Raw genomic sequence first — 55,907 nt, forward strand, 5'->3', positions numbered from 1 at the left:
GCACGAGCGTGTCACCGCGGTAGTGCCGGCTGCTGATCGCGTCCGCGTCCCGCGGCGCGATCCGCCAGTGGCCGTTGTCGTCGCTGCCGAGCAGCGCGGCGAAACAGGCAGGCGAGTCGAAACGCGGGAAGCACAGCCAGTCGATCGATCCCTGCTTCGACACCAGTGCGGCGGTCTGCAGGTCACCGATCAGCGCATAGTCCTCAATCCTTCGCCCCGGCACGGGCCTCGGGCCGCTCGACGGCTTCTGGCTGCTCTGGCGCGGGCTTCTTGGCACCGCGGACCTCCTGTCGGGAGAAGTAGACGAGTCCGCCGACGGCCAGCAGCGCGAAGAACCACCACTGCAGGCCGTAGAAGAAGTGTGGGCCGTCGTCGATCTCCGGACCCGGGAAGCTCATGAAGGCCGGATCGTTCGCCGGCTCCTCCTTGGTCACCATCATGTAGCCGTCGTACAGGTTCAGCCCGAGCACCTTCGCGAAGTCCGGGCCGTTGATGAGTCGCGCCGTACCGCCGTCCGGGATGCCGCCGTTCGTGTGGCCGCCGCGTTCGCTGCGCTGCAGGCGCCCGGTGACCGTCACCTCGCCGGTCGGCACCGCGGGGATCTTCAGCGGCATCAGTTCCGAACTCTGCCTCGGCAGGAACCCGCGGTCGATCAGGACCGCCTTCCCGTCGGCGAGGACCAGCGGGGTGACGATCTCGAAGCCCGGCCGGTCGTCGATGTTGCGGTACTTGAGCACGATCTGCTTGGCCGCGTCGTACCGTCCGGTGACGACGGCGGTGCGCCAGGCGTGCTGGTCGCCGACGACGCCCGGCGGGCCCAGAATCTGGTCGATCGGCGCCGGCGCCGCGGCCAGGTTCGTCCGGGTCACCTCGTTCCGCGCCTTGCGTTCCTCGAGGCGATGGAACTGCCAGCGACCGAGCTGCACGCACACGAAGGCGAGCACGAGGACAGCCAGCGCGGCGGCGATCCAGCGGACGTTCATCAAGCGACCCACGTCTCGAACTTAAGCCATGCCCTGAAATCGCCGACGCGCGGCACGTACGCTGGTGTGATGACAGCGATCCAGGAGGCGACTCAGACGGGGCTGGCGGACCGGTTCGGCCGGCTCGCCACGGACCTCCGGGTCTCGCTCACGGACCGCTGCAATCTGCGGTGTACGTACTGCATGCCGGAAGAGGGTCTGGACTGGCTCGCCAAGCCCGAGCTGCTCACCGACGACGAGGTGATCCGGCTGGTTTCGGTCGCCGTGACGCACCTCGGCGTGAACGAGATCCGCTTCACCGGCGGCGAACCGCTGCTCCGCCGCGGCCTGGTCGGGATCGTTGCCCGGACAACGCAACTCACGCCGCGCCCCGAGGTTTCGCTGACCACGAACGGGATCGGCCTTGCCCGGCAGGCCCAGGCGTTGAAGGACGCCGGCCTGGATCGGGTGAATGTGAGCCTCGACACTGTGCGCCCGGACACCTTCAAGCGGCTCACCCGCCGCGACCGCGCGCACGACGTCATCGCCGGTCTCGAGGCGGCCCAGGCGGCCGGCCTCACACCGGTGAAGGTGAACGCGGTCCTCATGCGCGGCGTGAATGACGCCGAAGCGCCGGAATTGCTGGAGTTCTGCCTCGAGCGCGGCTACGAACTGCGGTTCATCGAGCAGATGCCGCTGGACGCGCAGCACGGCTGGGACCGGTCGACGATGATCACCGCCGACGAGATTCTCGAAACCCTGTCCGGCCGGTTCGCGCTGACACCCGACGACGCCTCGAAGCGGGGGAGTGCGCCGGCCGAGTCGTTCCTGGTCGAGGGTGGGCCTCAGACCGTCGGCATCATCGCGTCGGTCACCCGGCCGTTCTGCGGGGACTGCGACCGGGTCCGGCTGACCGCCGACGGTCAGGTCCGCGACTGCCTTTTCGCCCGCACCGAGTCCGACCTTCGGACGGCGTTGCGGAACGGCGCGGACGATGCCGAACTGGCCGACCGCTGGCGGCGCGCGATGCGGAACAAACTTCCGGGCCACGGCATCAACGACCCCAGCTTCCTGCAACCGTCCCGGCCGATGTCCGCGATCGGCGGATGACGGTCATACCGGCCCAATCCGGAAATGTACTTTTTCGCTAGGCGACATTCACTCGGTGAATGGTTCGACCTCGCGCAGGAATGACCGCCGGGCCAGGAAGTCGGACAAGCTCTCCTTGTGTTCGTCGCAGGCGAGCCAGGTCTTGCGCCGGTCAGGTGTGTGGATCTTGGGGTTGTTCCACAGCACCGCCCAGGTTGCAGGCTTGCCGCATCCCCTGGCGGAGCAGACCGCCGGTGCGGCTTCTTCACTCATGCGCTGGCGCCATTCCTCTGCATTCCTGATGTCTCAATAATCAATAGCCTGGACAAAATGAAGCGACGTCGGACAGCCACGGGGGGAGCCGTCCGACGCCGCATCAAGTCCCTGAATTTCACTCATGAACTTCAGAGCACGCGGGAGATTCTGACACGGATCAGTACAAGTTTTCCAGTCCCGGCCGAGATCACTTTTCGGTGTCGGTCCGGGGGTCGTGACGGGGGCCCTGATGCGGGTCCTCGTCCTGCGGTACGACGACCGTCGGACGCTCGCCGATCGCGAGCCTCGACGGTGCGATGTAGGGGTCGGCGGCGGGCTGCGTCGCCGATCGTTGAGCATTCGCCAGCACCACCGCGAAGTACGGCAGGGCGATCGCGCCGACGACGAACAGCCAACGCCACGGCGACGGGGTCAGGACCGCCAGCACGAAGCAGACGATCCGGATCGACATCATCCAGGCGTAGCGCACGATCCGGCTGTCCAGATCCTCGGACCGGCCCGGCTGTGCACTCGTCACCGAAATGACTGTCTCGCCGGTCCGCTCACGGTGTCGCGACATCTATCCTCCTCAGCAAGAACAACGGTACGCCGCGCCGCCCGCCCCCGCGCAGCCAGGATGGAGAGGAATGTCGCATGACCGATCGCACCTACCGCGTCACGGAGATCGTTGGCACCTCCAAGGAGGGGCTGAACCAGGCGATCACCAACGGAATCACCCGCGCAGGGGACACGCTGCGCCACCTCGACTGGTTCGAGGTCACCGACATCCGGGGCCATCTGTCCGACAACCAGATCGACCACTACCAGGTGACCATGAAGGTCGGCTTCCGCCTCGAAGACTCCTGATCTCCCAGGTGATCCTCCGTGGCCCGTCCCCGGTCGAGCGGGGACGGGCCGCGGCGTTGTAGCGTTCGTGCCGCTGACTTGTGTGCTGACGGGTGAGGAGGGCTTGTGGGTAGGTCTGTGTTGGTGACCGGCGGTAGCCGGGGGATCGGGCTGGCGATCGCCGCCGCGTTCAAGGAGGCCGGCGACCAGGTCGCGGTCACGTACAACACCAGCCCGCCGCCGGAGGGCTTCCTCGGTGTGAAGTGCGACATCACCGTCCAGGAGCAGGTCGACGCCGCCTTCGACACGATCGCGGAGCAGCACGGCCCAGTCGAGGTGCTGGTGGCGAACGCCGGCATCACCCGGGACACGCTGCTGCTGCGGATGTCCGACGACGACTGGGACTCGGTCATCGAGACCAACCTCAGCGGGTCGTTCCGGGTCGCGCGCCGGGCCGCGAAGGGCATGCTGCGGCTGCGCAAGGGCCGCATCGTCTTCATCTCTTCGGTGGTCGGCCTGCTCGGCTCGCCGGGCCAGGTGAACTATGCGGCGAGCAAGTCCGGCCTGATCGGCATGGCCCGCTCGATCGCGCGGGAGCTCGGGAGCCGCGGCATCACTGCGAACGTGGTCGCTCCGGGCTTCGTCGAGACCGACATGACCGCGGTCCTGCCGGAGGAGACCCAGAAGCAGTACCTGAGCCAGATCCCGCTCGGCCGCTTCGGCCTGACCGAGGAGATCGCGAACGCGGTCCGCTGGCTCGCCTCCGAAGAGGCCGGCTACATCACCGGTGCGGTGATCCCGGTCGACGGCGGCATCGGGATGGGGAACTGATGGGCATCCTCGACGGCAAGCGCATCCTGGTCGCCGGAGTCACCCTCGACTCGTCGATCGGCTTCGCCACGGCCAAGGTGGCGCAGGAACAGGGCGCCACCGTCCTGATCTCGAACTTCGGCCGCGCGCTCAGCATCACCAAGCGGATCGCGAAACGCCTGCCGACCGAGCCGCCGGTACTGGAGCTCGACGTCACCAACCCCGAGCACCTGGCCGCGCTGCCCGATGCGGTCCGCGAGCATGTCGACGGTCTGGACGGGGTCGTGCACTCGATCGCGTACGGGAACCCGGAGACGATCCTCGGCGGGAAGTTCCTGGACGGTCCGTGGGACGACGTGTCCCAGGCGGTGCACGTCTCGGCGTACAGCCTGAAGGCGCTCGCGGTGACCTGCGCGCCGTTGATGAGTCGTGGTGGCAGTGTCGTCGGGCTGACGTTCGACGCGACCGTCGCCTGGCCCGGGTACGACTGGATGGGTGTGGCGAAGGCCGCCCTCGAGTCGACCAGCCGGTACCTGGCCCGCGATCTCGGTGCCCAGGGCATCCGATGCAATCTGGTCTCGGCCGGTCCGCTGAAGACGCTGGCGGCGAAGGCGATCCCGGGCTTCGAGAAGTTCGAGGAGCCGTGGCTGGACCGCGCCCCGCTCGGCTGGGACCCGTCCGACCTCGAGCCGACCGGCCGCACGATCGTCGGTCTGCTCAGCGACTTCTTCCCCGCGACCACGGGCGAGATCGTCCACGTCGACGGCGGCTACCACGCGATGGGTGCGTGATAGGTGGCCACATCGCTGGTTGAGCTCCGCGTCCTGGACGGCGCCAACCTCTACTTCAGTCGTGCCGCGGTCAAGTTGACGCTCGACGTCTCGTCGATCGTCGACGCCCCTGCACCGGCCGCCAAGGCCTACGGGCAGGCGATCGGTCTCGGCACCACCCGGCCCGGCCGGATCGGGTCGGGCTTCCGGCAGCGGTTCGCGATCCGCGTCGTCGGTCACGTCGTACGACGGATCGCGCGCGAGGCCGGGATCGGGCGGATCGGCGTCCGGGTCCGCCCGGAGAACGACGTACGGCGGTTGGTCGTCGCGTTTCCGTGGGCGCACGAGGCCCGGGCGCGGGCGCTCGGTGCGGCGATCGTCGAAGTGCTGGATGCGTTCGGAGCTGAAGATCTGAGCGAGCTGATCGCGGCCGTGGGCGAGCGGGTGCGGGACGAGCCGCCGGGCAACCCGCCGCCGACGCTGCGGCCCAAGGTCCCGGTGGTCGCGGTGACCGGGACGAACGGCAAGACCACCACCTCGCGGATGATCGCGCACATCGGTCGCGCCGCCGGCCTGCACGTCGGCTGGTCGAGCACCGACGGCGTGTACTTCGACGGCGAACTGATCAAGTACGGCGACTTCTCCGGCCCGAGCGGCGCGGCGCAGGTGCTGTCCCAGCCCGGGATCCAGCTCGCCGTCGTCGAGACCGCACGCGGCGGGATCCTGCGCCGCGGGGTCGGCATCGCCTACAACGACGTCTCCGTCGTCACCAACGTCAGCGCGGATCACCTCGGTCTGGGCGGGATCGACACGATCGACCAGCTCGCCGAGGTGAAGGCGGTCATCACCCAGATCACCCGGCCGCGCGGCTGGTGTGTGGTGAACGGCGACGACCCGCGGACGTTCGCGATGCGGCTCGGCTCGCCGGCGAAGTGCTGGGTGTTCTCGCGTGATCCCGACTCGCCGTCGATCCGGGCGGTCCTCGACGAGGGCGGCCGGGCGACGACGGTGCTCGACGGGTTCGTGACGGTGCTGGACCAGTCGCGTGATCCGGAGCCGCTGCTGAAGGTCGTCGACGTACCGATGACGTTGTCGGGGCTGTCGCACTACAACGTCGAGAACACGCTGGCCGCGGCGTCGGCGGCGCTCGGGCTCGGGCTGCCGCGGGCGGCGGTGATCGAGGGGCTCAGCACGTTCGCGCCGAACGAGAACAACCCCGGCCGGATGAACATGTACTCGCTGCGCGACTTCACCGTCGTCATCGACCTCGCGCACAACGAGGCCGGGCTGGAAGCGCTGATCGAGATCATGAACGGCGTCCGGCCGGACGGCGGGCGGCTGATGCTGGCCCTCGGTTCGCCGGGGGACCGGGCCGACGACATGGTCGCGGCGCTGGGTGCGATGGGTGCGCGGGCGACGGACCGGGTGGCGATCGGTCACAAGAGCGACTACCTGCGCGGACGGCCGCCGGCGGAGCTCGAGGCGGTGTTCCGCGAGGGCGCCGCATCGGTGGGCGTTGACGACGTACCGGCGTACCCGACCGAGCTCGAGGCGGCGCAGGCGCTGGTCGCGGAGGCGCAGGCGGGCGATGTGGTGGCCGTGATGTCTCTGCAGGATCGGGCGAGTCTTGACGCCTGGTTGCGGTCCGAGGGAGCTACTGTCGACACACCGGAGACCTTGAAGAGCAAGGTCGAGAGAGCCCAGCACTGAGCCCCGACCGCCCGAGGTAGGGGTGGGAACGGGGTTTGTATGCGCTACCTGTGGTCGATTCCGGCCGCGGTGGTCGCCTGGTTCGTGGGCGGCTTCTCCGCGACGTACCTGAAGGGACTTCCTGACGGTACGACGTACTTCGTGCCGCCGCGGATCGATCTCGTGCTGCTCGGCGGATTCGCGGGCGGTGTGCTGGCCGGGTTGCTGATCGGTCGCGTGCGCGCCGCCGTACCGGTGGTGCTGGTCGTTGCCGCGGGCATGTGGTGGCTGACCGGGAACTCGTTCTCCGACCGGGACATGCTGATCACGTTGCTGGCGGCAAGCGCTGTCGGTGCGTTCTTCGGTGCCATCGGCACCAGAAGCTCGGTGGTCGCGGCGTTCGCGCTCGCGCTGCCGATCGCCTGGTACGCGCAGCGGCCGGCCGAGCAGTTGGCCGACTGGCGCTGGATCTGGCAGCTGAACGGCCTGTTGGTCGGCGCCGGGCTCGCGCTGCTGCTGTACTTCGCCTGCTGGAAGCGCGGGTGGCGCTCCGTGGGCTCCTGGATTCCGCTGGCCGGGTTCTACCTGGTGTGCAACGGCTTCGTCGAGGCTGTGCAGGTGGTCGCCCGCTCCAACGGCAAGCCGATGGACGCGGTCGGTGATGCGTCGACCGAGGCGTTCTTCCAGTCGTTCCAGCCGTTGCTGCGCGAGTACTGGCCCTGGATGGTGGTCGCCGTACTGCTCGCGATCCCGATGGTGGCGCTCAAGCTCCGCGCCCTCCCGCCACCACCGCCGCCTCCGGACCCGTACGCCGACCGCTCGAACGACGCCGTACTCTCCGACGACCTCGACTGGATCGACGAGCAGGAGGCTCCCCGCCGCCTCCTACCCCGCCGCCAGCCGGTGAACTAGCTCCTACCGCGGGCTCGGGGCGATCTTCCCGGCCGCATCCAGCGGCGTGACTGCGGTGATCTGGGCCTCGGCCGCGTTGACCACCACCGCGAAGAACCTGAAGCGGCTGCTGTTCGGTGTACCGATCGCATCGGTGTCGTACGTCTTGCCGCCAGCGGTGACGCGGACCTTGCGTGCCTCCGCGGACACTGCACCCATGACCATCGTGAGATGCATGGGGGAGCCCGCGTTCGGAATCACCGCCGGGACGGTCTTGTACTGCGAACGCTGGTCGGGCTGCCAGTTCTCGTAGAAGCAGCCTTTGGCGCCGCCGAAGCTCTTCGCCGGACCCTCGTCGGTGATGACGAGACAGCCGGCGCTGTAGTACGACGCGACCGCCCAGTGCTCATTGGGGATGCTGCCGTCGGTGACATAGAAGGCCGGCGCGTACTTGAGCGCGTCCGGCTGTGTGGTGAACGCCGGCTCGTCGGACCACGGCTGAGGAAGTGGCGTGTACCTGAAGTCGAGGTTCTGGCTCCGCTGCGAGGGACTCTGCGAGGGCGTCGCGACGCCGGGCTCTGCCGACTTGATCGAGCCGATGACCGTGCCCGCCACGACGACGGCGATCGCTACGGCCGCCGCGCACACCGCGGCCGCCGTACGGCGACGCAGTTGGCGACTCTTGATCCGTAACCGGATCGGGGCCGCGGGGTCGGCCGGCTCGGGCCGGTCGTCGGTGAGCAGCGCGAGCTTGGCTCCCAGATCGTCAGTCATCAGATCCCCCTTTCGGTGAGGTCGGCCAGTTCGTCCGGGGTGGCGAACGTGATGTCGGTGCGGAGCGCTTCCAGGCCACGGCGGGTGTGCTGCTTCACGGCGCCGACCGAGCAGCCGAGGAGGTCGGCGACGGTGCGCTCGGACAAGTCCTCGGCGTACCGGAGGTAGACGGCGGCGCGCTGCCGCGGGCTGAGGCGTGCCATCGCCTGGTGGATCGCGAGGCGTTCGTCCACCTGGACGGTCGCCGGATCGACGACGGTCTCCGGTGGTGTCTCGGTGGGGCGTTCACCTTGCCAGCGACGGCGACGGGCGGACAGGAAGGTGCTGGCGATGATCTTGCGCAAGTACGCCTCCGGGTTCCCGTCGCGCACCTTCTGCCAGTGGAACCACAGCTTGGTGAAGGCGTCCTGCGCCAGGTCCTCCGCCTTCTGATGGTCCAGGGTGAGCGCATAGGCGAGCCGCGCGGTCGCGGTCCACCGCGCCCGCACGAACTCGTCGAAGTCGTCCTCGGCTGTCATCCGCACACCCCTATAACGCGATCAACAGCGTCGCAGGGTGACAGGTCAGGCGAGTTCCCGTTCGGGTTCCGCGGGCTCCTCGTCCGGGGGTACGAAGTCGGGGTCGCCGCCTTCGTCGCCCGAGCGGGCTCCGGCTTGGGCGAGGTGGGAGACCGATTCGAGCTCGGACAGGACCTGCTGGTGCTGGTCGACGCAGAGGACGACGAGGTCGCCGGGGTTCGAGCGGTTGAGCGCGTGCTTGACCGCGTCCAGCTCTTCGAGCACGGTGTCGACCTGGCGGCAGCGGGCGCCGTTCTCCATCGCGCCGCGTACGCCGGCCTCGACCAGGGCGGCCGACTCGCCGCGCTTGCGTCCGCGCAGCCGGGCGTCCTCGCGTACGACGACCACGTCGAAGTGCTGCGCCGCGACCTCACCCAGCTCGCGGATGTCGTCGTCGCGGCGATCGCCCGCAGTCGCGATCACGCCGATCCGGGACGGCCGCCCGAGCTCTGACGACGCGGTCAGGCTCTCGCCGAGACGATCCACGAAGTCGCCGAGCATCCGCATCGCCGGCGCGTTGTGGCAGTAGTCGACGATCACGGTCCGCCCGTCCACGTCGATCTCGTTCAAGCGTCCGGGCGACAGGTAGTACGACGTACTGAACGTTCGCAAGCCCTGCCGGATGTCGTGCAATGAAGCGCCCGCCGCGAACGCAGCCGCCGCGGCGGCCATCGCGTTCTGCACGTTCATCATCGCCCGCCCGCCGAACGTTGCCGGCAGCAAGTGAGTCCACGCCAACTGCATCGACCGCCGGCCGTGCTTCACCACGATCATGTCGCCCAGGTCGGACCGCTCCAGCACGACCGCGCGACCACCGCGCCGGCAATGTCCCTCGATGTAGTCGCGGACCTCGCTGCCCGGCTCGGCCATGCTGAACCACACGACCTGCCCCGAGCACTTGCGGCGCATCTTCCGGACCAGCGGATCGTCGGCATTGAGTACGGCGTACCCCGTCCGCGGCACCGCCTCGACCAGCACCGCCTTCACGTCCGCGAGCTGCTCGAGCGTGTCGATACCGCGCAGACCGAGGTGATCGGGCTGGATGTTCAGCACCACGGCCACGTCGTTGCGCTCGTACCCGAGGCCCTCGCGCAGGATCCCGCCGCGCGCCACCTCGAACACCGCGAAGTCGACCCGCGGGTTCTGCAGCACCATCCGCGCCGACTTCGGCCCGGACGCGTCCTGGCGGATCACCAGCCGCTCGTCGATCACGATGCCGTCGGTCGACGTCATCCCGACCTTGCGCCCGAGTCCCTTGAAGACGTGGCTGATCATCCGCGAGGTCGTGGTCTTGCCGTTGGTACCGGTCACCGCGACGATCGGGATCCGGCTGGTCGCGCCCGGCGGGAACAGCATGTCGACGACAGGCTTCGCGATGTACTGCGGCTCGCCGATCGTCGGGTTCGTGTGCATCCGGAACCCGGGGGCCGCGTTCACCTCGCAGATCGCGCCGCCGGTCTCACGCACCGGCTGGGTGATGTCCGGGCAGATGAAGTCGATACCGGCGATGTCGAGCCCGATCATCCGGGCCGCCTCCTCGGCGATCTCGACGTTCTCCGGGTGCGCCTCCCAGGTCCGGTCGATCGAGATCCCGCCGGTGGACATGTTGCCGGTGAGCGTCAGCTTCACCATCGCGTCCTCGGGCGGTACGTCGTCCAGCTCGAAGCCCTGGTCGCGGACGAGCTGCCGTGCGGCGGCATTGATGGTGATCCGGGTCAGGATCTTCTCGTGGCCGACACCGCGGCGCGGGTCCGCGTTGGTGATGTCGACCAGCTCGGCCACGGTGTGGATGCCGTCGCCGACCACGTGCGCGGGCACGCGTTCGGCGATCGCCTCCATCCGGCCGTTGATGATCAGGCAGCGGTAGTCCTTGCCGGTGACGAAGTTCTCCACGATCACCGACCCGCGCCGGGACTGCTCGGCGGCGATCGGGAACGCCTCGCGGACCGCGTCGGCGTCCTGCAGGTTCAGGCAGACGCCGCGGCCGTGGTTGCCGTCGAGCGGCTTGCACACGACCGGGTAGCCGATCTTGTTCGCGACCGTGACCGCTTCCTCGACCGTGCGGATCGATTCCGACCGCGGCACCGGCAGACCGGCTGACGCGAGCAGGCGGGTGGTGAGGTCCTTGTCGCTGGCAACGTCCACCGCGATCGAACCGGTCTCGGACGTCATCGTGGCCCGGATCCGCTTCGCGTGCACGCCCTGGCCGAGCTGCACCAGGCTGGCCTTGTTCAGCCGGATCCACGGGATGTCGCGGGACACCGCCTCGTCCACGATCGCCTGCGTCGACGGGCCGAACGCCGTACGCTCGGCCTGCTTGATGAACTTCTCCAGCTCGGTGGTGAAGTCGAACGCCGGGTCCGGCTGGACCAAGTTGTTCACGAACCGTACGGCGAGTTCACCGGCGGCGAGCCCGACCGCTTCGTCGGCGTACGCGTAGACGATGTTGTAGATGCCGGGGGAGCCCTTGACCTGCCGGGTCTTGCCGCGGCGCATGTCGTGGCCGGCCTCTTGCTGGAGTTGCAGCGAGACATGCTCGGCGATGTGGCCGAGCCAGGTGCCTTCGTACAGGCGCTCGATGAACCCGCCCCGGCGGCCGCGCGAGCAGTGGTGCTGGTCGAGCCGGGGGAGGTCGGCCAGCAGTCGCTCGGTGAAGCCGGGGATGGTGTTCGACGGGAAGTTCTCGAGCGAGCCCAGGTCGACGACGAGGTGGATCGCGGGTTCGTAGCTCCAGATGTTCGGGCCGCGGTAGACGCGGGTCTCGATGATCTTCAGGTCGGGCGCCGGGGTGCCGGTGGTCTCGGTCATGCGGGGCATCACACTTCTGGTTGCGTGCGGTCGGGGAGTTCGGAGTCGGCGCCGGCCGTGATCGGCTCGGTCGCCTCCGGTCTGGACTCCCCGGCGGCCGCTGATTTCTTCGACGTGCGGCGGCCCGCCCGTTTCTTGCGGTCCGCGTAGTACTTCGGTGAGACCCCTTCGGCCGCGATCTCCTTCGCGAGCTTGCGAAGGTCCGCCTCGGCCGCCTGCATCTCGGCGAGCTCGGTCGCCGGCGGCTGCTTGCCGAACGACAGCAGCACGCGGTTCTGCAGGTCGAACGTCGCGGTGGCCGGCAGCACATGCAGTACGACGCCGGACGCGAGCAGCGGCTCGGACCGGCCGGCGTAATGCCCGTTGGACGTGATCCGGCTGCCGTCGAAGATCGTCACCGCGCCGCGGCCGACGACCTCCAGATGCGAGCCGCGGAACACGGCAGCGGTGTCCTCGTCGACGCCGATCCCGAGCAGGCCGGGAGACTGGGCGACGAGCGAGAGCAGCCGGCCGTATCGGTTGCGCTGGGCGAAGTGCTGGTCGACGATCGCGCCCTGGACCAGGCCGAGACCGCCGGACAGCTGGCTCATCCGCTGCCGCGGGGTGGCGCCGGAGCGCCCGAACGCGATCATGTGCTCGGCCAGGATGCTCGCCCCGGCCGACGTACCACCGACGGCAGCACCGCGCGCGTGGGCGGCCGTGACGGCGCGACCGAACGCCGTACCGGTGACGACGCCCGCGAGCTTGAGCTGGTTGCCTCCGGTCATGAACACACCGGTCGCGTCGTTCAACGGGGAGATAAAGGCCGGGTCGTCGGCGTCCTCCCGGTTCTCCGGGCGAACGCCGACCACACTCTCGGCCCCGAGCGCCGCGAACAGGGCCCGGTACACGTCGATCACATCCGGGCCGAGCGCGGACGCCGTGGGAACCACGACGATCCGCGCCTTCGACCCTCCGGCGGCCTCGACGAACTCCTGCAACACCGTCCGCTTCTTCAGCTTGTCCTCGGCCCCACCGATAGCGAACAGGGCACCCGGCCCACCCTGCAGTTCAGACATACGCGAAGAATAGGTGCTCACCCCCGGTTACACCGCAATCCACTCACCGAGTCCGCAGTACGGCCCGCCCCTTGATCCTCCGGTCGAGGACTGCCTCGACCACGTCGACTGCGTTCCGCCAGGACTCCTCGACCTCGACGCCGACATCGAGCTTGAAAGCCGCAACCAGGTCGACCAACCGCTTCAGATCGGTATGGATGGTGTCCTGCGCGGTCACCTCGTCCAGGTCGCCGAGGAACTGGATCCGGCCACCCGTGGAGCGGTGCCGGCGACGGATGCGGAAACTCACCTGTTCGTCGCGGTCAGGCGTTGCCACCGCTACCAGCAGGCCCTCAGGCTCCAATGACTCGATGGCCCCGCCGAGAACCTCGCCGCCAACCGTGTCGATAGTCAAGTCGACCGGGTACCCGACATGGTCGTGCACGGTATGCGCACCGGGGATCCCGTCGAGCGGGCGGTGGCTACGCAGCGCTGTCTGCTCAGGTCGCACGACAGCCCTCACGTCAGCACCTCCGAGGTTCGCCAGTTGACACGCGAGCCGCCCGACCGCACCCCGTGCTCCGATGACCATCACCCGTTTGCCGACCAGAAACCCACCGAGCTCCAGCGCGCGCAGCGCCGCGAGCCCTGGCGTCGGGAGTGCTGATGCTTGCACGTCGGCAACGTTGTCTGGCGTCAGAGCGAGCCTCGTGTACGGGACGGCCACCCACTGGGCCCACGCGCCCCGCCGCACCGTGCCGAACACCCGCGCACCCGGCACGGGAGTCGCCTTGGCCGTCGGATTGATGACGGCCGGCCCGTGCTCGAGCTCGCCGGCGAAGTCCCAGCCCAGCACGGTGCCGTCGCGGAGCGCGTCGGGGTCCAAGCGATGTACGGGCTGCGCGAGGTCCAGAAGTTCGCGGCGGTTCAGGCAGATCCTTTTCACGCGGACGAGCGCCTCGTGGGAGAGCGGCACCGGGTTGGGAACCTCCGTCAGGGCGACGGAGGTTCCCTTCTTGGTGAGAGCCAGCACATTCCGACGGTACGTCGGTCAGTGGCCGAAGGTGAACCAGTTGAGGTTGACGTAGTCCGCCGGTTGGCCGCTGGTGAAGGTGATGTAGACGGTGTGGACGCCGGTGACCGACGACATGTTGGCGGGGATGGTGCGCCACGATTGCCAGCCGCCCGTGTTGCCGACCGCGAAGCTGCCGATGGGGGCGTTGGATCGGCTGTCGAGGCGTACTTCGACGAGTCCGCTGACACCGCCACCGGCGCCTGATGCGACGCGGGCCACGAACTGGGTCGCCGCGGTGCTGCCGAAGTCGATGCCGTTGTACTGGGCCCAGTCGCCGTTGCCGATCTGCATCAGGTTCTGGCCGCCGCCGGTGTCCGTGGTGGTCTCCAGGCCCATCCCGGACTGCTGCGTGTACGACTCCGCCTGCAACGTGCCGTACGCCGAAGAGCCGCCCGGCGGGGGAGTCGTCGGTGGCGGAGTGGTGCCGCCGCCCTTCGTCGACACCGCCACATAGTCGACCGTCATCGGACGATCCGGCACGGTGGATGCACGCGGTGTCGGCCCATTCAAAGCGTCAGGGAACGCGCCGCCGATCGCCAGGTTGAGCAGGACGAAGTACCCGGCGTGGGACGTCATGTTCGCCCACGTGTCAGCCGGCAACTGCCCCTGGCTGACCGAGTGGAACTGCTGCCCGTCGACGTACCAGCGCAACTGGTTCGGCGACACCGACGTGTCCCACTCGAACCGGTACGTGTGGAATGCGGACTGGCAACTCGACCCCGGGCATGCGCGGTTCGCGCCGATCCCGGTGGTCTCGTTACACGGGCCGCCCGGGCTCACGCCGCAGTGCAGCACACCCCAGACCGAGTTGATCCCGTTGACGTTCTCCATGATGTCGAACTCGCCGATCCCCGGCCAGTTCCAGTAGTTCCCGCGGTACGGCGCACCGAGCGCCCAGAACGCGGGCCAGTACCCGAGCGCCGCGTCACCGGTCACGTTCGGCATCTGGATCCGGCTCTCGATCGCCAGCACACCGCCCGACGGCGGCTTGAAATCGCTGCGCTGGCTCTCGATCCGCGCCGAGGTCCAGTTGCCGGCTCCGTCCCGGCGGGGCGTGATCCGCAGGTTCCCGGTGCCGTCGAGCGACACGTTGTCCGGACTGTTCGTGTAGTTCTGGATCTCGCCGGTACCCCAGTTCCCGGGGCCGCCCGGGTAACCGTGCCCGGTGTCGATGATCCAGTTGGAGCCGGACGGCAGACTGCCGCTCGACCCGTTGAAGTCGTCACTCCACACCGTCGTCCAGCCGTCGGTAGGCGGCGGCACACTCGCATGCGCGAGCGGTACGACGGCCAGCAGAGGCGCCAGCAGCGCAAGTACTAAGGGGCGGGTACGCATGAACCTATGGGAGCGCTCTCATCGCGCACTGTCAACAGCTCGTCACAGCTGGATTCGATACACCGTCGTACTGCGCCGGACCCGCATGCCGAGCCGTTCGTACATCGCCAGCGCGCCGGTGCCGGAATGCGTCCACAGGATGCAGGTACTGCGACCGCGGGCCAGGAACTCCGCGCACGTGCGATCGAGCATGGCCCGGGCGACGCCCTTCCGCCGCTGGTCGTCCCGGACGGCGAGCTGCTCGACGTACCCCTCGTCGCCGTCGAGGGCGATCACCGCTCCGACCACCTCGTCACCGGCGTACGCGAGCGTCGACACGTCCGGGAGGAACGTCGACCGCCCGACCGTCAGCTCGCTCCACTCGTCGAAGCCCTTCCGCCGTGGCTGGAACGCCGCGAACGCCGCCTCGATCAGCTCGTACACCTCGTGCGCGCGGGATGCGTCATAGCCGGACAGCCGGATGCCTTCCGGGACGGCCAAAGGTTGCGCTTTGATTGGTCGCTCCAACAACCAGTTCGTCGCCAGTACGTTGCAGCCGCGGGACTTCAGCAGCTCCGTCCCGGCGAGGTCGGCGTCGTCGACGATCTGCGCGAACCACTCGCTGCCGCGCGCCCGCGAACCCGCCTCGGCCCAGTCGAGCAGCCGCGTCCCGATCCCGAGCCCGCGGTACGCCGGATGGACGTCGATCATCGCGTGCTTGCCGTCGTGCAACCACGCCCACGCCGCGACGTCGCCGTTCGGAGCCACGACCACCAGCGTGTCGCGTTCCAGAACGATCAACGGCCGGCCCAGATTCGCGGCCACCTGGTCCGGAATCACTTCGGCCTGCCCGTGCCACTCGCGCTCGTTCGCGGCGATCAGTCGGTAGATGGCGTCCGCATCGTCAAGCGTCGCCGGCCGATAGGTGAGGTCCATGGCCCGATCCTGCCGCATCCCGGCCGCCGGGCTGGGGTCAGGCTGGGGTCTCGGCGTCGGCTACTTCTACTTCTTCGCGGGTGATGCCGAGCAGGTAGAGGATCGTGTCGAGGTAGGGGACGCTGAGATGGGTGTCGGCGGCTGCGCGGACCACAGGCTTGGCGTTGAAGGCGACGCCGAGGCCGGCCGCGGCGAGCATGTCGAGGTCGTTCGCGCCGTCGCCGATGGCCACGGTCTGGGTGAGCGGCGTCCCGGAGCGTACGGCGAACTCGCGCAGCGCGGTCGCCTTGCCGGCCCGATCCACGACCTCGCCCACGACCCGGCCGGTGAGCACGCCGTCGACGATCTCGAGCTCGTTCGCCTTCGCGTAGTCGATACCCAGCTCGGCCGCGAGCTGGTCGGTGATCTGGCTGAACCCGCCACTGACGATCGCGAACTGGTAGCCGAGCCGCTTTAACGTGCGGACCAAGGTGCGGGCGCCGGGCGCGAGCTCGATCGCGGCGTACACCTCGTCGAGCGCGGTCGCCGACAGGCCTTCGAGTGCCGCGACGCGATGCCGCAGCGATTCTTCGAAGTCCAGCTCGCCGCGCATCGCCTTCTCGGTAACGGCGGCGACCTCGTCCAGCCGGCCCGCGTGCTCGGCGAGCATCTCGATGACTTCGCCCTGGATCAGCGTCGAATCGACGTCCATCACGATCAGCCGCTTGGCCCGCCGGTACAGCCCGCCGTCCTGGACCGCGACGTCGAGCCCTTGCCGGACGCCCTCGAGCGCGAGGACCGTCCGCAGCGTCTCCGGATCAGCACCCGAGACCGCGATCTCCATCGCGGTGACCGGATACCTCGCCATTCGGCTGATCCGGTCGATGTTCGCGCCGGTATCGGCGATCCGGCCCGCGATCGCGGCCAGCCCGGCGGCGGACAACGGCCGCCCGATCACGGTCACCTGGCTGCGGCCCTTGCGCCGCGGCTCGTTGTCGCCGACACCCTTCTTCACTGAGATGTCGACGTCGAGCATGGCGGCGAGCGCCTTCAGCTCGTCCTTCAGGTCCTTGTGGTCACGCGGTGCGGACAGCAGTACGCCGAGCACCAGGCGTCCCCGCAGTACGACCTGCTCGGCGTCGATGACCTCGAGCCCGCGCGTCGCGAGCGTGGAGAGAACGGACGAGGTCAGGCCCGGCCGGTCGGTCCCCGTCAACGTCACCAGCAGCGTCGGTCGCTCGGCCGCCGCAGTCTCGAGTTCAACCTCAGTGGGATCAGTCATCGCACCCCGAACGCTACCTACTTGAGATGACCGTCCTATGACCGGTCCAGATCTCAAGCATGAACGGGCGGCGCGCAGGCCGCGACCAGTGCCCGGCGGGCCGCGGCGGCGAGCTCGAGAAGCGCCCGCCGCCGAGCGTCGGCCTCGGCGCCCGTGACGGCCGAACCGTCGTCCTCGAGCGCGGCGTCCGCGATCGCCAGGCAGCGGCGCGCGGTCGCGGCGGTCTTCACCGCGCGCGGTTCGTAGCCGGGGGCAAGATCGTCGCCGCGACCGCGGCCGATCTTCCGGATGTCGATCAGCGCGTCCGCGACCTCCGGCTTCCAGCGCGCGACGTCGAGTGCGGCCAGCGATTCGGCCGCGTCGATCAGCGCGAGCCGCAGACCGCGGTCCGCCTCGCCGAAGTCAGCCGGCGTCGGGCTCGCCGCCGCCAGCACGGACCATTGCACGGCCGGTCCGACGTACGACGGAACCAGCCCGAGCTCCGGCCCCGTGAGTACGACGGCCTCGCCGGTCTCCAGCGCAGCCTCGTTGAACGACGGCGGTCCGGCCAGACCGATCGGATCACCCGGGACAGGCAGCGCGAGGTGCGCCTGCGTCGTACCGGCGGCACGCAGCAGGTTCAGCGCGACGGGCAAGGTGGCGGGTTCGGGATGCCCGGCCAATCCGGAGACGTGGTGACCGACGTCGTCACCGAGGATCTTCGATGCGGCGGTATCGGGGTCGCAGGCGCCGGTCAGCATCGCGTTCGTCCACACGGTGAACCGTACCGAGGCGGAGGTCGTCAGCACGCCCGCAAGTCTCTCACCACCCGACCACACGCCGGCGACGGCGACCCCTTAGGTTTTGTGCATGACTGCAGTGGTGGAGCTGGCCGGGGTGACGATCGTCCGTGGTGGCGCACGGCTGCTGGACGGCATCGACTGGACGATCGACGAGGCCGACCGCTGGGTGGTGATCGGGCCGAACGGCGCCGGCAAGACCACCTTGCTGCAGATCCTGGCCGCGCAGATTCACCCGACGACGGGAGTCGCCGGGCTGCTCGGTGAAGTGCTCGGCGCCGTCGACGTGTTCGAGCTGCGGCCGCGGATCGGACTCACCAGTGCCGCATTGGCCGACCGGTTGCCCAAGAGCGAGCGGGTCTCCGACGTGGTCGTCTCCGCGTCGTACGCCGTGCTCGGCCGCTGGATCGAGCAGTACGACGACCTGGATCACCAACGCGCCAACGCACTGCTGGCCGAGCTCGGGATCGCGCACCTGGCGGACCGCACCTTCGGGACGCTGTCCGAGGGGGAGCGGAAGCGGGTGCAGATCGCCCGCGCGCTGATGACCGACCCCGAACTGATGCTGATGGACGAGCCCGCGGCGGGCCTCGACCTTACGGGTCGCGAACAGCTCGTCCGCTCGCTCAGCTCGATCGCGACCGCCGTCGGCGCTCCCGCGATGGTCCTCGTCACCCACCACGTCGAGGAGATCCCGCCCGGCTTCACTCACGCCCTCCTCCTGAAGCAGGGCCGCGTCGTGGCCGCCGGCCCGATGGACGAAGCGCTGACCGCCGAGACCCTCAGCGACACCTTCGACCTCGCCCTCACCCTCAAGCAGGAAGACGGCCGCTACACCGCCCGCGCCCTCTGACCCAGGATCCTGTGGGGCCTCTGGCGCGTCCAAACATCTGCTTGCGGGCCCCAACGTGGATAGGCTTGGGAAATGATGGATTGGCTGCGGGACAACATGTGGGCGGCATGGCTGACGATCGCCGCCGTCCTCGGCCTTGCTGAGCTGGCCTCGCTCGACTTCACGCTGCTGATGCTGGCCGCGGGCGCGCTGACCGCCGCGGGGGTGGCGGCGTTCTTCCCGGGACTGCTCTGGCTGCAGATCGTCGTCGGCCTGATCACGGCGGCCGCGATGCTCGGGGCGATCCGCCCGATGATCGTCCGCAAGATCCATCACGGCACCGAGCTGAAGACCGGCTCGGCGCACATCATCGGCCGGACCGGGACTGTGGTGAAGGAGATCCACCCCGACGGCGGCGGCTCGATCCGGCTCGGCGGCGAGCTCTGGACGGCCCGCCCGTACGACGAGATCTCGACGATCGCGCCGGGGACCCGGGTCGAGGTGATGCACATCGACGGCGCGACCGCGGTCGTGTATCCGGTCGGCGAACCGTTGCACCACCAGCTGGACCTGCCCGAACCGACCCAGGATCCGAAGCCGTCGGACCCGCCCCAGAGCTGATCGGTTGAGTGGGCCCCTCCGCGCAGTAGTGTCGAAGGTGCAGGGCGGTTGAAGTAGCTGCTCGATCAGGCATCCGACGCGCCGGGAACCGGTACGGCGCCTGCCCCGTCGATACGGAAGACTGTCCGTCCTGAGGGTCCGTTCGAGTGGAGGGTCAAAGTGACCGCGTTCCTCATAGTCCTGGCACTGGTCGCCTTAGTGGTGATCGTGACCTTGGTCAAGTCCGTCCGGGTGGTGCAGCAGCAGACCGTCGGGATCGTCGAGCGGTTCGGCAAGTTCAAGACCGGTCTGCAGCCCGGCCTGAACCTGTTGACGCCGTTCGTCGACAAGGTCCGCTACACCATCGATATGCGCGAGCAGGTGGTCGCGTTCCCGCCGCAGGGTGTCATCACCGAGGACAACCTGATGGTGTCGATCGACTCCGTCATCTACTTCCAGGTGAACGACCCGGTCCGGGCGACGTACGAGATCTCGAACTACATCCAGGCCATCGAGCAGCTGACCATGACCACGCTGCGAAACATCATCGGCGGCATGGACCTGGAGCAGACGCTGACGTCGCGTGAAGAGATCAACGAGAAGCTGCGGTACGTCCTCGACGAGGCGACCGGCAAGTGGGGCATCCGGGTCAACCGGGTCGAGCTCCGCTCGATCGACCCGCCGGCCTCGATCCAGGACTCGATGGAGAAGCAGATGCGCGCCGACCGTGACAAGCGCGCCGCGATCCTCACAGCCGAAGGTATGCGGCAGTCGGCGGTGCTGTCCGCCGAGGGGCAGAAGCAGTCCGCGATCCTGACCGCCGAAGGTGACAAGCAGTCCCGGATCCTGCGGGCGCAGGCCGAGCGGGAGGCACGGATCCTGAAGGCGCAGGGTGAGGCGCAGGCCATCACCACGGTCTTCAACGCGATCCACGCCGGCAAGCCCGATCAGGGTCTGCTCGCGTACCAGTACCTGCAGATGCTGCCGTCGATCGCTCAGGGCGACGCGAACAAGCTCTGGATCGTGCCGAGCGAGATCGGCGACGCGCTCAAGGGTCTCGGCAGTGCGGTCGGCCAGGCGGCCGGCATCACGCAGAAGGCCGAGGGCGACTGGCACGCGCCGGAGCTCTCCAACGGCGAGGTTGCGGAGCTCGACACGGGCGCGGCCGCACCCGCGGCGGTTGTCGAGGCCGACAACGCGGTCCGCGAGGCCATCGCGGCCGCCGAGTCCGCGGCGGTCGGCAACCGTGGCCAGGTGCCGACCACGCCGGCGGTCGCTCCGCCCGCTCCGTCGCAGGAGCCTCCGGCCGCCGAGCCGCCGCAGCGCTGACGTCGCACCGACAAAGCCCTTCCCGACTCGCTCGGGAAGGGCTTTGTGTTTGTATCGATCGAAACTTGCCTGTTCAACGGACGGACCGGTGAGCGGGGAGAGCAGTCAGGTGCGTAAAGTCTGTCATCGATGACTTGGTACGAGGCGGTGTTCGTCCTGCTGGCCGGGATGGGCGCGGGAACGATCAACGCGGTGGTGGGGTCGGGCACATTGCTCACCTTCCCCGCGTTGCTTGCCGTTGGCATCCCGCCGGTGCTCGCGAACGTCAGCAATACCGTCGGTCTGGCACCCGGTACCGCGGCCGGCGCGATCGGCTACCGGCGCGAGCTCGAAGGCCAGCGCGGTCGCATGCTGCGGTTGATCCCGGCATCGTTGGCCGGCGGCATCGTCGGGGGAGTGCTGCTGCTGACGCTGCCTGACTCGGCGTTCCACGCCGTCGTACCGGTGCTGATCCTGCTCGGCTGTCTGCTGGTCGCGTTCCAGCCGTGGCTGTCGAAATGGATCAGCGCTCCGTCACACCTGCATCGCGGCGCCTGGTGGGTGATCCCGGCCGTCTTCGCTACTGGTGTGTACGGCGGGTACTTCGGCGCCGCGCAAGGCGTGCTGCTGATGGCGATCCTCGGGCTCGGCCTGGATTCGAACCTGCAGCGGATGAACGGCCTCAAGAACGTCCTGGCCACGGTCGTGAACACTGCTTCCGCGATTCTGTTCATCCTCGTGCACGACATCGACTGGCTCGCCGCCGGCCTGATCGCGGTCGGCTCGACGATCGGCGGTTTCCTCGGCGCCCGCTACGGCCGCAAACTCCCGCCGATCGCACTCCGCGCGCTCATCGTCTGCATCGGGATCCTCGCCATCGTCACGATGGTGTTCTGAGCTGCAGACCGGCCAGCAGTAGATCCAGCCCGTAGTCGAACTGTTCGTCGCCGCCCGTCGTGCGGGCCAGCTCCGGCGCCAGCTCGACGACCGACGGGAAGTCGCGCGCCGACAGCGACTCCATGGTGGCTCGCAGCCGCCGCCATGCCTCGGGATCGCGGCGCTCGGCCGCCATCTGGATCTCCCACGACGTCGATCCGAGCACATACGTGAACAACGTCGTGTGCGTCCGGGCCGCCGTCTCCGCGTCGAACCCGGCCGCCCGCAGTACGCCGAGGAGCCCCTCCGCGACGCGCGCCGTCTCGTGCCCGCTCAACGGCCGCCCGGCAAGTAGTTGCGCAAGGCAAGGATGTTGGAGCATCAGCAGCCGCAACGACCGGCAGACCGCGCGCACCTGGTCCGGCCATGCTGCATCACCGGGGACGGCGGGCAACAGGCCCATCAGGTGATCGCGGACCGCGTCGTACAGCTCGTCCTTGTTACGGAAATAGGTGTAGAGCGCCATCGGACCGACACCGAGCTCGGCGGCCACGCCGCGCAGACTGAAAGCGTCCGAGCCGCGGGACTCCATCAGCTCGAGCGCGGTCCGCACGATCAGTTCGGAGCTGAGCGTGTTCCGCGGTGTCCTGGGCATGTGACGCACCTCCCTTCGATCTCCATAACGTACAGTGTATAGTACAGTGTATAGTACGGTGTATGCGAGCCATTCAGATCACCGAGTTCGGTGGACCCGAGGTCCTGAAGATCAGCGATGTCGCGGAGCCGGTCGCCGGCGACGGACAGGTCGTGATCACGGTCGACCGCGCGGGTATCAACTACGCCGACACGCACCAGGTCGAGAACAGTTATCTCTCCAAGGCGGAGCTCCCGATGATCCCGGGCGGCGAGGTGGTCGGCCGTACTGCGGACGGCCGTCGCGTGGTGGCGCTCACCGGTTCCGGCGGGTACGCCGAGAAGGCGCTGATCCACCCGATGCGGGCCTGGGACGTGCCCGAAGTTATCACCGACGGTCAGGCGCTCGCGCTCATCGTGCAGGGCACCACCGCGGCGTACATGCTGAAGCTCTCGACACACCTGCAGGCCGGTGAATCGGTCCTGGTCCACGCGGGCGCCGGCGGCGTCGGCCACCTGTCCATCCAGCTCGCGAAGCTGTGGGGCGCCGGCCGCGTCATCGCGACCGCGTCGTCGGAGGAGAAGCGGCAGCAGACCCTCGAGCTCGGCGCCGACGTCGCCATCGACGGTACGCCGGAAGGCCTGAAGGACCGCATCATCGAGGCGAACGGCGGCAAGCCGGTCGACATCGTGCTCGAGATGGTCGGCGGGCAGACGTTCGACGAGTCGTTCGCCGCGCTGGCGCCGTTCGGGCGCCTGGTGACCTTCGGAGCAGCGGGCCGCGAGGCCGCCAAGCCGATCGAGGCCACCCGGCTGATGAAGGGTTCGAAGACGATCGCCGGCTTCTGGCTGGTGGACTGCTTCCGCGACCCGCAGCGCTTCAGCGCCGAGTTGACCGAGCTGTTCGAGTTGACCGCCAGCGGCAAGCTCCGCCCGATCGTCGGCGCGGAGTACGCGCTGTCCGACGCCGCCACCGCTCACGAAGACATGCGTGCCCGCAAGACCGTGGGCAAGCTTCTGCTGGATCCCACTCGCTAGGAGAAATCAGATATGACGATCGCTGTTGAGAAGGTTCTGTACACCGCCCGTGCCACCGCGGACGGCGGCCGCGACGGCAAGGTCTCGACCGACGACGGCAAGCTCGCCGTCACGGTCGCGCCGCCGGTCGAGATGGGTGGCAACGGCAACGGCACGAACCCGGAGCAGCTGTTCGCAGCCGGGTATGCCGCCTGCTTCCACAGCGCGCTGAAGCTGGTCGCGCGCAAGGCCCGCCAGGACTCCGACGGCTCGACCGTCACCGCCGAGGTGGGCATCGGCCCGATCAACGGCGGCGCCGGCTACGGCCTGCAGGTCGAGCTCGTGGTCAGCCTGCCGGGTGTCGAGCGCGCGGTCGCCGAGGAGCTCGTCGCCAAGGCGCACGAGGTCTGCCCGTACTCCAACGCCACCCGCGGCAACATCAAGGTCGACCTCCAGGTCGCCTGAGGCTAGAACTGGCTTAGATGCGGGCGAGGGCCTCTTTCAGGAGGCCCTCGGTCGCGGACACCGGGGCCGCCGAGATGGTCAGGCCCTCCATGATCGCGACGTACTCGTCCACCTCGTCGAGCTTGTCCAGGTACAGCGCGCTGGCCGCGTGCTCGATGTAGACGATGTCGGGCAGATCGCCTTCCGGGAACCGCAGCAGGCTGAACGCGCCGCCTGCACCGGCGTACCCGACGCTGCTGAACGGCATCACCTGCAGCGTGATGTTCGGCTGCTGCGACCACATGATCAGGTGCTCGATCTGCGCCCGCAGTACCTTCTGGCCACCGACCGGCCGGTGCAGCACCGACTCGTCGATGACAACCCAGAGGCGGGCCGGGTTCGCGCGGGTGAGGATCTGCTGCCGGGTTACCCGGAGCTCGACCCGCTGGTCGACCTCCTGGTGCGGCAGGAAATTCGACTTGCCGAGCTGGACCATGGCCCGCGCGTACTCCTCGGTCTGCAGCAGGCCGGGGACGAACATCACTTCGTATGTCCGGATCAGTGCCGCCGCGACCTCGAGGCCGACATAGTTGGTGAACCAGCTCGGCATCACATCGCTGTACCGCGACCACCAGCCGGGGTTGTTCGCGGCCCGGGCCAGCTCCATCAGCCGGAACCGCTCGTCCTCGTCGGCCATCCCGTACAGCTCGAGCAGGTCGCTGACATCGCGTTCCTTGAACCCGACCCGGCCGAGCTCCATCCGGCTGACCTTGGACTCCGAGGCCCGGATCTGCCAGCCCGCGTCGGCGCGACTGATCCCGGCGGCTTCACGCATCCGCCGCAGCTGACCACCCAGCATGATGCGCAGAGCGGTCGGGCCGCCTTCGCCACCGCTCACCGACACCTGATCACTCACCCTGACCCACGCCCAGCCACGCACCCATTTCAGCCCGTGATGCTACCGCCTGTCCACGGGTATCGTCCGATCGGCGCTCCGCCGACTGAGATCAGCGGCGTGTTGCGCGAGATGCTTGACGAGGAAGCGAGCGTCGCGGTCCACACCTTGGATGCTGGCGGACGCGATCGCGTACTGGAAATCGAGCCCGAGGAAGTACAGGCCACCGACGTCGGACGCCACGCCGCGCTCGTGCCGCGGCCGGCCGTCGTCGCCGAAGATGGGCAGGTCGATCCAGCTGTGGTCCGGATCGGAACCGGTGCACCAGACCACATTCGTGACGTCGTCGAGTACGTCGCCGTCGACCGTCACCGGCTTACCGCTGCGAACGCCGTCGATCCGGCTCAGCCGTTTGATGCCGGCAGCATCCAGATGATCGAGCTTGTTGCGGGTCAGTGGCAGACCGTTCTTCAGCGCGTTCGCGATCGCCTTGCGTCCCATCGGCGTACGCCGGGTGAGGACATACTTGAAGAGGAACATCACCACGGGCGTGAACACGTGACCAACGGTCGAGTCGATGTCGACCGGCACCTGTCCGGGGTGTCGTCCGGCGAGCAGCGTGCGATGCGTCTTGACCGCGTCCAGTGCGACGTCGGTGCCAGAGTTGGCCGCACCAACGATCAGCACGGTGCCGTCCGCCAGCTGTCCAGGGTTGCGGTATTCCAGAGAATGCAGCTGCCGGATCGACGGATCGAGCTCACCGGCGAAGGACGGCCACCGCGGCGTGCTGTGCATCCCGGCCGCCACGACGACCTGGTCGGCTCGCCAGTCGCCGGCGTTCGTCGCCACCACGAACCCGTCGCCGTCCCGCGACAACCGCGTTACGCGTACGCCGGTCCGCACTGGCAGATCTTGAGAGACGGCGTACTGCTCGAGGTAGTCGGCCATCTCGTCCCGGTTCGGGCAATCCTTCGTGCCGATGCGCATGCCCGGAAGACTGGCGTATCGCGGCAGGCTGAACAGCCGCAACGAGTCGTACCGCTCGCGCCAGCAGTCACCCACGCGCTCGTTCCCGTCGAGGATGACGAAGTCCTCGCCCCGCCGGCGCAGGTAATACGCCATCGCAAGCCCCGCCTGCCCCGCCCCGACCACCACAACCCCGACCCTGTCCATAGTTCAAGGTAGGTCCCGGCTGCCCGGCAGCACATCCACCAGTCACGCCAACTCACGCGTCATGTGACTGGTCATTTCTACCCAGTCAACCCATGTTGGTAGGCGTAGGCGGTTGCTGCGGCTCGGCTGGAGACATCGAGCTTCCCGAAGATGTTGCTGACGTGCCGAGCAACCGTTCGTTCGCTCAGGAACAGCCGATCCGCCATCATCCGATTCGTCGCGCCTGTCGCGAGCAACCGCAGGACTTCCAGTTCCCGCGGACTCAGCCCGTTGCCATCTGACTGATCGGCCATCGTCAGGTCGCCGTCGGCGCCGAGGCGCTCGAAGACGGCTCGGGCGCCGTCCAGCTCCATCTGCTCCGCGTCGGTGTCTCCGAGCTGCCGGCAGGCGTCCGCGACCAGCCGCCGCGTGCGGGCGCCTTCGTACGGCATCTCCAGCCGCTGCCACAGCGTCCATGCCCGCCGCAACGGCGGGATCGCGCCCTGCGGATCTCCGCACGCGATCCGCACCGCGCCCTCGGAGTACGCAGCCAACGCCTGCAGGTACGGCGATTCCGCCGGGGCGAACTCGTTCAACTCGGCCGCCGCCTTGCGTGCGGTCTCGCGATCGGCGCATTCGATCGCCAGCTCGACCCGGGCCGCGAGCAGCATCGGGCGATTCGGCGAGAACGGGTTCTCGGCCAGCGCACGCTCGAGCCCCGCGATCGCCACGTCGAACCGGCCCTGCGCGGCTCGCAGCCGGGCCAGACCTGGCTGCACGTCCATCCCGTCGCCGGCAGCCAGCTGGTACGCGTGCTCGGCAGCGTCGAAGTTGCCGCGTTGGCGCTCCACCTCCGCCAGGCGGTACCACGCCGATCCGACCGTTCCCGCCGACAGCCGGCGGCAGGCGTCCTCGGCCGCATCGGCCGCCTCGGCCCAGGCACCGCGGAACTGGAGGATCTGGGCCCGGTGCACCAGGCAGGCGCCACGGTAGGGGACCAGGCCGGGCTGCGAGTCACACCAGCCGGTGAGAGCGCGCGTCCACTCCTGGGCGCGGCGGATGTCGTACATGTTGAGGCACAGGGCGATCACCGCGCAGTACGCCATCCCGGTGACCTCGGGGCCGATCCGGCCGCCGGTGACGTGCACCATCGCCTCGTCGAGGGCGAGGAGTGCCTCGGCTCCGCGACCCAGCATGGAGAGGCAGTTCCCGCGACCGAGCGCGGCCAGCACCATCGCGTCCGGCTCGGTCGCCCACCGCTGGCTCTGCTCGAACAAAGGCAACGCAGCGGCCGCATCACCGGAGTTCATCTTCAGCGCGGCCTCGCCCATCGCGAGCCGCCCGGCCAGCTCGACGTTTCCCTCCGGCACCAGGCGGGTGATCCGGGCCTGCCAGCCGGCCGCGCGGGAGAGATCACCGCGCTGCTGCAGGTGGAACCCGAGCCAGAACCCGCTCCGGATCGCCGCATCGGTATCGCCGTGGGCGAGATGTGCCTCGACCGCCCGCTCGCGGTACGCCGCCACCTCGTCGTCGTGACCGAGGACGAACGCGGCGACCGCGAGCCGCTCGAGCTCCGCCGGCGGCAGGGGGGCGCGCTGGTCCGCCGCCGTCAGTTCGGCGTACTCCGCGGGCCAGTCGGGCTGCTCCATCGTTCTAGTGCTGCGCCAGGTCCAGCACAGTTGCTGTCGGCAACTTCGCCAGCTCGGCGCCGTCGAGCAGCAGCTTCGACCCGCGGATCCCGCTGCCGATCACCACCAGCCCGGCGTTCACGACCGCCTCGTCGACCAGCACCGGCCAGTCCGCGGGCAATCCCACCGGCGTGATCCCGCCGTACTCCATGCTGGTCGTGCTGACCGCGTCGTGCTGCGCGGCGAACGAGATCTTCCGCACGCCGAGGTGCTTGCGGATCACACCGTTCACGTCGGCGCGGTCGGTCGCCAGCACGAGCACCGCGGCGTACGACTCCTCGCCGGCCCGCTTGCCGAGCACGATCACGCAGTTCGCCGACGCCTCCATCGGTACGTCGTACTCCGCGCAGAACGCCGCGGTGTCGGCCAGCTCCGCGTCGATCGCCGCCGCGTACGCCGTGACGTCCCGCAGCGCCTCGCGAACCGGCGCAGCGAGCAGCTCAGGCACCTCGGCCGCGGGCTGCCAGTCGAGCTTGCCCATCACCGGGGCGGTCACTGGTGAGCCTCCGGCAGCTTGGTGAGGTCGGCATACTCCGGGTGCTCCTGAAGGAACTCCTGGTAGAACGGGCAGGCCGGCTTGACCCTGAGCCCGAGGGCCCGCGCGTCGTCGAGGGACTTCGTCGCGATCCGCCCGGCCACGCCGAGGCCGCGGAACTCGGGCAGCGTCTCGGCGTGCAGGAAGGCGATCACGCCCGGGTGCAGCTTGTAGTCGACGAAGCCCATCAGGGTGCCGTCCGCGTCGTGTGCCTCGTACCGACTGTGGTCCTTGGCGTCCACGATGTTGATCTCTTTCTCCATGCCCGCAACTCTAGCCACCGTGACCGACCGTTTGGGTCCGGTCACTCCTGGGGTACCGGCGCAGGTGGTGTTCGAACCACGGGCCCGGGAGGAGCAGGGATGAGCGAGCACGCATTGGAGCAGGGAAAAGCGATACCGAGTCTCGTACCGGCCAGGATGGATCGGCTGCCCTGGACCCGGTTCCACTGGATGATCGTCGTCGGTCTGGGCGTCTCCTGGATCCTCGACGGCCTCGAGATCCAGCTGGTGTCGCTGGTCGGGAACGTGCTGAAGGAGCCGGAGACCCTGCACCTGACCACGTCGCAGGTGGGCCTGATGGCCTCGGTCTATCTGGGCGGTGAGGTGGTCGGAGCCCTGGTCTTCGGCCGGTTGACCGACCGGCTCGGCCGGCGCAGCCTGTTCATCGTCACGCTGCTCGTCTACCTGCTCGCGTCCGGTCTCGCCGGGCTGTCCTGGGACCTCACCTCGCTGCTGATCTTCCGGTTCATCGCCGGTATGGGGATCGGCGGTGAGTACGCCGCGATCAACTCCGCGATCGACGAGCTGATCCCGTCGCGGTTCCGCGGCCGCGTCGACATCGGCGTCAACGGCACCTACTGGGCCGGTGCGCTGATCGGCTCCGCGGTCGGGCTGGTGTTCCTGAACACGGACATCGTGCCGATCGAGTGGGGCTGGCGGCTGTGCTTCCTGATCGGCCCGGTGATGGGGCTGATCATCATCTACCTGCGCCGGCACATCCCGGAGAGCCCGCGCTGGCTGATGACGCACGGACGGGTCGAGGAGGCCGAGCGCACCGTCGACGACATCGAGGAGACGGTACGGCGGCAGGGCGGCGAGCTGCGCGAGGTCAGCGACGACGAGGCGATCGAGCTGGTCGACTATCCGCCGGTGACGTACCGCGAGATCGCCCGCGTGATGCTGCGCGACTACCGCAGCCGCTCGTTCCTCGGGTTCTCGATGATGGTCACCCAGGCGTTCCTCTACAACGCGATCTTCTTCACCTACGCGCTGGTGCTGAAGTCGTACTTCGGTCTGAGCGACTCGAGCGTCGCGCTGTACTTCTTCCCGTTCGCGATCGGCAACCTGGCCGGTCCGCTACTGCTCGGCCGGCTGTTCGACACGATCGGCCGGCGGAAGATGATCCTCGGTACCTACACGCTGTCCGCGATCGTGCTGTTCTTCACCGCGCTGCTGTTCAACGCGGGCGCCTTGAACGCGGCATCGCTGACCGGGCTGTGGTGCGTGGTGTTCTTCTTCGCGTCGGCCGGCGCGTCGTCGGCGTACCTGACCGTGAGCGAGATCTTCCCGATCGAGCTGCGCGGGCAGGCGATCTCGTTCTTCTTCGCGATCTCGCAGCTGACCGGTGGTGTGATCGCGCCGTACCTGTTCGCGTCCCTGATCGGCTCGGGCGACAACCCGGCTCGCGGGCCGCTGACGGTCGGTTACATCGTCGGCGCGGCCGTGATGCTGGCCGGCGGGATCATCGCCTGGGTGTTCGGCGTGGACGCGGAAGGCAAGTCGCTGGAGAACATCGCCAAACCGCTGTCGGCGACCGGCGGCGCGACCCGGTTCCAGGGGGCGAGGCCGCGGGTGCCACGGACGGAACGCCCCGAACCCTAAGATGACGGCGTGGGTTCGCTGCTGATCGCCGGTACGACGTCGGATGCCGGGAAGACGACCGTGGTCACCGGCATCTGCCGTTGGCTGGCCCGGCAGGGCGTGCGGGTCGCGCCGTACAAGGCGCAGAACATGTCGAACAACTCGATGGTCTGCGCCGACGGCACCGAGATCGGCCGGGCGCAGTGGATCCAGGCCGTTGCCGCAGGCGCCGAGCCCGAGGCGGCGATGAACCCGGTGCTGCTCAAGCCGGGCAGCGATCGGCGCAGCCACGTCGTGCTGATGGGGCAGCCCTGGGGCGAGTTGAGCGCGCGGGGCTTCCTGACCGAGCGGGCCGAGCTCGCCAAGGCGGCGTTCGCGGCGTACGACGATCTCGCGTCGAGGTACGACGTGGTGATCAGCGAGGGTGCGGGCAGTCCGACCGAGATCAACCTGCGGCAGTCCGACTACGTGAACATGGGGCTCGCGCAGCACACGAAGGCGCCGGTCGTCGTGGTCGGTGACATCGACCGCGGGGGAGTGTTCGCGTCGATGTTCGGCACGGTGGCGTTGCTCGACGCGGCCGATCAGGCCCTGATCAGCGGGTTCCTGGTGAACAAGTTCCGCGGCGACGTCTCGCTCCTGCAGCCCGGCATCGACATGCTCGCCTCGGTCACCGGCCGCCCGACGTACGGCGTGCTGCCGTGGCTGCCCGAGCTGTGGCTGGACTCCGAGGACGCCCTCGACATCCCGGTACGACGCACCTCGCCGGGCGACCTGCTGACAATCGCGGTCGTGCGCTTCCCGCGCATCAGCAACTTCACCGACCTGGACGCACTCGCGGTCGAGCCGACCAACAGCGTCTTCTTCACCACCAGCCCCGCGGAGATCCGCGACGCCGATCTGGTCGTCCTGCCCGGTTCCCGCGCCACGGTCGCCGACCTGGCCTGGCTCCGCTCGCTCGGCCTCGCGGACGCGATCGTTGCCCGGGCCGCGGCCGGCCGACCGATGCTCGGCATCTGCGGTGGGTACCAAATGCTCGGCACAACTATCGCAGACCCCGACGGCGTCGAGTCGGGCGTTGCCGGGTCGGACGGCGCGGGAACAGACGGCCTCGGTCTGTTGCCGGTAGCAACCACCTTCGGTCGCACGAAGACGCTCGCGCGACCGACGCGGACGGCATACGAGATCCATCACGGGGTCGCGACGGTGACCGGCGACGCCGGGGAGTTCCCGGGTGGGTGCCGGGCGGGTAACACCTGGGGAACCATCTGGCACGGTCTGCTCGACGACGACGCCGCGCGGCACGCCTTCCTCACCGAGGTGGCGAGCCTGACCGGCAAGCCCGCGCCCGACGGCTCGGTCTCGTTCGCCGGCCTGCGCGCCGAGCGGCTCGACCGCCTCGCCGACATGATCGAGGAGTACGCCGACACCGCCGCGCTCATGCGGCTGATCGAGAACGGCGCCCCGCCCGCCCCCTTCGTCCCACCAGGAGCCCCTTGAAGACCGAACTGCAGGACTACCTCCAGGGCACCCGCGCGTTGATGCTGGCCAAGCTCGAAGGGCTGAGCGAGTACGACCGGCGTCGTCCGATGGTCCCGTCCGGCACCAACCTGCTCGGACTGGTGAAGCACCTGGCCGGCATCGAGTACGTCTACCTCGGGACGAGCGTGGGCCGCCCGCCGGCGGAGCAGCTGCCCTGGGAAGCGGACGGTTCGGTCTGGGACGGCGCCGACATGTGGGCCAGGCCGACCGAGTCGACGGAGTACCTGACCGGTCTCTACCGCGAGGCCTGCGCGCACAGCGACCGCTCGATCGCCGACCTCGATCTGGACCACCCGGCCGAGGTGCCGCACTGGCCCGAGGGCAACCGCAGTACGACGTTCGGCGCGCTGCTCGTGCGCGTGGTCGACGAGACCGCGCACCACGCCGGCCATGCGGACATCATTCGCGAACTGATCGACGGCCAGGGCGGCAAGGATGCCGACCTGCTCGACGCGGACTACTACACGACCATCCAGCGAGCCGCGGAGACCTTCCGGGATGGATGATTTCGAGCGTCTGCGCGGGCGGCTGTTCGGGATCGCGTACCGGATGACCGGGACGGCGACCGACGCCGAGGAGATCCTGCAGGACGCTTGGCTGCGCTGGGAGGCCACCGACCGTACGTCGGTCCGCGACCCGGACGCGTATCTCGCGAAGACCGTCACCAACCTGTCGATCAAGCAGCTCACGTCCGCGCGAGCCCGACGCGAGCTGTACGTCGGGGAGTGGTTGCCTGAGCCGGTCCTGACAGGGCGGGCCGAGTTCGACACGCTCGCGGTGGTTGCCGAGCGGGACTCGGTGTCGTTCGCGCTGCTTCTGTTGCTGGAACGGCTGAGTCCGGCCGAGCGTGCGGCGTACGTCCTGCACGAGGCGTTCGGGTACAGCCATCGCGAGGTGGCGGAGCTGATCGGGACTACCGACGCCAACGCGAGGCAACTGTTGTCTCGCGCCCGCAAGCGGGTCGTCGCCGACGCGCCACGCCGGCAGCCGGTCGACCGCGGCGGTTGGCGCGAGTTCGTCGACCGCTTCCTGGCGGCGGCGCAGTCGGGCGAGATCGAGCAGCTCGAGCGCCTGCTGGCCGAGGATGTCGTGTCCACCGCGGACGGCGGCGGCAAGGTGATCGCGGCGCGGAACCCGGTCGTCGGCCGGACGCAGGTGGCGCGGTACCTGATCGGGACGCTGCAGAAGTTCGGCGCCGGATTCGTCCTGCGCTTCGCGGAGGCGAACGGCGAGCCGGCACTGGTCGCCGAAGGCCCCGACGGGCTGATGGCGGTCTGCTTCGTCGAGGTCGGGCCGCACGGCGTCGGCGAGCTCCGCTTCGTGCTGAATCCGGACAAGCTCGCCTTCGCCGCGTCACAAATCGGAAGGCTGCCGGATCTGAGCTGGTGACACGAAGGGACACCACATGAGTTCGATCCTCGTCACCGGCGGCACCGGCACGCTCGGCCGGCCCACCGTGACCCGGCTCCGCGCCGCCGATCACCAGGTCCGCGTGCTCAGCCGCAAGCCCGGACCTGATCGCGTCGTCGCCGATCTCACCTCGGGTGAGGGCCTCAGTGCGGCGGTCAGGGGAGCGGACGTCATCGTGCATCTGGCCACCAGCCAGGGCCGACGCGACATCCAGCAGGCCCGCAACCTGCTCGCAGCCGCGCCCGGCGCGAAGCATCTCGTGGTGATGTCGATCGCCGGGATCGACCGCATCCCCATGCCTTACTACCGCCACAAGCTGGAGGCCGAGCGGCTGGTTGCAGTGTCCGGCCTGCCGTACACGATCCTGCGCGCGACCCAGTTCCACAACTTGATCGACCGAGTCCTGAGCGCCCAGCGATTCCTCCCCGCGGTGCTCGCACCGACAATCTCGTTGCAGCCGATCGCCGTCGAGGATGTCGCCGTACGCCTCACCGAATTGGTTGCCGAATCACCGGTCAACGGACGTGCCCCTGATATCGGCGGCCCGGAACGGCTGCCTGTGGCCGAGTTGGCGCGGGTGTGGAAGGAGGCTCGCGGAGTACATCGTCCGGTGGTGCCGCTGCGGCTGGCGGGCAAAGCGTTCCGTGCGTTCGCGGACGGCGATGCGATGGTCGACGGGCTGGCGTACGGTCACCTCACCTTTGCGGAGTACCTCCGATGAAGACCTACGTGCGTACTGTCCTGTGGATCCTCGCCGTCATGGAGCTTGTGCTGGGGCTCTGGCTGACGATCGGTCCGAAGACGTTCTACGACCATGTGCCGACGGTGAACTGGACGCCGCCGTACAGCGATCATCTGTTCCACGACTTCGGCGGCGCGAGTCTGGGACTCGGCATCGTGCTGGCCGCGGCCGCGATCCGGCTCGATCGTTTCTGGACCGTCATCGCGCTGGTCGCGTACCTCGCGTACGCCGGGCCGCACCTGGTCTTCCACCTCGGCCACCTGGAGGGCGACGAGCGGACACTGTCGATCGGGCTGGCGGTGATTCTTGCGCTGATGGTCGCGCTCCCACTCACCGCGCTGGCCGGGACTCGCAAGTTGACTTGACGACTGTGACAGTAGGACTGTCACAATAGCGCCCATGGGTCCACTCGAGGGCGTGAAGGTGGTCGAGCTGGCCGGGATCGGGCCGGCGCCGTTCGCGTGCATGATGCTGGCCGAGCTCGGCGCCGACGTACTGCGCATCGATCGCCCCGGCGGCAGCGTGTCGCTCGGCCCGCCCGAGCTCGACCTGCTGAACCGCGGCCGCCGGAGTGCCGCCCTCGACCTGAAGCAGCCCGCCGCGGTCGACGTCGTACGGCGGCTGGTCGCGCAAGCCGACGTACTGATCGAAGGGTTCCGGCCCGGTGTTGCCGAGCGGCTCGGGCTCGGGCCGGAGGAGTGTCACGCGATCAACCCGCGGCTGGTGTACGGGCGGATGACCGGCTGGGGGCAGGACGGTCCGCTCGCCCAGACGGCCGGGCACGACATCGACTACCTCGGGTTGTCTGGCGCCCTGCACCTGATCGGGCGAGCCGGCGGGCCGCCGCAGGTGCCCGCTAACCTGCTCGGCGACTTCGCGGGCGGATCGCTCTACTTGGTGATCGGCGTACTCGCGGCGCTGCACAGTGGTAAGGGCCAGGTCGTCGATGCGGCGATCGTCGACGGGTCGGCGCATTTGACCACGATGCTGCTCGGTGCGCTCGCGGCCGGGTCGTGGCGGCAGGATCGGGGGACGAACCTGCTCGACACAGGTGCGCCGTTCTACGACGTCTACGAGACAGCCGACGGGAAGCACATGTCGGTCGGTGCTCTCGAGCCGCAGTTCTACGCGGAGCTGATCGACAAGCTCGGCCTCGACGCGCCCGATCGCAACGACCCGTCGCAGTGGCCTGAGCTGCGCAAGGTTTTTGCCGAGTCCTTCCGGCAACGGACCCAGGCGGAATGGATGGCAGTGTTCGACGGCTCCGATGCCTGCGTCGCGCCCGTCCTGCCGCTCGCCGCCGACCATCCGCATCTCGTTGCCCGAGGCACCTTTGTGGACCACCACGGCGTACGGCAGCCGGCGCCCGCACCACGCTTCGACCGTACGCCGACCAGCCTGGGCCGACCGCCCGCGCGGCCGGGGGAGCACACCCGCGAGGCCCTGACCGACTGGGGCATCACCGACATCGACGACCTGCTGGAATCCGGCGCCGCCGTACAGAACTGAGCCGCCGTACAGAACCGCCGTGCAGAACTGAGAGGAAACCGCCCGTGGAACGTCAGCTCTTCGACGCCGATCACGATGCCTTCCGGGAGAGCGTTCGCGCCTTCTGCGAGAAGGAGATCGTCCCGCACCACGACAGTTGGGAGGACGCCGGGATCGTGCCGCGCGAGCTGTGGACCGCAGCCGGGGAGGCGGGCCTGCTCGGCTTCATGATGCCGGAGGAGTACGGCGGCGGTGGCGCGCGGGACTTCCGGTTCAACACCGTGCTGATCGAGGAGCTGACGCGGGTCCGCGCGAGCGGGGTCGGCTTCACGATCCACACCGACATCAACTCGGCGTACCTGCTCGACTATGCGACGCCTTCCCAGAAGGAGCGCTGGCTGCCTTCGTTCTGCGCGGGGGAGACGATCAGCGCGATCGCGATGACCGAGCCTGGCGCGGGCAGTGATCTGCAGGGGATCCAGACGACTGCGCGGCGCGACGGCGATCACTATGTGCTGAATGGGCAGAAGACGTTCATCTCGAACGGGATTCTCGCCGACCTGGTGATCGTGGTTGCGAAGACCGATCCGGCGGCCGGTGCGCAGGGGATCTCGCTGATCGTGGTTGAGCGCGGGATGCCTGGGTTCGAGCGCGGGCGGAACCTGGACAAGATCGGCCTCAAGGCGCAGGACACCGCAGAGCTGTTCTTCGACGACGTACGGGTGCCGGTGGAGAACCTGCTCGGCGAGGAGGGCAAGGGCTTCATCTACCTGATGGAGAAGCTGCCGCAGGAGCGTCTGACTATTGCCGTGGTCGCGGCCGCGGCGTGCGAGAACATGCTCGACGACACGCTGCGCTACGTGAAGGACCGCAAGGCCTTCGGTCGCCCGATCGGCTCGTTCCAGAACAGCCGCTTCGTCCTCGCGGAGCTCGCCACCGAAACCCAGATAGCCCGCGTCTTCGTCGACCGCTGCATCCAGGAGCTCAACGCCGGCACGCTCACAGTCGCCGAGGCGGCCATGGCGAAATGGTGGACCACCGAACTCCAGAAAAAGGTCGTAGACCGCTGCCTCCAACTCCACGGCGGCTACGGCTTCATGACCGAATACCCCATCGCCAAGGCCTACCTAGACACCCGCATCCAAACCATCTACGGCGGCACCACCGAAATAATGAAAGAAATAATAGGCCGAACAATGGGCGTCTAACAAACAAGGAGAAGCAAAGGAAGGAAAGCGGGTTATTCAGAAGTCTTGGGTGAGCCTGCAAGGAAGAGATCAAAGAGAAAGAGCAGAGGAAAGAAGAGATACTGAGTGGCGGCCGACCTCGGTGATCGACCGCGAGTTTGACAGCGCCCGCTTGGCGTGTCAAAGCAGACATCGACCCACCGCGACCGAGGACGGTCGGCTGGTTCGCCGAGTCGTGGAGAAGGGCCCGGGCCGGTACGCCGAGTCGTGGACAGCGGCTGCAAAATATCGCCAGAACCCACGATTCGACGAACCCGACACCGGATCCGGTTGGTGTCTGGGCAGGCTCGGCGCCGGCGTGGGCCGGCGCTTTGTGGACAGAAGTTTGCTCACAGCGGCAACTATGTTCCGGTGAGCGGGGCCTGCTTCAACCACGAGCACGACTTGGCGGCGCAACGCGGACTGACCCAGGACTTCTGAATAGTGGGTTGGGTGCGTGGCTGGCCCGGGCATGCCGGTGGCGGTCGGCTGGTCGGATCAACTGGGCAGTGCCTGGCAGGCCGTGTTGCTAAGGGTTCGGCATGGGCATGCGCCGGACCTCCTCGAGTGCTTGGCGTTCCCAGGACGGGCAACGGCGGTGCATCCGTGTACTGTCAGGGCGCGCGCTGGTGGTTGTGCTGTTCGAGCTGAAGGACTGAGCTGTGCCCGATCGACCTGAGATTGTTTGTATCTGTGGTTCTGCTCGGTTTATGGAAGAGATGCTTGCGGCGAATCGCGAGCTGACGTTCGCGGGTGTCATCGTCGTTGCACCAGGCGTCTTCGGCCGGCCCGGGGATCGCGAGGCGGGCGAGAAGATCACCGACGAGCAGAAGACCGCGCTGGGGGCACTCCACCTGCGGAAGATCGACCTGGCTGACCGAGTTCTGGTTGTCAATCCCGGCGGGTATATCGGCGAGTCCACGAGCCGGGAGATCGCGTACGCTCACGCCACCGGCAAGCCAGTCTCATTTACCGATCCCGTCTGACCGCTCAACGCTGAAGCGGGACACAGGGCGTGCTGTCGATCCTGGCGTGGACCGGTGCTGCAGCGAGACCATCCGATCCCGCATCCTGCCCAACTGTGGCGTGGGGGTGGCTGGCGGGCGGCTCGGCTGACTGAACGGCATTGGGCCTGGCCCGTATCGGGTGTAGTTGTGCCAGGCCCTTAGGCTTTGCGGTTGTGGCGGACAGTTTTGATCCTGTGGCTTATAACCGGGCTGCTTGGGATCGTGAGGTGGAGAGTAGTAACGAGTGGACTCGGCCGGCTGGGGCGGAGGTGATTGCTCGGGCGCGGGCGGGGGACTGGTCCGTCGTGCTGATTGGGTACGAGGCGGTGCCGCGGGGCTGGTTTCCGGCTGAGTTGGTTGGCGCCGAGGTGTTGTGCCTGGCTTCGGGGGGTGGGCAACAGGGGCCGGTGCTCTCGGCGGCGGGTGCGGCCGTGACGGTGCTGGACAACTCGCCGCGGCAGCTGGACCGCGACCGGGAGGTCGCGACCCGCGAGGGACTGGACATCCGTACGGTGCTCGGCGACATGCGCGACCTGAGTGTGTTCCCCGATGGCAGCTTCGATGTCGTCTTCAACCCGGTGTCCAACGTGTTCTGCCCCGATCTTGCACCGGTCTGGCGGGAGTCGTTCCGGGTGCTGCGCCCGGGCGGGATCTTGATGGCCGGGTTCCTCAACCCTGACGTTTTCATTTTCGACGCCGCGGCGATGGACGAGCGGGATGAGCTCGTGGTGCGCCACAAGCTCCCGTTCAGCAGCCTTGATCTGTCCGACGACGAGCGGCAGCGCTCGTACGGGACCGGGCCCATCGAATACAGCCACACACTCACCGGGCAGATCGGCGGCCAGCTCGCGGCAGGCTTCACCCTGACCCACTTCGACGAAGCCCCGCACCACGCCGATGCCACCGCCCGGTACATGCCTGGGTACTTCGCCACCCGGGCCGTCAAGCCGTAGGGATCTGAGGTCCCGCCGCACTGCGCTGCAGGAAGCGCAGTGCGGCGGGAGCTGCGCTTGTCGATCAGCGGCCCGGGGGGTGCGCCCGATGCTGACGGGCCGTGCCAGGCCAACCCCTCCCTGTGGCGCGACTCGGTCCAGCGCCGGGGTCTCGGGCATGCCTGACAAGCTTGCTCAGCGTAACGGCCAGCTCAGCAATGCACCACAGCTCAGTCCGGTGACTTGTTCAGGGTCAGCCGGCCTTCGACGACATCGGCGGCGACATCGGTGAGGCGCCGGTTGTTGGCTCGCGCGTACGAGCGCAGCACGTCGAACGCCTCGTCGACGGCGATGTCCTGGCTGTGGCTGAGGAACCCCTTTGCCTGCTCGATCAGGATCCGGCTGTTCAGAGCGTTCTGGAGCTGCTCGGTCACGATCTCCTGTCGAGCCACAGCACGCTGGTGCACGATGCCGATGGTGGCCGCGTCCGCCAACGCTTGCCCAAGGGTGATCGTGTCGGCATCCAGCTGCCCGGTGTGCTTGCTGAACAGGTTCACCGCGCCGAGGACGGTGTCACGCAGCCGCATCGGGAGTGCCTGCACCGACAGGTAGCCACCCTCGATGGCGGTCGCGGTGAAACGTGGCCAGCGGGTACGGGCGTCGCGCAGGTCGGGATGCTGCACCGGACGCCCCGTGGTGAACGCATCCATGCACGGACCTTCGAGGCTCTGCAGTTGCGCGAGTTCGACCATACGTGCCTGCTCGGTGGACGCCGCGACCAGGTTGAGCGCGCCGTGGTGGTCGGCGAGCAGGATGCCGCACGCCGAGACTCCCAGCAGCTCGCTGCAGCGCGCGGCGAGCCGGTCCAGGAACTCGATGATGTCGAAGTCGTCGACGAGAGTGTCCGACAGCTCGATGAACACCTCCCGCACTCTCCGGTCAGATGCAGTCATCAGTCCTCCTCCTGTTCCTTCTCGACGTTGTCGGGGCCTTTTGCCTTCGGTTCGAATGGTTCAGGGTCCGGCGGGTCGACGTCGCTGTCCAACTCGAGGCGGCCTGCCATCACGTCGATCGCGACGCTCTGCAACGACAGTCCGTTGCCATAAGCATGGGCCCGCAGGCGGGCCAGCGCGTCGGTCACGCTGATGCGCTCCTGGGACGCCAGTCGGCCGGCGGCCTGATGCACCTCGGCCCGCCGTGCGGTGAAGGCTGCATCGATGACCTCGTCGAGGTCCGCGCTGATGCCGTGGCGCTGGTCCAGCGCGAGCACGAAGGCGGCATCGGCGAACACCAGTGCGTCGGCCACCTGGTCGCCGTACAGCGGACCCGGCTGCGTCCGATAGACGGTCAGTACGCCCACCTTGGCAGCTCCGGCAGCCACTGGAAAGGCAAAGACGCCGCGGAACCCGAGATCGGCACCGGCCACCGCGAACACCGGCCACCGACGGCCGGCCGCGACGCCGGCCAGGTCCGGCTCGAACACCGGCGTACTGGTGGCGATCGCCTCGCCGCTCGGTCCTTCGCCCAGCTCGAACTGCAGCTCGTCAAGCTCGCCGACCTTCGGATCCGTGGCGAGCAGTGGCTCCAGCAGTCCACCGGCGCGCGTCATCGCGAGCCCTGCCCCGGCCGCCGAGAGCGCCTGTGCACAGGCCGACACGGCATGCTGGAGCGACGGGGCAGCGTGTTCACCGTCGGCAACGGCTCTGATCGCCCCCCACACCCTCGCGCTGCGGTCGTAATCCACCTGTCCGTCCAGACTCGAACCGCCGCCGGGCGGATGGTTCACCCTAGCGGCCGGTTCGTCGAAGCATTGCTTCATCGCGCCGCGCGTCATCAAGAGTCTCTCCGCGGTCACCTCAGGCTGGATCCGTCGGTCTGGCAACACCCCCGGCATCACCAGTGCCCGATCTCGCGATCCTCACTCCTCGACAGGGTCTTCGTCCGGCGGCGCCTGTACCTCGGACTCGGGCGCCGTCGCTTTCTCGGGCCGGGTCGTCGGGGTCGTCCTTTCGGCGATCACCGACGGAACTCCGTGCCATTCGCTCATCTGGGCTCCCGCCGGACACAGTGCAGGTGCGCGAGCCATGGTCCGGGGCAGCGCCGTCAATCCGAAAAGTCTAGTCCGATGTCGAGCTGATAGCGCTCCCCTAGGCGCGGGTCGGCGTGATTGACTGCCTCCAGGAGTCGAGGGAGGTCGTCATGGGCATCGTGTCTCCTGGATTCACCGGTCGGCGGCGGGGCGGGACAGAGCTTCCCCCCGGGCAGTACCTGACCCGTGATTTCCCGGTTTTGTCGGCGGGGCCGACCCCGCAGGTGCTGCCTGAGCACTGGGAGTTCACCGTCACCAGCGAGACGGGTGAGAAGTACAAGTGGGACTGGGCCGCGCTGATGGCGTTGCCGGCCGAGGAGATCACCAAGGACATCCACTGCGTGACCCGGTGGTCGAAGCTGGAGACGACCTGGAAGGGCGTCTCGCTCGACACGCTGCTCGCGGATGTCGAGACCGGCGCCGACTACGCGATGGCGCACAGCTACGGCGGTTACACGACGAACGTGCCGATGGACGACCTGCTCGACGGGCAGTCCTGGATCGCCTATGAGTACGACGGCGAGCCGCTGGAACCCGAGCACGGCGGACCGGCCCGGCTGCTCGTCCCGCACCTGTACTTCTGGAAGAGCGCCAAGTGGGTCCGCGGCCTGGTGCTGTCCGATACCGAGGACCTCGGCTTCTGGGAAACGGCCGGCTACCACGAGTACGGAGACCCATGGAAAGAACAGCGATACGCCGGCGACTGACCTGGCAGGTCGGCACCGTCACCGACGTACGGCGTGAGACCGAGACGGCGCGGACGATCGTGCTCGAGGTACCGGACTGGCCGGGGCATGTTGCCGGGCAGCACCTCGACGTGCGGCTGACCGCGCCCGACGGATACCGTGCATCGCGGTCGTACTCGATCGCCTCGGCGTGGGGCGGGTCGAACGGTTCGACGATCGAGCTGACGGTTGAGCAGGTGCCCGACGGCGAGGTCTCGCCGTACCTGGTCGACGTGATCAACGTCGGCGATCCGCTCGAGATCCGCGGACCTGTCGGCGGCTGGTTCGTGTGGAAGCCGGAGCAGGACGGGCCGGTGCAGCTGATCGGCGGGGGATCGGGTGTCGTCCCGCTGCGGGCGATGCTGCGGTCGCATGCTCTGGCAGGCAGTACGACGCCGGTCCGGCTGCTGTACTCCGTTCGCCGTCCGGAGTCCGTGATCTACGTGAGCGATCTCAAGGAGCTCGCCTCGTCGGACGACGTCGACGTACGGCTGGTGTACACGCGGGATGCGCCGGCGGGGGAGCCGCGGGTCGGGCGGATCGACGCCGACGTGATCTCGCAGTACGCGTTCAAGCCGGAGGACGGCGCGACGACGTACGTGTGCGGGCCGACGCCGTTCGTGGAGACGGTGGCCGATCTGCTGGTCGCGGCGGGACACGATCCGGCGCGCGTGCGGACAGAACGATTCGGACCGACAGGAGACTCGCAGTGAAAGAGCGAAGCGAATTCACCATCCAACACAGCGTGCTTGGTGCCTCATCCGCGCCCGGAGCGAAGCGAGGACGCGGATGAGTGAGACCAATTATCTGGACGGCAACGCGGCCGCCGGGTCGCTGAGCGAATTATTCGCCGTCGACCTGACCGCGGCCATTGCCCAGTGCAACGGCTGCGGCCACACGACGGTCTTCGCGGAGGCCCATGTCTTCGTCGACGCCCCGGGCATGGTGGCCCGCTGCCCGGGTTGCGACTCCGTGCTCCTGCGCATCGTCACCACGCCCAACGACACCTACCTCGACCTCCGCGGCCTGACCTACCTGCGGGTCCCGAACTCCTAACGAGGTTTGTTCTGGGTCCGGCGGATCGTGTCGCGCTGGGTCTCGCCGACGGCTCGTTCGTAGGCGAGGACCAGCCCCTGGATCGTGACGGGCTTGAAGCGTTCGACCAGGTGCTGGATGTGCTCGGGCGGGCCGCCGGAGTCGCGGTAGTGCGGCCAGACCTTGGTGCGGAAGACCTCGGTGAGTTCCTCGGCGAGCGCGCGGCCGTGCTCGGTGAAGATGCGACCGGCATCCAGCACCGCCTCGACCGGCAGGTCCAGATCGAGCAGCTCGACGCCGAGGCTGAGGTGTGCGGTCGCGACCTGGAACACGTCCTCGTCCGGCGTCGGCTCGACCACTCCGAGCGCGACCAGCATCTCGATGTCGTCGTCGGTGAGCTCCCGGCCGGTACGCCGTACCAGCGCCGTCCGATCAAGCGTTTCGGGGAGGTCGCGCATCCACGGGGTCAGAAGCGTGCGATGCAGCGCGATGTCCTGCGGGGTCGCGTCGACCGGGATCCGGTCGAGGTACCCCTCGATCGCCTGCAGCGTGAAACCATGCGCCTGGAGTTCGCGGACGAGGTCGAGGCGGGCGATGTGTTCAGGTCCGTAGTACCCGACACGTCCGCGTCTGATCGGCGGCGGGATCAAGCCCCGGCCCGCATAGAAGCGCAAAGTGCGCACAGTCATTCCGACGCGCGCCGACAGTTCATCAACTGTCAGGGTGGCGTCGTCCCCCGAGACATCCGACATGGCGGAGATCATAACGACCCGCACTTGACCATCATGACAGTTCAACTGTCACAATCGGCTCTATGACCAGTGAAGCGTTTCTGTACGACGCGATCCGGACCCCGCGCGGCAAGGGCAAACCGACCGGCGCGTTGCACGAGGTCAAGCCGATCCAGCTGATCACCGGCTTGCTGCAGGAGCTGCGCACGCGGCATCCCGATCTCGACGCGACCGCGATCGACGACGTCGTCCTCGGGGTCGTGACGCCGATCGGCGACCAGGGCATGGACATCGCGCGGACCGCCGTACTGATGGCCGGCTATCCGGAGACGACCGGCGGCGTACAGCTGAACCGCTTCTGCGCATCCGGGCTGGAGGCGGTCAACCAGGCGGCGCAACGAGTGCGTTCCGGCTGGGAGGACTTCATCCTCGCCGGCGGCGTCGAGTCGATGTCGCGCGTCAAGATGGGCTCCGACGGCGGCGCGTGGGCGATGGATCCGGAGACGGCGCTCGACACCGGCTTCATCCCACAGGGCATCAGCGCGGACCTGATCGCGACCATCGACGGCTTCTCACGGACCGACGTCGACACGTACGCCGCCGAGTCGCACGCCCGCGCCGCGAAGGCCTGGGCGAACGGGTACTTCGCCCGCTCCGTCGTACCTGTGACGGATCGCAACGGCCTGCAGATCCTGGACCACGACCAACTGGTTCGCCCGGGTACGTCGGTCGAGACGCTCGCCGGCCTGCCGCTGTCGTTCGCGGCGATCGGTGAGCACGGCGGGTTCGACTCGGTCGCGCTGGAGAAGTACCTGACCGTCGAGCGGATCGAGCACGTCCACCACGCGGGCAACTCGTCCGGCATCGTCGACGGCGCCGCGCTGGTTGCTGTGGGCAACGAGAAGGCCGGTGAGGCGCTCGGTCAGGCGCCCCGCGGCCGGGTGGTCGCTGTCGGTGTCAGCGGCGCGGATCCGACCATCATGCTGACCGGCCCGGCGCCGGCCGCCCGGAAGGCGCTGGGTCGGGCTGGTCTGGATGCTTCGGACATCGATCTTTTCGAGATGAACGAGGCGTTCGCGGCCGCGGTCATGCATTTCATGAAGGATCTCGGCGTACCGCACGAGAAGGTGAACGTGAACGGCGGCGCGATCGCCCTCGGCCACCCGCTCGGCGCCACCGGGGCGATGCTAATCGGAACCCTGCTGGACGAGCTGGAGCGGCGCGAGCTCCGGTACGGACTGGCCACCCTGTGCGTCGGCGGCGGCATGGGCGTCGCGACGATCATCGAGAGGCTTGCGGCATGATCGACTGGACCAACTCCGACGGCATCGTCACGCTGACCCTGAACGACCCGTCCGCCTCGGCGAACACGGTGAACGACGCGTATCTGGCGGCGATGGGCTCGGCCGTCGAGCGGCTGCAGGCCGAGAAGGAGTCGCTGCGCGGCGTCGTCATCACCAGCGCCAAGTCGACCTTCTTTGCCGGCGGCAACCTGCAGATGCTGTCGCAGATCCAGCCGTCGGACGCGGCGCAGGTGTTCGACACGGTCGAGGAGGTCAAGCGGCAGCTCAGAGCCCTTGAAACGTTGGGTGTTCCGGTCGTTGCCGCGATCAACGGATCCGCGCTCGGCGGCGGGCTGGAGATCGCGCTCGCCTGCCACCACCGGATCGTTGCCGACGACAACCGGATCGAACTCGGCGTACCCGAGGTCACGCTCGGCCTGCTGCCGGGCGGCGGGGGAGTGACCCGCACGGTCCGGATGCTCGGACTGCAGGACGCGCTGATGAAGGTGCTGCTGCAGGGCCAGCGGATGAAGCCCGCGCATGCCTTGTCGGTCGGGATCGTGGACGAGGTTGTCGCGGCCGACGATCTACTGGACGCGGCGCGCCGGTGGATCACGGCGTACGACGGTGACGCCAAGCAGCCCTGGGATCGTGACGGCTACAAGATCCCGGGCGGTACGCCATCCTCGCCGAAGCTGGCCGCGTTCCTGCCTGCCTTCCCGGCGAACCTGCGCAAGCAACTCAAGGGTGCGCCGTATCCGGCACCGCGGGCGATCATGAGCGCGGCGGTCGAGGGCAGCCAGGTCGACTTCGAGACGGCCTCGCGGATCGAGTCGCGGTACTTCGTGTCGCTCGCCACCGGGCAGATCGCGAAGAACATGATCCAGGCGTTCTTCTTCGACCTGCAGTCGATCAACGCGGGCGGGTCGCGGCCGGCCGACGTACCTCGCTTCTCGGCCCGCAAGGTCGGGGTGCTGGGCGCGGGAATGATGGGCGCGGGGATCGCGTACGTGTGCGCGAAGGCTGGGATCGACGTCGTGCTGAAGGATGTGTCTTTGGACGCCGCCTCGAAGGGCAAGGTGTACTCCGAGAAGCTGCTGGCGAAGCAGGTCTCGAAGGGGCGTCTGTCGGCCGGCCAGGTTGAGGACTTCCTCAGCCGGATCACGCCGACCGGTGACCCGAACGATCTGGCCGGGTGCGACCTGGTGATCGAGGCCGTCTTCGAGGACGCGGGTCTCAAGCAGAAGGTGTTCGCGGAGGTCGCCGGCGTGGTCGAGCCGGACGCGTTGCTCTGCTCGAACACGTCGACGCTGCCAATCACCTCGCTCGCCGACGGGATCGACCGGCCGGACGACTTCATCGGCATGCACTTCTTCTCGCCGGTCGACCGGATGCCGCTGGTCGAGCTGATCGTGGGCTCGAAGACGTCCGACGCAACGATCGCGCGCGCCTACGACGTCGTACGGCAGATCAAGAAGACGCCGATCGTGGTCAACGACAGCCGCGGGTTCTTTACCTCGCGGGTCTTCGGCACGCTCGTGATGGAAGGCGCCGCGATGGTTGCCGAGGGTGTCGATCCGGTGATGATCGAGCGGGCCGCGACCCAGGCCGGCTTCCCGGCGCCGCCGCTGGCGATGCTCGACGAGGTGACGCTGACGCTGCCGCAGAAGATCCGCGACGCGGCCCGCGCGGCCGGCGACAGCGCCGGGGCATTCGACGAGCATCCCGGGATGGCGGTTGCCGATCGCCTGGTCAACGAGTTCGACCGTCGCGGTAAGGCCGCGGGTGCGGGGTTCTACGACTATCCGTCGGACGGCCCGAAGCATTTGTGGCCAGGACTGTGGGAGCACTTCGCACGTGACAACGACGTACCGCTGATCGATCTGCAGGAGCGGATGTTGTTCGCGATGGCGCTCGAGACGTTGAAGTGTCTCGACGAGGGCGTACTCCGATCGGTGCCTGATGCCAACATCGGATCGATCTTCGGCATCGGGTTCCCGCCGCTGCACGGAGGTGCCCTGCAGTACGTCAACGCCTACGGGCTAAGCGCTTTCGCAGCTCGGTCCCGCGAGTTGGTCGCTGTATACGGTGCACGCTTCGAGCCGCCGGAACTGCTGATTCGCAGGTCAGCCGCCGGTGAGATGTTTACGTGATCACGGCCTGACAACATTCCACACATTCGAACAAAGAAGGTCGCAGTCCGGTCTTGCGCGCGGCGCACTTTTGAGTCATCGTGCTAGGCACTTCTACAACGATTGACCTGTAGTAACGTGTGCCAACCTCAGAGATGCTTAACGTTGTTAAGTAACTCGGAACCGTGCGTCGTACCCCTGCGACGTTCCCTCTCGGGAAGGTGGAATTCATGCCTGCTCATGTTCCGAACGCCGGTCTCACTCGGCGGGATCTACTCAAGCGGACCGGTGGACTGGCCGCGCTTGCCGCGTTCACCGCGGCCTGCGGCGGTAATACCGGCCGACCGTCCTCAGGGGGCGGAAGTGGCGGGACGAAGGCCAACCTGTCGCAGTGGTACCACCAGTACGGCGAAACCGGCACGCAGCAGGCGGCGACCAGGTACGCCAAGGCCTACACCGACTCGAACGTCAGCGTGCAATGGACCCCGGGTGACTACGACGCCAAGCTCGCGTCCGGCCTGCTGTCCAGCAAGGGCCCCGATGTCTTCGAGGGTCACTTCAACATCGCGATGGTGAAGAGCAACCAGGTGGTGGCCCTGGACGACATCATGGCCGACGTCAAGGACGACTTCCAGCCGGGCGACTTGGCCACCAACACGCTCGACGGCAAGATCTACGGCGTCCGGATGATCATCGACCCGCAGGTCATCTACTACCGCAAGAGCCTGTTGGACAAGGCCGGAATCAAGCCGCCGGAGACGATCGACGACCTGATCTCAGCCGCGAAGGAACTCACCACGAACAAGGTGAAGGGCATCTTCGTCGGCAACGACGGTGGCAACGTCATGGGCGGTCCGGCGGTCTATGCATCCGGCGGGACGTTACTGACCGACGACAACAAGCCGGGCTTCACCGGCGACAGCACGGCCCAGGCCTTCGGCAAGCTGCACGAACTGTATGCCAGCAAGAGCGTCCTGCTCGGTGCGCCCACGGACTGGTGGGATCCGACCGCGATCAACCAGGGCCTGGTGGCGATGCAGTTCATCGGCATGTGGGCGGTGCCGGGTATGCAGAAGGCGCTGGGCGATGACATCGGCGTGATTCCGTTCCCGAAGCTCGACGCGCAGAGCAAGCCGGCTGTCTACTCCGGCGGCTGGACCCAGTTCGTGTCCGCGAAGAGCCCGAACGTCGACGCGGCGAAGAAGTTCGTCAAGTGGCTGTGGATAGACAAGGAGGATTACCAGGAGGACTGGTCACTCAGCTACGGCTTCCACATCCCGCCGCGCAAGAGCCTCGCGGCCAAGGCGTCCAAGCTGCAGAGCGGCGTTGCGGCCGACACGGTCAAGCTGACCCAGGACCACGGGTACACCGACAACCCGGCCTGGACCCCGAAGATGGGGACGGCGTTCACCGACCTGCTGACAAACGTCATCAAGAAGGGAGCCGACCCAGCCGCCGAGATCGCGAAGGCCGAGAAGACCGTCAACGCCGAACTGCAGCGGTTGTTCGGATGAGCGCACCGGCCAAAACCCGGGTGGACCCCGCTGTCATTGGTGAGCAGCGGGGTGGACGACGACGGCGGCAGAAGGGGATCGCAGGCAACACCCTGTGGTTCTGGGTGTTTGTCGGGCCGTTCGTACTCGGCCTCCTGATCTTCTCGTACCTGCCGATCATCTGGAGCCTGGTCCTCAGCTTCTTCGAGGCGTACAACACCGCGACGCCGTCGAAGTTTGTCGGGCTCCGCAACTACATCGACATGCTCACCGACCACAACTTCCTGTCGAGTCTGGGCACGTTCACGATCTTCGCGGTGTTCATCGTGCCGCTGACGTTCGTGCTCTCGCTCGCGCTGGCGTTGCTGGTCAACCAGGTCAAGATCGCGCGGGCGTTCTTCCGGTCGGTGTTCTTCCTGCCGACCGCCTGCTCGTACGTGGTCGCGTCGCTGATCTGGCGGCTGTCGATCTTCAACGGTGTCCGGTTCGGCCTCGCGAACACCGTGCTCGGCTGGTTCGGGATCGACAACATCGCGTGGCTGTCGACGGTCTCGCCGCCGTGGTACTGGCTGCCGCTGGTCACCGTGCGGTTGTGGTTGCAGCTCGGCTTCTACATGATCCTGTTCATCGCCGGGCTGCAGCGGATCTCGCCGACGCTCTACGAGGCGGCGTACGTCGATGGGGCGAAGCCGGGGTGGCAGGTGTTCCGGTACATCACGCTGCCCCAGCTCCGGTCGACGTCGGTCGCCGTACTGATCCTGAACCTGATCGCGGCGTACCAGGCGTTCGACGAGTTCTACAACCTGATCGGCAACGTGAACTACGCGCGGCCGCCGCTGGTCTACCTGTACGGCATCTCGCTCGGCTCGATCCAGGACCTGGGCCACGGCTCGGCCGGCGCGCTGATCCTGGCGGTCATCATCATGATCGTGACGCTGCTGCAGAGCCGGATCTTCGGCTTCGGAAAGGCGGGCGACTGATGGCAGTCTCTGAGCGTACGACGGGAACGCCGCAACCGATCGGGTTCACTCAAAGTGCGTGGGGCCGGGTCGGGATGGTGCTGCGGTGGATCGCGTTGTTCATCGCGGTCGTGCTGTTCCTGCTGCCGTTCTACCTGATCCTGCGCAACGCGTTGTCCACCGAGGCGGACATCACGGCGCCGACCTGGACGTTGTTCCCGGCGCATCTGCAGTGGAGCAACATCAAGGAACTCTTCGACGACACCCAGGTCCCGATGGCGCGGGCGCTCTACAACTCCGCGGTTGTCGGTGTGTTGGGTACGGCGGGGCAGTTGCTGTTGGCATCTATGGCTGGGTATGGGTTGGCGCGTATTCCGTACCGTCACGCGGACAAGATCTTCTACGCGATCGTGGCTACGTTGATGATCCCGGGTGCGGTCACCTTCATCCCGTCGTTCATCGTGGTGTCGTCGCTCGGGTGGGTGTCGTCGCTGCGGGGTCTGATCATCCCGACGCTGTTCAGCGGGTTCGCGGCGTTCCTGTTCCGGCAGTACTTCCTCGGCTTCCCACGGGAGCTCGAGGAGGCGGCACGCGTTGACGGCGCCGGGTACTTCGGCGTGTTCTGGCGGATCGTCGTACCGAACTCGCTGCCGTTCTTCGCGGCACTCGCGGCAATCACCTTCATCGGCAACTGGAACTCGTTCCTGTGGCCGCTGGTGATCGGCCAGGACTCGTCGTCCTGGACGATCCAGGTCGCGATGTCGACGTTCATCACCGCCCAAACCATCAACATCCACGAACTCTTCATGGCCGTCGCGGTCTCCATCCTCCCGCTGGTCCTAATCTTCGCCTTCCTCCAGCGCTACCTAATCCAAGGCGTAACCCAATCCGGCATCAAAGACTAAAAAGGACACCGCTCCGCGGCGGCTGTCTTATCGGCCGCCTCCGGCGGCGCGCGAACCAGTCCACCGGGCATCGCCCTGGCGAATCGCACGTACCGGCGGGGACTCCACCAGGCTCCCCGCCGCGTCACGCCAGTTACCGTCCAACGGACACCGCTTCGCGGCGACTGTCCTATTGGCCGCCTTCGGCGGCGAGCGAATCGCTCCACCGGGCAATCGCCCCGGCGAATCGCACGCACCGGCGGGAAGCCGACGAGGGCTCTCGGCAGCGTCTCGCCGGGCGCGGTCCAAAGGACACCGCTTCGCGGCGACTGTCCTATTGGCCGCCTTCGGCGGCGAGCGAATCGCTCCACCGGGCAATCGCCCCGGCGAATCGCACGCACCGGCGGGAAGCCGACGAGGGCTCTCGGCAGCGTCTCGCCGGGCGCGGTCCAAAGGACACCGCTTCGCGGCGGCTGTCTTGTTGGCCGCCTCCGGCGGCGTTCATATCGCGCCCGAACGGATCGCTCCAGCGAATCTCGCGAGCTGGTGGGGAGTCCACCAAGGCCCCCGTCGCGTCTTGCTGGGCACGGTTGTGTGGCTTCGACCAGTACAACTCAGGACACGTCGTCCGGCTGGACGCTTCGTGCTGTCAGATCCGGCCCTAGCGCCTCCACAAGAGCGCGAGCAAGCCACAAGTGGCGGTCCAGACCGCTCCGATCACCTTCGCGGCCTCAGGCTGACCGAGGACCGCGAGGGCGATTACAGCGACCCAGCCGATCACGGTAACCGCGAGGATCAGCAGAAGTGCTTGGCGGGGCGGTATGCCTCCACTGCCGTTGGGCCTTAGGCTCACAATGAACCTCCGTTCTGGAAAGAAGCCCGGGACTGGTCGTTCGCGAGGCGGTCTGGGTTGCACCCCAGACCGCCTCACCCCCACACCGAACCCTGCTCATGCCATGTGCAAGGCGCTGGTATCCTTGCACACCAAATGTTCGGATGGAACACTTGAGGCATGACGTTCACTGCGCTCGAGCTCGACATCTTGCGGATGCTGCGGCGGTCGGCGGAGCCGCTGAGCGGCCGGCAGGTGGCCGATATTGCTGGTATCGCACCCAACACCGCCAACCGGCTGCTCAGAGCGCTGCAGACTCAGGGCCTCGTCCGTTCCGCAAGAGACGGCCGGGCGATGCGCTGGACAACAACCGCGGATGTCGCCGCACTTTCCGAACTGGCGGACTCGCCAGATGAGCGCGTCGCTCTGGTGGTTACAGCTGTGGAGCTGGAGCATACGGAGGTTCGCAACCGGCTGGTGAACGCCGAGCGGGTCCGGACAGGTGACATCTGGATGCTGCGCGGCGAGATGCCCGGAGGGCAGATCGACTGGACGGTCTACTTGGCGCGTGCGGGCATGGGAAACGCGACCTCGGCAGCGTTGGTGGGACTCGCGGCCCGTAACTTGCGGGCGAATGTCGTCGCGTTCGTGGGTACGGCAGCAGGTCTGAAGTCGGACGATCAGCGCCACCTTGATGTCGTCGTCGCCAGCAGGATTCATAACCCCTATGCGGGCAAGCAAGTACCAACTGATTCGGGATCAAAGCTTCTCGGCCGTGACAGGACGTACGCCTTGCCTGCGCCGCTAGTCTCGCTCGTCAATACGTGCATCACCGAAACCGCGTGGACTACGTCGGTGCGTAACCAGCACTACGACGGAAACCATGCTCACGCGTACCTCGCGCCCATCGTCTCTGTCGAAGCCGTCCAGACCGACTCGAACGGGCCTGTACTGCGGGAGATCCGTGAACGGTTCCAGGATGCAGCAGCATTGGATATGGAGTCCTTTGGTCTTGCTGCTGGATCAGACATCCATGATCTACCTGTCTTGGCGATCCGCGGCCTGTCCGACTTCGTCGGCGACAAGGCCAAAGTTGGGAATGACGACCTGCAACCGCGCGCTGCACGGAATGCTGCTGGTTTTCTGCGCGAGCTCCTCGTGTTCGCCCACCCGGATGACTTCAAGCGTGGCGAAGTTAGTCCTCCTATTGCGCCGCGGGACGACCATTCAGAAGCCCCCGCGGTTGCGCTACCAGGCGGTGTAGAGATTTGGATGGAGCGTCTCTACCGCGCTTCACAACGCCGCGCGGACGCGGCCATGGAGAGCCTTGTCGAGTTGCAACGCGCTGGCGTCACCGTCGCCACGGGGCTGAGCAGGTTCTTGCATCGCCCCCCGGTCTGGCTACGCGAGGACGTTACCGGCGATGGTTGGGCCCTTGTTTCTTCGCTTGCGTCGATTGCTGGCTCGAGGGTTGCCTGGCGAGGATACGAGCAAGCCGCTGCTGCCGCGGAGGTGTCTGGAGACTTGGATGCGGCTGCGTACTTCGCCATGACGGCCGGGCTTGAACGCGTCGCACGCGACGCAGACGAAGACGACGCGAAGGGCGCGGAGCCCGATCCACGATTCTTGGACGGCCTCGCCGACTACGTGATCGCTCGATTGGGGACCGTTATCGATTTCTATCGCTCTGTCTTGGACGGCGATCTTCCCAAGATCAAGGCATGCGCGGAGATCGCCGTCGCATCACTCGGGCTCACGGACGAGTCCGGTGTGCTTCGCGCTCCGACAGACCCGGTAAAGGTCGTAAGCATTGATCCCTCACTTCGCGACATCGTCGCCGCAACCATGCTCCGACACCTCGCTCAAGTCATGCTGGCGCCCGGCGCAGCAGACCAGCTCGGCGTTCAATCGGGGCTTGCAAATCGCGCGCTTCGGGGTAACCCCGTAACTCGAGACTTGGCTGACGACGGGCTACGGCTCGCACAGTGGGCTGTAGCATTGCGACCGAATTCAGAGAGTTGTCGATTGACGAACGCGCAGATGATGCTGGGCGTGCTGGTCTCGATGTCCGGTCGATCCTCGACTGACGTCGAGGACGAGGTGTCCAAGCGGGCCAGGCTCGTGGAGGCTGACGCACTTCTGGTCCGCGAAGCACTTAGCGCCTGGGACGGCTCGACGGCCAGCGCGCTGGCGATCGCGGCTCGCGCCCGTTCCATCCAAGGGGACTTCCCGGGCGCCCTACGACTTCTGCTCCCTGCGCCGGACGGTCTCGCAACGCAGCGAGAGGCCAAGCGCCCCGAGGTGGTGCGTCTCGGCGCATACCTAGCACGTGTTATCGGGAAGGACGAACTCGCGCTCGAGCTCGCTGCGAAGAACCCGGACCGAGTCGAGGGCGAGCTGATGAGAGCGGCGGTACTCGGCGGCCACCCACAGATGAACATCGAGGCCAACAAGGCGCTCTTTACAGCTCTGGAGCTATCCGCGGGTCGCAGCCACTACGAGGTTCAGGCCCTGATGGCCCTCTCGCGACGGTTCAATTCGCTTGACCGCACCGAACAGGCCTCGGTCAAGGAACACATCGAGAAACTCGCCGAACTCGACCGCGAGCTCGCTGACGTCATGCGGGCGCGGGTCGCGCTTGGTTTGGGCAATCCGGCAGAAGCATTGCGATTCGTCCGTGGAATCGACCGCAATGAGCTTGTTCTTGATACCCACGCCGATGCACTTGTCGCGAGCGGGCGTCCCGAGGAGGCGGCTCGCATGGTGTTCGACGAGGGTCTTAGACGGGGAGACATCCCGCTAGCGACGGAGGCTCTCGAGATCGCCATGGATAACGGAGCCGCCAACATCGGCCGCGAGATCGCACTCAATCTTTTAGGTCGTGAGGACGGAAAACCAGTCAGGCTCAAGGCATTACGAGCACTGCAGCGCATCTCGCGCAGCGAGAATAATTGGCAAGAGGTCGCAAACCGCACTGAGGAGATCATTGAGGAATCAAAAGCAAACGATCTGCCGATCCCAGAGACGGAGTGGTGGCGACTCGTGGAGGCGCTCTACTTTCTGGAGAGGTTCGAGAAGGCGCTGGCCGTCCTGCGCAGCGCGACAGCCGTAAGTTTCAACGAACGCGGGAAGGCGCACCTATTCCTATCAGTCCTTCGACGCGCGGCTGACGAACAGCGTGCGCTAAATGAGGTGAGGACGCGGCCGCCGATCGTCGATCTAGGCGACAAGAAGTTGTATGCCATGTTCATGCGCGCAGCCGCGGACTGGGCTAACGACGAACAGATCGCCGCGGCGGCGATGTCGGTTGTGCTCATGGCCCCGCACGCCAGCTTCACCGAAACACAGGTCGCAGAGTTTCGGGCGTACGCGGACAGCTATTTCGAGCGCCATGGCGACGCCGCGTCCATCAAGCAGGTCCAAGTCGAGGACGACAACCTCGATGCTCTCATCGATTTCCTGCGCAGCGGCAGCGCGCGACAAGAAGCACTAGAGAACATGTCGCGCGAGGTGCGGGCTGGTCGGTTCCCACTCGCCGCACTCACAGAAGCAGCGGGCCGTACATGCACCGAGAGCCTGATTCGTCGAGACCTCGGTTACATTATCGCCATCGCTGACGACGATGCTATTGGCCACGAGACAGCGCGGGAAGCTCTTCACAGAAGGGTTGTCGTCGACACCAGTGCCCTCGTCGTAGGAGGCTGGACCGGGCAACCATTCAAGAAGTTGGCTGCGCATCTGGACTCGGTCATCGTGCCTGCTCCTCTGCGCGAGGACGTCTCCAGCGCTCGAAGCAGCCTTGCGATGAAGTCGACGGCGACTCTCGGTTGGGACACACAGCGTCAACGTCCGACCGTGTCGGAGATCTCCCCGGACCAAGCCCGAGTCTATGCAGACGCGGTCGAACAGGTGTGGGCCGATATCCAAGGTCTGCAAGTCGCACCGGTCGCCGACACTGGGCGGCGAGACGGATTTCTCAGCGCCATCACCGTTGCTCAAGAATTCGGTCTGCCTGTCTGGATTGACGACGCTGTTCTACGTGGAGTCGCCCGATCTCTCGGCGTGCCTGCATTCGGTTCGCTGGATCTCATCCGAGCATTGGAGGACGAGGTCGGTGTCGCGGCAGCCATCAGATCGTTGAGGGATCATAGGGTCGTCGACTTGCCAATCGACGAGCCGTGGTCCGACCTCGCGAATCGAGCCGAATGGAAGATCGACAGTGCGTTCGCGCTCGCGATTTCCCGGCCGGCGGCATGGCACGACGTTCGTAACTCGTTCGTCGAGTTTCAGTCACTCGTCCGTCGTCGTCCGAAGGATCTTGAGGCTGAGGCCACTGTGGCTTGGGCGCATCTAGCGGCCAACGGGCTGGCGATGGCTGTTGTGCCTTCGGCGCGGCCGAGAGCCGTCTCTGCGCTGCTGGCATGGGCCGCACTCTGCGCCGATTCGTTCTACTTTGCGGCCGGCGGCGACGCGGAAGAGGCCAATGGCCCGGACGGTGTCGATCAGGCGGGACGAGTGACGGCCCTCGTCATAGCTGCCGCGGAGGCGGTCCGCGATCAGCACTATCCAGGAATCGATGCGTTGGGACCACTGGTGGATGTCATTTGTCGCGTTCTCCTCGAATCGGTCGGCCCTGAGTTGACAAGTCGAATCGTCGCTTCCTTGGTGGACCGACTCGACCGCGAAGTCGGGACTCGAGTGTTCATGGCCTATATTCAGTCGGCGGGAAAGTAGCCAAGTCCAATTCTGCACACGAGCACGTCGGGCGCAGCCGCCCTCTGCCGGTTGTACGCTTGCCTGCCCCCAGCCCGCCTTGCTGACCGGTGGATCTAGGCTGTGGAGATGGGAGTCAGGGCCAGGCGGCTGCAGAGCGATCGAGTGAGTACGTGTCAGGCCCGGCGCCTACAGGGTTACTAGCCTGACTTCGCAACAGCCATCTTCGACACGCCGCATCCGTTGCCCGACGAGCACCCCGCCCCTGGTCACATCCCACGACAACCGGCCTGCCGCTATTTCCGTTCTGCTTCTTGAGCGACTGCCTGACCTTGCTCCAGCGGTCCCGATCGGCAGCGGGAGCAGCGCGCTTCTGAGGAGCCTTGACCGCGGAAACCAACTCGCGATCGAACTCATCTTCCAGAAGCTCAGCAGAGGCTCAATCCGAATCCCGGTCAGCTGACGGGCGGGTTGACTCGGGCGCTTTAGGTGATGGCTTCAGCAGCCAGCAACACCGCGGAGACATCACCGGCCGCTGAGCGCAGAGTGCACCAGCGGCTGTCAGCCCCCTACGCAGGCAACGACCAGCATCACTATTTCCTAGCGATCAAGCACGCTCGCCCTGCGCGGCTGCGAGCTTCCATATGTCGTCGATCACCAACCTGTTCCCGGGTATCGTTGTGTACTTGGGCTGTTGCGGACTGTTGCACGATGGGGGTAGACGTGGGGTGGGTGCATTGCGGTGAGTGCTGTCTACGCCTGTCGGTGAACAAGGATGGCAAGCTGCCGAAGCACTACGGGAGCAGGACCGAGGGCGTGTTTCACCATCGTGCTCAGCGGCCGTGTAGAGCCTCGGGCACGACGCGGTATGTCTTGGCGAGCGCGCTCCGCTGGGCGTGTAGCCGGCCGCGCAGCGGGCAGGTCTGCCCTTCCTGCGGACGGAAGCAAATGACGCTCAACAAAAACGGCAAGTTCCCCAAACACAAGGC

At 67.5% G+C, this 55,907-nt stretch carries 54 protein-coding genes (1 of these 54 cut by a window edge); 31 read left to right on the forward strand and 23 right to left on the reverse strand.

Annotated elements, in window-relative coordinates:
• Nucleotides 1–277: the 5' end (the start) of a glycoside hydrolase family 15 protein gene (locus ACQPYH_RS18695; protein ID WP_432892930.1), read on the reverse strand. It extends 1,571 nt beyond the left edge of the window; 277 of the gene's 1,848 nt are visible here — the first part of the coding sequence; the start codon lies at nt 275–277; the stop codon falls past the left edge of the window.
• Entirely contained in the window at nt 204–995 is a 792-nt protein-coding gene (locus tag ACQPYH_RS18700; RefSeq protein WP_432892932.1) for an SURF1 family cytochrome oxidase biogenesis protein, read from the reverse strand. The genes ACQPYH_RS18695 and ACQPYH_RS18700 overlap by 74 nt, the downstream gene beginning before the upstream one ends.
• 57 nt (nt 996–1,052) lie before the next feature.
• Between ACQPYH_RS18700 and moaA the strand changes: the two genes are divergently transcribed.
• On the forward strand, nt 1,053–2,072 hold the full coding sequence (moaA, locus tag ACQPYH_RS18705; protein WP_432892934.1) for a GTP 3',8-cyclase MoaA: 1,020 nt from the start codon (nt 1,053–1,055) through the stop codon (nt 2,070–2,072).
• A gap of 48 nt (nt 2,073–2,120) precedes the next feature.
• Here moaA and ACQPYH_RS18710 read toward each other — a convergent pair whose 3' ends face one another.
• Nucleotides 2,121–2,324: a hypothetical protein gene (locus ACQPYH_RS18710; RefSeq protein WP_432892936.1), complete on the reverse strand. Its 204-nt coding sequence runs from the start codon at nt 2,322–2,324 to the stop codon at nt 2,121–2,123.
• A gap of 190 nt (nt 2,325–2,514) precedes the next feature.
• Nucleotides 2,515–2,886, reverse strand: coding sequence for a DUF3099 domain-containing protein (locus ACQPYH_RS18715; RefSeq protein WP_432892938.1), 372 nt, complete (start codon nt 2,884–2,886; stop codon nt 2,515–2,517).
• A 74-nt stretch (nt 2,887–2,960) separates the two neighbouring features.
• Between ACQPYH_RS18715 and ACQPYH_RS18720 the strand changes: the two genes are divergently transcribed.
• The 5 genes from ACQPYH_RS18720 (at nt 2,961) to ACQPYH_RS18740 (ending at nt 7,333) form a co-directional block, all read left to right on the forward strand.
• Nucleotides 2,961–3,173 (forward strand): dodecin, encoded by a 213-nt coding sequence (locus ACQPYH_RS18720; RefSeq protein WP_432892940.1) that lies wholly within the window; start codon nt 2,961–2,963, stop codon nt 3,171–3,173.
• Nucleotides 3,174–3,278: 105 nt separating this feature from the next.
• Nucleotides 3,279–3,983: a 3-oxoacyl-[acyl-carrier-protein] reductase gene (gene fabG / locus ACQPYH_RS18725; protein WP_432892942.1), complete on the forward strand. Its 705-nt coding sequence runs from the start codon at nt 3,279–3,281 to the stop codon at nt 3,981–3,983.
• A complete protein-coding gene (fabI, locus tag ACQPYH_RS18730) occupies nt 3,983–4,753 on the forward strand; it encodes an enoyl-ACP reductase FabI (RefSeq protein WP_432892944.1) in 771 nt (256 codons plus the stop codon). The genes fabG and fabI overlap by 1 nt, the downstream gene beginning before the upstream one ends.
• 3 nt (nt 4,754–4,756) lie before the next feature.
• Entirely contained in the window at nt 4,757–6,442 is a 1,686-nt protein-coding gene (locus ACQPYH_RS18735; RefSeq protein WP_432892946.1) for a Mur ligase family protein, read from the forward strand.
• A gap of 39 nt (nt 6,443–6,481) precedes the next feature.
• Complete coding sequence (locus ACQPYH_RS18740) at nt 6,482–7,333, forward strand: hypothetical protein (RefSeq protein WP_432892948.1); 852 nt, start codon at nt 6,482–6,484, stop codon at nt 7,331–7,333.
• A 3-nt stretch (nt 7,334–7,336) separates the two neighbouring features.
• Here ACQPYH_RS18740 and ACQPYH_RS18745 read toward each other — a convergent pair whose 3' ends face one another.
• The 9 genes from ACQPYH_RS18745 to ACQPYH_RS18785 are packed head-to-tail and all read right to left on the reverse strand — an operon-like array spanning nt 7,337 to nt 17,862.
• Nucleotides 7,337–8,086: a hypothetical protein gene (locus tag ACQPYH_RS18745; protein ID WP_432892950.1), complete on the reverse strand. Its 750-nt coding sequence runs from the start codon at nt 8,084–8,086 to the stop codon at nt 7,337–7,339.
• The gene (locus ACQPYH_RS18750; protein ID WP_432892952.1) at nt 8,086–8,604 is read right to left on the reverse strand and encodes a SigE family RNA polymerase sigma factor; all 519 of its coding nucleotides are present in this window, start codon (nt 8,602–8,604) and stop codon (nt 8,086–8,088) included. Before ACQPYH_RS18750 ends, ACQPYH_RS18745 begins: the two co-directional genes overlap by 1 nt.
• A 45-nt stretch (nt 8,605–8,649) precedes the next feature.
• The gene (cphA, locus tag ACQPYH_RS18755) at nt 8,650–11,451 is read right to left on the reverse strand and encodes a cyanophycin synthetase (protein WP_432892954.1); all 2,802 of its coding nucleotides are present in this window, start codon (nt 11,449–11,451) and stop codon (nt 8,650–8,652) included.
• Nucleotides 11,452–11,459: 8 nt separating this feature from the next.
• Nucleotides 11,460–12,509, reverse strand: coding sequence for a cyanophycinase (locus tag ACQPYH_RS18760; RefSeq protein ID WP_432892956.1), 1,050 nt, complete (start codon nt 12,507–12,509; stop codon nt 11,460–11,462).
• Between the two features lie 43 nt (nt 12,510–12,552).
• Entirely contained in the window at nt 12,553–13,521 is a 969-nt protein-coding gene (locus ACQPYH_RS18765; RefSeq protein ID WP_432892958.1) for a zinc-binding dehydrogenase, read from the reverse strand.
• Nucleotides 13,522–13,539: 18 nt separating this feature from the next.
• On the reverse strand, nt 13,540–14,898 hold the full coding sequence (locus ACQPYH_RS18770) for a glycoside hydrolase family 16 protein (RefSeq protein WP_432892960.1): 1,359 nt from the start codon (nt 14,896–14,898) through the stop codon (nt 13,540–13,542).
• A gap of 42 nt (nt 14,899–14,940) precedes the next feature.
• Nucleotides 14,941–15,813: a GNAT family N-acetyltransferase gene (locus tag ACQPYH_RS18775; RefSeq protein ID WP_432892962.1), complete on the reverse strand. Its 873-nt coding sequence runs from the start codon at nt 15,811–15,813 to the stop codon at nt 14,941–14,943.
• Between the two features lie 37 nt (nt 15,814–15,850).
• Nucleotides 15,851–17,074 (reverse strand): phosphoserine phosphatase SerB, encoded by a 1,224-nt coding sequence (gene serB / locus ACQPYH_RS18780; protein WP_432892964.1) that lies wholly within the window; start codon nt 17,072–17,074, stop codon nt 15,851–15,853.
• Nucleotides 17,075–17,127: 53 nt separating this feature from the next.
• Entirely contained in the window at nt 17,128–17,862 is a 735-nt protein-coding gene (locus ACQPYH_RS18785) for a hypothetical protein (RefSeq protein ID WP_432892966.1), read from the reverse strand.
• A 61-nt stretch (nt 17,863–17,923) separates the two neighbouring features.
• Between ACQPYH_RS18785 and ACQPYH_RS18790 the strand changes: the two genes are divergently transcribed.
• From ACQPYH_RS18790 to ACQPYH_RS18805, 4 genes are all read left to right on the forward strand, one after another.
• Complete coding sequence (locus tag ACQPYH_RS18790; protein ID WP_371401860.1) at nt 17,924–18,706, forward strand: ABC transporter ATP-binding protein; 783 nt, start codon at nt 17,924–17,926, stop codon at nt 18,704–18,706.
• Between the two features lie 72 nt (nt 18,707–18,778).
• Nucleotides 18,779–19,306, forward strand: a complete 528-nt coding sequence (locus ACQPYH_RS18795) for an NfeD family protein (RefSeq protein WP_432892968.1) — start codon at nt 18,779–18,781, stop codon at nt 19,304–19,306.
• A 159-nt stretch (nt 19,307–19,465) separates the two neighbouring features.
• Nucleotides 19,466–20,614 (forward strand): SPFH domain-containing protein, encoded by a 1,149-nt coding sequence (locus ACQPYH_RS18800; protein ID WP_432892970.1) that lies wholly within the window; start codon nt 19,466–19,468, stop codon nt 20,612–20,614.
• Between the two features lie 129 nt (nt 20,615–20,743).
• Nucleotides 20,744–21,490, forward strand: a complete 747-nt coding sequence (locus tag ACQPYH_RS18805; RefSeq protein WP_137254870.1) for a sulfite exporter TauE/SafE family protein — start codon at nt 20,744–20,746, stop codon at nt 21,488–21,490.
• Here the strand turns inward: ACQPYH_RS18805 and ACQPYH_RS18810 are convergent.
• Nucleotides 21,474–22,124, reverse strand: coding sequence for a TetR/AcrR family transcriptional regulator (locus ACQPYH_RS18810; protein WP_432892973.1), 651 nt, complete (start codon nt 22,122–22,124; stop codon nt 21,474–21,476). The two genes, ACQPYH_RS18805 and ACQPYH_RS18810, sit on opposite strands and share 17 nt — an antisense overlap.
• Before the next feature lie 62 nt (nt 22,125–22,186).
• On the opposite strand from ACQPYH_RS18810, the gene ACQPYH_RS18815 reads away from it, so the two are divergent.
• On the forward strand, nt 22,187–23,140 hold the full coding sequence (locus ACQPYH_RS18815; RefSeq protein ID WP_432892975.1) for a quinone oxidoreductase family protein: 954 nt from the start codon (nt 22,187–22,189) through the stop codon (nt 23,138–23,140).
• Nucleotides 23,141–23,152: 12 nt separating this feature from the next.
• Nucleotides 23,153–23,584: an organic hydroperoxide resistance protein gene (locus ACQPYH_RS18820; RefSeq protein ID WP_432892977.1), complete on the forward strand. Its 432-nt coding sequence runs from the start codon at nt 23,153–23,155 to the stop codon at nt 23,582–23,584.
• Nucleotides 23,585–23,597: 13 nt separating this feature from the next.
• Here ACQPYH_RS18820 and ACQPYH_RS18825 read toward each other — a convergent pair whose 3' ends face one another.
• From ACQPYH_RS18825 to ACQPYH_RS18845, 5 genes are all read right to left on the reverse strand, one after another.
• Nucleotides 23,598–24,422 (reverse strand): helix-turn-helix domain-containing protein, encoded by an 825-nt coding sequence (locus ACQPYH_RS18825; protein ID WP_432894429.1) that lies wholly within the window; start codon nt 24,420–24,422, stop codon nt 23,598–23,600.
• 99 nt (nt 24,423–24,521) lie between these two features.
• Nucleotides 24,522–25,631 (reverse strand): flavin-containing monooxygenase, encoded by a 1,110-nt coding sequence (locus ACQPYH_RS18830; RefSeq protein WP_432892979.1) that lies wholly within the window; start codon nt 25,629–25,631, stop codon nt 24,522–24,524.
• 77 nt (nt 25,632–25,708) lie between these two features.
• Nucleotides 25,709–27,259 (reverse strand): LuxR C-terminal-related transcriptional regulator, encoded by a 1,551-nt coding sequence (locus tag ACQPYH_RS18835; protein WP_432892981.1) that lies wholly within the window; start codon nt 27,257–27,259, stop codon nt 25,709–25,711.
• A gap of 4 nt (nt 27,260–27,263) precedes the next feature.
• A complete protein-coding gene (locus ACQPYH_RS18840) occupies nt 27,264–27,794 on the reverse strand; it encodes a YbaK/EbsC family protein (protein ID WP_432892983.1) in 531 nt (176 codons plus the stop codon).
• Nucleotides 27,791–28,096, reverse strand: a complete 306-nt coding sequence (locus tag ACQPYH_RS18845) for a GNAT family N-acetyltransferase (protein ID WP_432892985.1) — start codon at nt 28,094–28,096, stop codon at nt 27,791–27,793. The genes ACQPYH_RS18840 and ACQPYH_RS18845 overlap by 4 nt, the downstream gene beginning before the upstream one ends.
• Before the next feature lie 99 nt (nt 28,097–28,195).
• Between ACQPYH_RS18845 and ACQPYH_RS18850 the strand changes: the two genes are divergently transcribed.
• The 10 genes from ACQPYH_RS18850 to ACQPYH_RS18895 all read left to right on the forward strand — a co-directional run bounded on the left by ACQPYH_RS18850 (nt 28,196) and on the right by ACQPYH_RS18895 (nt 38,063).
• Entirely contained in the window at nt 28,196–29,716 is a 1,521-nt protein-coding gene (locus tag ACQPYH_RS18850) for an MFS transporter (RefSeq protein ID WP_432892987.1), read from the forward strand.
• Nucleotides 29,717–29,725: 9 nt separating this feature from the next.
• Nucleotides 29,726–31,195, forward strand: a complete 1,470-nt coding sequence (locus tag ACQPYH_RS18855; RefSeq protein ID WP_432892989.1) for a cobyric acid synthase — start codon at nt 29,726–29,728, stop codon at nt 31,193–31,195.
• The gene (locus ACQPYH_RS18860; protein ID WP_432892991.1) at nt 31,192–31,743 is read left to right on the forward strand and encodes a DinB family protein; all 552 of its coding nucleotides are present in this window, start codon (nt 31,192–31,194) and stop codon (nt 31,741–31,743) included. Before ACQPYH_RS18855 ends, ACQPYH_RS18860 begins: the two co-directional genes overlap by 4 nt.
• Nucleotides 31,736–32,626: an RNA polymerase sigma-70 factor gene (locus ACQPYH_RS18865; protein ID WP_432892993.1), complete on the forward strand. Its 891-nt coding sequence runs from the start codon at nt 31,736–31,738 to the stop codon at nt 32,624–32,626. The genes ACQPYH_RS18860 and ACQPYH_RS18865 overlap by 8 nt, the downstream gene beginning before the upstream one ends.
• Nucleotides 32,627–32,642: 16 nt before the next feature.
• A complete protein-coding gene (locus ACQPYH_RS18870) occupies nt 32,643–33,368 on the forward strand; it encodes an SDR family oxidoreductase (protein ID WP_432892995.1) in 726 nt (241 codons plus the stop codon).
• Complete coding sequence (locus ACQPYH_RS18875) at nt 33,365–33,754, forward strand: hypothetical protein (protein WP_432892997.1); 390 nt, start codon at nt 33,365–33,367, stop codon at nt 33,752–33,754. The genes ACQPYH_RS18870 and ACQPYH_RS18875 overlap by 4 nt, the downstream gene beginning before the upstream one ends.
• Nucleotides 33,755–33,788: 34 nt before the next feature.
• On the forward strand, nt 33,789–34,898 hold the full coding sequence (locus ACQPYH_RS18880) for a CaiB/BaiF CoA transferase family protein (protein ID WP_432892999.1): 1,110 nt from the start codon (nt 33,789–33,791) through the stop codon (nt 34,896–34,898).
• Between the two features lie 44 nt (nt 34,899–34,942).
• Nucleotides 34,943–36,085 carry an acyl-CoA dehydrogenase family protein gene (locus ACQPYH_RS18885; protein ID WP_432893001.1) on the forward strand — a complete coding sequence of 381 codons (1,143 nt, stop codon included), beginning with the start codon at nt 34,943–34,945 and terminating at the stop codon, nt 36,083–36,085.
• 728 nt (nt 36,086–36,813) lie between these two features.
• On the forward strand, nt 36,814–37,089 hold the full coding sequence (locus ACQPYH_RS18890) for a hypothetical protein (protein ID WP_432893003.1): 276 nt from the start codon (nt 36,814–36,816) through the stop codon (nt 37,087–37,089).
• A 248-nt stretch (nt 37,090–37,337) separates the two neighbouring features.
• The gene (locus ACQPYH_RS18895) at nt 37,338–38,063 is read left to right on the forward strand and encodes a class I SAM-dependent methyltransferase (protein WP_432893005.1); all 726 of its coding nucleotides are present in this window, start codon (nt 37,338–37,340) and stop codon (nt 38,061–38,063) included.
• Nucleotides 38,064–38,272: 209 nt separating this feature from the next.
• On the opposite strand, the gene ACQPYH_RS18900 is transcribed toward ACQPYH_RS18895, so the two are convergent.
• The 3 genes from ACQPYH_RS18900 to ACQPYH_RS18910 all read right to left on the reverse strand — a co-directional run bounded on the left by ACQPYH_RS18900 (nt 38,273) and on the right by ACQPYH_RS18910 (nt 40,089).
• Entirely contained in the window at nt 38,273–38,995 is a 723-nt protein-coding gene (locus ACQPYH_RS18900) for a GAF and ANTAR domain-containing protein (protein ID WP_432893007.1), read from the reverse strand.
• Nucleotides 38,995–39,897, reverse strand: coding sequence for a GAF and ANTAR domain-containing protein (locus ACQPYH_RS18905; RefSeq protein WP_432893009.1), 903 nt, complete (start codon nt 39,895–39,897; stop codon nt 38,995–38,997). The genes ACQPYH_RS18900 and ACQPYH_RS18905 overlap by 1 nt, the downstream gene beginning before the upstream one ends.
• A gap of 63 nt (nt 39,898–39,960) precedes the next feature.
• Nucleotides 39,961–40,089 (reverse strand): hypothetical protein, encoded by a 129-nt coding sequence (locus tag ACQPYH_RS18910; protein ID WP_432893011.1) that lies wholly within the window; start codon nt 40,087–40,089, stop codon nt 39,961–39,963.
• 152 nt (nt 40,090–40,241) lie between these two features.
• Between ACQPYH_RS18910 and ACQPYH_RS18915 the strand changes: the two genes are divergently transcribed.
• The 3 genes from ACQPYH_RS18915 (at nt 40,242) to ACQPYH_RS18925 (ending at nt 41,912) form a co-directional block, all read left to right on the forward strand.
• Nucleotides 40,242–40,838, forward strand: coding sequence for a sulfite oxidase-like oxidoreductase (locus tag ACQPYH_RS18915; RefSeq protein ID WP_432893013.1), 597 nt, complete (start codon nt 40,242–40,244; stop codon nt 40,836–40,838).
• A complete protein-coding gene (locus tag ACQPYH_RS18920; protein ID WP_432893015.1) occupies nt 40,808–41,569 on the forward strand; it encodes a ferredoxin reductase in 762 nt (253 codons plus the stop codon). The genes ACQPYH_RS18915 and ACQPYH_RS18920 overlap by 31 nt, the downstream gene beginning before the upstream one ends.
• Nucleotides 41,570–41,645: 76 nt before the next feature.
• On the forward strand, nt 41,646–41,912 hold the full coding sequence (locus ACQPYH_RS18925) for a DUF6510 family protein (protein WP_432893016.1): 267 nt from the start codon (nt 41,646–41,648) through the stop codon (nt 41,910–41,912).
• Here the strand turns inward: ACQPYH_RS18925 and ACQPYH_RS18930 are convergent.
• Nucleotides 41,909–42,643, reverse strand: coding sequence for a MerR family transcriptional regulator (locus ACQPYH_RS18930; RefSeq protein ID WP_432893017.1), 735 nt, complete (start codon nt 42,641–42,643; stop codon nt 41,909–41,911). The genes ACQPYH_RS18925 and ACQPYH_RS18930 overlap by 4 nt on opposite strands.
• A 62-nt stretch (nt 42,644–42,705) precedes the next feature.
• Here ACQPYH_RS18930 and ACQPYH_RS18935 point away from each other — a divergent pair, with 62 nt between their 5' ends.
• From ACQPYH_RS18935 to ACQPYH_RS18960, 6 genes are all read left to right on the forward strand, one after another.
• Nucleotides 42,706–43,926 (forward strand): acetyl-CoA C-acetyltransferase, encoded by a 1,221-nt coding sequence (locus tag ACQPYH_RS18935; protein ID WP_432893019.1) that lies wholly within the window; start codon nt 42,706–42,708, stop codon nt 43,924–43,926.
• Complete coding sequence (locus ACQPYH_RS18940) at nt 43,923–46,058, forward strand: 3-hydroxyacyl-CoA dehydrogenase NAD-binding domain-containing protein (protein ID WP_432893021.1); 2,136 nt, start codon at nt 43,923–43,925, stop codon at nt 46,056–46,058. Before ACQPYH_RS18935 ends, ACQPYH_RS18940 begins: the two co-directional genes overlap by 4 nt.
• A gap of 209 nt (nt 46,059–46,267) precedes the next feature.
• A complete protein-coding gene (locus ACQPYH_RS18945; protein ID WP_432893023.1) occupies nt 46,268–47,551 on the forward strand; it encodes an ABC transporter substrate-binding protein in 1,284 nt (427 codons plus the stop codon).
• Nucleotides 47,548–48,510 carry a carbohydrate ABC transporter permease gene (locus tag ACQPYH_RS18950; RefSeq protein WP_432893025.1) on the forward strand — a complete coding sequence of 321 codons (963 nt, stop codon included), beginning with the start codon at nt 47,548–47,550 and terminating at the stop codon, nt 48,508–48,510. Before ACQPYH_RS18945 ends, ACQPYH_RS18950 begins: the two co-directional genes overlap by 4 nt.
• Entirely contained in the window at nt 48,510–49,394 is an 885-nt protein-coding gene (locus ACQPYH_RS18955) for a carbohydrate ABC transporter permease (RefSeq protein ID WP_432893026.1), read from the forward strand. The genes ACQPYH_RS18950 and ACQPYH_RS18955 overlap by 1 nt, the downstream gene beginning before the upstream one ends.
• Nucleotides 49,395–50,385: 991 nt before the next feature.
• Nucleotides 50,386–54,939: a helix-turn-helix domain-containing protein gene (locus tag ACQPYH_RS18960; protein ID WP_432893028.1), complete on the forward strand. Its 4,554-nt coding sequence runs from the start codon at nt 50,386–50,388 to the stop codon at nt 54,937–54,939.
• Nucleotides 54,940–55,907 lie beyond the last annotated feature (968 nt).

The sequence above is a fragment of the Kribbella sp. CA-245084 genome (assembly GCF_050942355.1).
GTDB lineage: Bacteria > Actinomycetota > Actinomycetes > Propionibacteriales > Kribbellaceae > Kribbella.

What these genes read in the sequence shown, in the direction of transcription:
- ACQPYH_RS18945 (WP_432893023.1), top strand. Translation starts at nt 46,268, where the DNA reads ATGCCTGCTCATGTTCCGAACGCCGGTCTCACTCGGCGGGATCTACTC.
- ACQPYH_RS18930 (WP_432893017.1), bottom strand. Translation starts at nt 42,643, where the DNA reads ATGTCGGATGTCTCGGGGGACGACGCCACCCTGACAGTTGATGAACTG.
- ACQPYH_RS18760 (WP_432892956.1), bottom strand. Translation starts at nt 12,509, where the DNA reads ATGTCTGAACTGCAGGGTGGGCCGGGTGCCCTGTTCGCTATCGGTGGG.
- ACQPYH_RS18950 (WP_432893025.1), top strand. Translation starts at nt 47,548, where the DNA reads ATGAGCGCACCGGCCAAAACCCGGGTGGACCCCGCTGTCATTGGTGAG.
- ACQPYH_RS18820 (WP_432892977.1), top strand. Translation starts at nt 23,153, where the DNA reads ATGACGATCGCTGTTGAGAAGGTTCTGTACACCGCCCGTGCCACCGCG.
- ACQPYH_RS18810 (WP_432892973.1), bottom strand. Translation starts at nt 22,124, where the DNA reads ATGCCCAGGACACCGCGGAACACGCTCAGCTCCGAACTGATCGTGCGG.
- ACQPYH_RS18710 (WP_432892936.1), bottom strand. Translation starts at nt 2,324, where the DNA reads ATGAGTGAAGAAGCCGCACCGGCGGTCTGCTCCGCCAGGGGATGCGGC.
- ACQPYH_RS18960 (WP_432893028.1), top strand. Translation starts at nt 50,386, where the DNA reads ATGACGTTCACTGCGCTCGAGCTCGACATCTTGCGGATGCTGCGGCGG.
- ACQPYH_RS18920 (WP_432893015.1), top strand. Translation starts at nt 40,808, where the DNA reads ATGGAAAGAACAGCGATACGCCGGCGACTGACCTGGCAGGTCGGCACC.
- ACQPYH_RS18770 (WP_432892960.1), bottom strand. Translation starts at nt 14,898, where the DNA reads ATGCGTACCCGCCCCTTAGTACTTGCGCTGCTGGCGCCTCTGCTGGCC.
- ACQPYH_RS18910 (WP_432893011.1), bottom strand. Translation starts at nt 40,089, where the DNA reads ATGAGCGAATGGCACGGAGTTCCGTCGGTGATCGCCGAAAGGACGACC.
- ACQPYH_RS18830 (WP_432892979.1), bottom strand. Translation starts at nt 25,631, where the DNA reads ATGGACAGGGTCGGGGTTGTGGTGGTCGGGGCGGGGCAGGCGGGGCTT.
- ACQPYH_RS18775 (WP_432892962.1), bottom strand. Translation starts at nt 15,813, where the DNA reads ATGGACCTCACCTATCGGCCGGCGACGCTTGACGATGCGGACGCCATC.
- ACQPYH_RS18875 (WP_432892997.1), top strand. Translation starts at nt 33,365, where the DNA reads ATGAAGACCTACGTGCGTACTGTCCTGTGGATCCTCGCCGTCATGGAG.
- ACQPYH_RS18845 (WP_432892985.1), bottom strand. Translation starts at nt 28,096, where the DNA reads ATGGAGAAAGAGATCAACATCGTGGACGCCAAGGACCACAGTCGGTAC.
- ACQPYH_RS18715 (WP_432892938.1), bottom strand. Translation starts at nt 2,886, where the DNA reads ATGTCGCGACACCGTGAGCGGACCGGCGAGACAGTCATTTCGGTGACG.
- ACQPYH_RS18805 (WP_137254870.1), top strand. Translation starts at nt 20,744, where the DNA reads ATGACTTGGTACGAGGCGGTGTTCGTCCTGCTGGCCGGGATGGGCGCG.
- ACQPYH_RS18740 (WP_432892948.1), top strand. Translation starts at nt 6,482, where the DNA reads ATGCGCTACCTGTGGTCGATTCCGGCCGCGGTGGTCGCCTGGTTCGTG.
- ACQPYH_RS18745 (WP_432892950.1), bottom strand. Translation starts at nt 8,086, where the DNA reads ATGACTGACGATCTGGGAGCCAAGCTCGCGCTGCTCACCGACGACCGG.
- ACQPYH_RS18935 (WP_432893019.1), top strand. Translation starts at nt 42,706, where the DNA reads ATGACCAGTGAAGCGTTTCTGTACGACGCGATCCGGACCCCGCGCGGC.
- ACQPYH_RS18865 (WP_432892993.1), top strand. Translation starts at nt 31,736, where the DNA reads ATGGATGATTTCGAGCGTCTGCGCGGGCGGCTGTTCGGGATCGCGTAC.
- ACQPYH_RS18790 (WP_371401860.1), top strand. Translation starts at nt 17,924, where the DNA reads ATGACTGCAGTGGTGGAGCTGGCCGGGGTGACGATCGTCCGTGGTGGC.
- ACQPYH_RS18880 (WP_432892999.1), top strand. Translation starts at nt 33,789, where the DNA reads ATGGGTCCACTCGAGGGCGTGAAGGTGGTCGAGCTGGCCGGGATCGGG.
- ACQPYH_RS18940 (WP_432893021.1), top strand. Translation starts at nt 43,923, where the DNA reads ATGATCGACTGGACCAACTCCGACGGCATCGTCACGCTGACCCTGAAC.
- ACQPYH_RS18870 (WP_432892995.1), top strand. Translation starts at nt 32,643, where the DNA reads ATGAGTTCGATCCTCGTCACCGGCGGCACCGGCACGCTCGGCCGGCCC.
- ACQPYH_RS18815 (WP_432892975.1), top strand. Translation starts at nt 22,187, where the DNA reads ATGCGAGCCATTCAGATCACCGAGTTCGGTGGACCCGAGGTCCTGAAG.
- ACQPYH_RS18955 (WP_432893026.1), top strand. Translation starts at nt 48,510, where the DNA reads ATGGCAGTCTCTGAGCGTACGACGGGAACGCCGCAACCGATCGGGTTC.
- moaA (WP_432892934.1), top strand. Translation starts at nt 1,053, where the DNA reads ATGACAGCGATCCAGGAGGCGACTCAGACGGGGCTGGCGGACCGGTTC.
- ACQPYH_RS18795 (WP_432892968.1), top strand. Translation starts at nt 18,779, where the DNA reads ATGATGGATTGGCTGCGGGACAACATGTGGGCGGCATGGCTGACGATC.
- ACQPYH_RS18900 (WP_432893007.1), bottom strand. Translation starts at nt 38,995, where the DNA reads ATGACTGCATCTGACCGGAGAGTGCGGGAGGTGTTCATCGAGCTGTCG.
- cphA (WP_432892954.1), bottom strand. Translation starts at nt 11,451, where the DNA reads ATGACCGAGACCACCGGCACCCCGGCGCCCGACCTGAAGATCATCGAG.
- fabI (WP_432892944.1), top strand. Translation starts at nt 3,983, where the DNA reads ATGGGCATCCTCGACGGCAAGCGCATCCTGGTCGCCGGAGTCACCCTC.
- ACQPYH_RS18825 (WP_432894429.1), bottom strand. Translation starts at nt 24,422, where the DNA reads ATGCTGGGTGGTCAGCTGCGGCGGATGCGTGAAGCCGCCGGGATCAGT.
- ACQPYH_RS18915 (WP_432893013.1), top strand. Translation starts at nt 40,242, where the DNA reads ATGGGCATCGTGTCTCCTGGATTCACCGGTCGGCGGCGGGGCGGGACA.
- ACQPYH_RS18720 (WP_432892940.1), top strand. Translation starts at nt 2,961, where the DNA reads ATGACCGATCGCACCTACCGCGTCACGGAGATCGTTGGCACCTCCAAG.
- ACQPYH_RS18925 (WP_432893016.1), top strand. Translation starts at nt 41,646, where the DNA reads ATGAGTGAGACCAATTATCTGGACGGCAACGCGGCCGCCGGGTCGCTG.
- ACQPYH_RS18890 (WP_432893003.1), top strand. Translation starts at nt 36,814, where the DNA reads ATGGAAGAGATGCTTGCGGCGAATCGCGAGCTGACGTTCGCGGGTGTC.
- ACQPYH_RS18750 (WP_432892952.1), bottom strand. Translation starts at nt 8,604, where the DNA reads ATGACAGCCGAGGACGACTTCGACGAGTTCGTGCGGGCGCGGTGGACC.
- ACQPYH_RS18850 (WP_432892987.1), top strand. Translation starts at nt 28,196, where the DNA reads ATGAGCGAGCACGCATTGGAGCAGGGAAAAGCGATACCGAGTCTCGTA.
- ACQPYH_RS18835 (WP_432892981.1), bottom strand. Translation starts at nt 27,259, where the DNA reads ATGGAGCAGCCCGACTGGCCCGCGGAGTACGCCGAACTGACGGCGGCG.
- serB (WP_432892964.1), bottom strand. Translation starts at nt 17,074, where the DNA reads ATGACTGATCCCACTGAGGTTGAACTCGAGACTGCGGCGGCCGAGCGA.